The following is a 57,671-nucleotide window of genomic DNA, read 5'->3' on the forward strand; positions in this document are numbered from 1 at the left end:
TAGTATGTCTATCTATCTTTCTATTCTTGATTCAGTTTTCGAATCACTTTTACAGGATTGCCAACAGCCAATGAATTGTCTGGAATATCTTTAGTCACCACCGAACCTGCTCCAATCACACAACCTTTCCCGATTGTTACCCCCGGACAAATTACCGAATTACCACCAATCCAGCAATCATCGCCAATCACGATGGGCTTTGAGAGTTCTAAAACACGACGAGTTTCAATATCCAAAGGATGCGAAGCAGTATAAAGATGCACTCCGGGACCAAACATTACATTCGAACCAATCGTGATTTTCATTGTATCCAAAACCACGCAATTCACATTAAAATATACATTTTCGCCACATTCAATGTTGTAGCCATAATCACAATGAAAAGGCGGCTCGATATGCAAAACGCCTTTGGTGTTGGGAATCAATTCAGCAATCAGCTTTCGGGTGCTTTTGTTCATCCAATATTCCGTAACGTTGATTTTGTGGAGCAATTTCTTGGCTCGAATTCGCTCTGCAATTAGTTCTTTGTCATTGGCGAGATACAACTCTCCCGAGAGCATTTTTTCTTTTTCGGTTTTCATTAAAATTCTTTTTACGAATGTAATAAAATAAAAAATAAACGTTATTCATCATTATGCAAATCACTTATACTAATTGTAAGGATTAAATTTGTATTGTGAAGTCATAATTCGCATTGCACAATTTATGGAATAGAATTTGTAGTTTTGCCACCATAAACAAAAAAACTATGAACTTTTTAAGAACCCTAATCGTATTGTGTTTTCTGAGTTTTTCGATAACCGAAACATCTGCTCAAGTATATCGTTTTAAGGCCGACAGTTATAGTGTGGTTGAAAAAAAGGACAACGGAAATTGGGGCGAATGGAGCAAGTTTGAAAACTCGACCGTCATGATCACTTTGGATGGAAAAAACGACAAAGTAACTGTAAATTCGCAGGAAATCCAGTATTATAAGATTTTGGCCTATGGCGAAAAAATAGTTACCGAAGACGATGATACGATTCCACTAAAATGTGCCGATTTGAACGGAAATCTATGTACGATTTTGATCGTAACCCGAAAAAATCAGGACAATCGCAAGCAATTTTACATCAACTATGAAGATGTAAAAATCGTGTACAACGTTTATAATTCGAATTAATCTAAAGCGGAAACACCACTCCGGCTTCAATGTTATAGGTGTTAAAACCAGCATTGGAGTTTTGCAAACCCGCATTGGAAGTATGCCGAATATTCGGACGAAGGTCAAGCGTGAATTTATTTGTCTTATAAGAAAAACCCAACCCAAATACATCCGAAAAAGCAAAACCTTTCGACAATCGTTCGGTTTCTGTATCGGTAATCATGGGGCCAACACTAAGCAAGGCATAAAGGCTAAAACGGTCGGTTATGGGTTTTCTAACTACTAAACCTACATTCAAAACATATTCGCGAATGTCCTTTAATTTTGTAAACGCTTCTCGTTTTGCTTCATAATCAGGTTCATGCGGTGTCACAAAATAAAGATTTAACAGCTGATGGGTGGCAAAATTGATTTCCGGTTGAAGCAATACTTCAAATTGGAAAGTTGATGTAGTCTTGAAAGTATAATAAAATTGCCCTTTAAAATAGCGATTAGTATAGGTATAATCCGTGTTTTTAATTTCATTACCAATCCCGTAACTAAAGCCTAAAGCTAAATTTTGCTTTTTTTCTTGAGAAAAAAACAGGCTAGTGTTGAATAGAAAAAAAAACAAAAAAAGAGGTTTCCACATAAAGGCTTTCGGAATAAAAACGTTGCCATAAAAATAAGTATTTTTCAAGAAAAGTATTGTTATTTGCAAAATATTCTCTGCTACTTTTTAGTTTCAACCCTTAATAACGCCAAGCTTTTGTAACTTTGCCCAGAAGCGTCCACTATATACATGAATTTTTCCTATCCAAAATCCGAAAAGCTTAAAAGCAGAACTGCCATCAATTTACTTTTTTCCGAAGGGAAATCAGTGTCAAAATATCCGTTGCGATTGGTGTATCGAAAAGCCGATCCTGAATTTGATAAAAACAGCAAAATTGGAGTTTCGGTTTCTAAAAAATATTTTAAAAAAGCCGTCGATCGAAATTATTTCAAACGCGTTTTGCGAGAAACCTATCGCTTGAACAAGCATTTGTTGATGGATAATTTGCCGGAGCCTTATGTTTTTATGTTTTTCTATCAAACAAAAGACCGTTTGACCTATGAAGAAATCAATACCAAGACGGTTCAGTTATTCGAGAAATTTTTGATAGAAATAAAAAAACTAGACCAAGAAAGAGGACAATAAAAGAGTTTAACGACTCGTTTTGATTTAGATTGATTTATTATCGTTATTTTAGTCGGCTTTTATACAGACAATTAAAGAAAAGAATATACGAATATGCTTACTTACTTCAAAAAAAAATACATTCTTCCCGTTGCTGCAGCCGGATTTTTATTCGTTGGAGCTAGCTTTAAAGACGACTTTTTTGCAATAGCCAAACAGTTAGAAATTTTTACAGAATTGTTCAAAACGGTCAACATGAACTATGTCGATCAGACCAATCCTGGCGAAATGATGGACAAAGCCATCAAGAGCATGCTAGCTGATTTGGATCCATACACCATTTATTTCAACGAGCAAGATGTGGTGAAATTCAAGATCAATAGCACCGGAGAATATACCGGAATTGGTGCCATCATTACCCGAAAAGAAGGCACAGTTATCATCAAAGAACCCTATAAAGGTTATCCTGCAGACAAAGCGGGATTGAAAGCTGGAGACGAAATTATCCAGATTGGAGACGTGAATCTTGAGGATTTTAAAGAAGATGCATCCCAATTGTTGAAAGGTGCCAAAAACGCCAAGATCGAAATCAAATACAAACGTCAAGGAAAAGTAAACACGACACAACTTGTTTTGGAAGAAGTGGATGTAAAAGCGGTTCCGTTTTTTGGAAAAGTAGATGATAAAACGGGCTATATCGTGCTTTCGCAATTCAACCAGAAGGCTTCCGCCGAAACCAAGGATGCTTTAGAAAAACTAAAAAAAGATGGGGCCGAAAGAATTATCCTAGACTTGAGAGGAAATCCTGGCGGACTTTTGAACGAAGCTGTAAACATCTGTAATTTATTTGTACCAAAAAATGAAGTGATTGTTACTACAAAATCAAAAATTGAGAAACACAATAATACTTATAAAACTACGAGAGAACCGGTTGATTTAGAGATTCCGCTTGTTGTTTTGGTCGATGGTAAAAGTGCTTCGGCCTCGGAAATTGTGGCTGGAGCTTTGCAGGATTTAGACCGTGCCGTTATCGTAGGGAGTAGAAGTTTTGGTAAAGGACTGGTGCAGAGACCCATCGATTTGACCTATGGAACTCAAGTGAAAGTTACTATTTCTAGATATTACACGCCTTCCGGCAGATGTATTCAAGCTTTGGATTATTCTAAAAAAGATGCAAACGGAAAAGCAACTCGCACCGATGAAAAAAGTTATACGGCTTTCAAAACCAGAAAAGGAAGAACCGTTTATGATGGTGGCGGAATCTTGCCAGATGTGGAACTGGAAGAAACAAAACTCAGTGCCATCTCCGAATCTTTACAGAAAAATGATGGGATTTTCAATTATGTAACCAGCTATTATTATAAAAATCCAAATCTAGGCGATAAAATTCCAACGATAACGGATGCAGATTATACAGCATTCAAACAATTTTTGAAAGCTGAAAAGTTTACATTTGATACCGAAACTGAATTGGCTTTAAAAAAGACACTAGAAATTGCCAAAAAAGAAAAAATTGACGAATCTATAACGGCGGAATATGAGCAATTATTAACGGCTCTTCAAAAAAGTGAAACTTCACAATTGGATAAATTTCAAAGCGAAATCAAGAATTTAATCATCGACGAAATCATTTTGAGATACCAATACAAGGAAGGTTTATACCAATATTACCTCAAGAACAATTCTGAAATTAAAAAAGCAACTGCCATCTTAGGTAATCCAGCACAATACAACAAAATAGTAGCACAATAATGTTTAATTTTTTAAAAATACTCCCTCTTTTTCTTTTTGGATTAATGAATGCTCAAGAAGAAATCATCCATTCTGTTTATTTTGAATTCGACAAATACAACCTAAAACCCGAACAATTGGCTGATGTGGTTGCTTTTATCCAAAAAGCCGACTCTACCAGAATTGAAACCATAGAAATTTTTGGGTATTGTGATGATCGAGGAAAAGACGAATACAACTTCAAACTCTCACAAAACAGAGCCAATACAATCAAGGATGAGTTTCTAAAACAAGGCATCAAAAACAAAGTTATAGTAACAATTGAAGGCAAAGGCCGAATCATGATTGATGATGATGTTGTAGAAAACCTGCCAGAAGTTCGTTCTAAAAACCGTAGAGTCGATGTAGTTTTAAACCTGAAACCGCTCCCTAAAATTCAGCTTCCGGGATTTTATAATACCATCAGCAAGGACAACATTGTAGGCGATCATATCTATCTCGAAAACCTTCTTTTTGACCGAGGGAGTAGCGTTTTAACTTTTAAATCTAAGAAAGAATTGGATAAAATCGCGAAGCTTTTATTGAAACATAAAAATGTGGAATTCGAAATTCAAGGCCATGTTTGCTGTACACCAAATTTTCAAAAAGAAGCAATCGATCGTCATACAGGAAAAAGAAAGTTATCCCATAATCGTGCAGAAGCTGTTTTTAAATACTTGAAATTAAAGAAGGTGCCTGAAAAAAGAATGAAGTTTAAAGGTTATGGCAATACTGTTCCGCTAGGAAAAGGCCCTGAATATGATAGGAGAGTGGAGTTGTTGATTACTAAGGTTTAAGACCTAAACATCTCAACATGGGGAATCCCATCTTCCAAATACGTCTCGCCAACTACAACAAATTCATGGCTTTCATAGAATTTCTGCAAATACAATTGAGCGGAAATCGTAATCTGGCTTTCGCCAAAATACTCGCTGATTCCTGAAATAGAGGCTTTGATCAAATCATGCCCCCATTTCCTGTCGCGATAATTGGCATCGACTATAACCCTCCCGATGGAAGCATTATCAAAATAGGCTCCAGCTTTAAAAATTCTAGCATAAGCGACAATTTTTTCTTCAAATTCGCCAGTGACATGAAGAGCTTTCTGATCCTTGCCATCGATATCCTGATAAACACAGTTTTGCTCTACCACAAACACTTCACTTCGCAAGCGGAGTATTTGATATAGCTCTTCAGCAGAAAGTTCCTTAAAAGGCTTTATTTTGAATTTAACGGACATTTTTATTTTATAAATTTGACTGATTTGATAATAGCTTCGAGTTCGTGCATCAAATCACGCTTGTCAGTTGATGGGGCATAACAAAATCCCTCGATTACGATAAACTCTCTTTTTTCACGATCCATAATGGCATAATTGATAAATGACCCCGACATAAATTCACCCTTGAGTTCCCAAGTTCCCTTGGTTTCATAGGTTCTTTTATGGTCTAGAATCGTATTGAAAAAATAAGGAGAATAGGATTCTTCTGTCCTCATTTTAGTATTTCTTTTTTTTCCTTTGATATATTTTCCTCCAAAAGAATCACGCATCGAGATGATATTTGTCACAATGTCATCATTCCTGAGGATGGTTTTAAAAGGTACTTTATACATCACAATACTGGTGTTTCCGCTCAATATTTCTCGCTTCAACCATATAAAATTTTTTCGTTGCATGACATAATTATAGGTAGACGGAATCTTTAGCGAAACCTTAAACTTATCTCGTATTTTTTTATCGTCAAGCAAAGAAGCATTGATGATTTCTTGGTTTTTCAGGATCTCGGTTTCCTTGAATTTATCGGCAATCGAGTCGCCATTTTTTTCAATATGGGCAATAATTTCAGCCACATTATTTCCAGAAATATGCACTACGTTTTGGGGTGTTGCAAATTCATTCTTTTCAAACTTGAAATAGTTTTGTTCTTCTCTTTTGATGATAATTACGTTTCGGCTAATCGTTTTATAACCGTCTAGAATTTTTACTGGAAGTTGTGTAATCGTGAAAAGAGGTTCTTCTTGTGGAAGTCCGTCAACAGGTGCGGCAAACTTTTTTCTGAGGCTGTCGCCAACTTCTCCATTCCATAATTGATCGCTGATGACAATTGAAAGAGAGTTAATTTTCCCCGTAGATTCAGTGATTTTTCCTTTTTTATCTTCATCACACGAAAAAAGATTAATGCACACAAAAAAAAGCGTCAAAGCACCTAACTTTCTGAAATTGAAAAGTCTAAAAAAGGCTTTAATTTGGAGCATCATTTTGATAAAGTTGAATTTGAATTCAATCTAAAATTTAAATTCCTTATACGATTTAGAACCATATAAGGAATAAAAATTTTGTGTGATAAAAGTACTTATTTTAAAACAAGTGTGATCTAAATATTATCCGCTGATTTTTAATTTCATTCCTGGTTTCAATTCATTACCACTAATACCATTCCATTTTTTAATATCTGAAACTGATATACCAGGATACTTTTGAGCAATCTTAAACAATGAATCTCCTTTTTGAACCAAATAGTGAGAATTTCTCGTTGTTTTTTTGGCTACAGCCACTACTTCATTATTCGATTGTTTGTTACTTTCTTTTAGGATTAGAAGCTTACTTCCCAGTTGAACATTTGTGTCTTTCAAATCATTCCATTCTTGGATATCGGCAACAGTAACGCCTTGTTTTTTTGCAATAGCACCTAAATTGTCTCCTTTTTGAACCACATAAAAGTTAGATGTTTTTGCAGGTGTATTTTCTTTTAATTCCGCAACTTCAACATTTTCTCCTTTGATGATTTTTAGTTTTGTATCTAACATCACATTAGTGTCTTCCATGTTGTTGAGTTCTTTCAACTCAGCAACTGTCACTCCAAATTTCTTAGCGATAGTGTTTAGATTGTCACCTTTTTTAACGATATAAAACTCAGGAGCTTCAGTTGTTTCAGGTTTACTTTCGGTTGAAGCAACAGCTGTTTCTTCGTCTTTTTCTTCAATTGCTTTTTCTTCAACTGGAGCTTTTATTTTTTCCGAAGTAACAATTTTTAGTCTTTTTCCATAACCAATGGTGTTGCTTCTCAAGTTGTTCCATTTTTTCAATTCGGCAACCGAAACGCCATATTTGTTAGATATTAGGCCAAGACTTTCGCCTCTTCTAACAGTATGAAATTTTGCTTTAGTAGAATAGCTGTTTCGATCTGGAGTATCTTTTTTGGCGGAAGCCCAACTTGCATTTTCAAATGGCTTCTCTCTTTTTTCAGCTTCATACTTTACATAGGCATAGATTTTTTCCTCGTTTGAAGTAAAAATTCCCACTTTGTCTTTTGGCAATCTCAAGAAATGAGCCTTGTTTGAGTATACTGGAATCACATTCATTTTATAGGAAGGATTCAAGAGCTGCAATTGTGAAACAGGAATATCTACCAAGTCAGAGATTTGCTTGAAAGACATCTGCTTTTTGATCATGATAGTATCGGTTTCAAAATGCTTTACGATTGCTCGATTTGGAACAATTCCGTGTTCTTTATGATATTCATACACGTACATTGTTGCTAAAAAAGCAGGAACATACGCTTGGGTTTCTCTTGGAAGATAATTTTTAATGTTCCAAAAATTTTGTTTTCCGCCCGATCTTCTGATAGCTTTTGCTACGTTTCCAGCACCTGAATTATAAGACGCTAAAACCAATTCCCAGTCACCAAAAATTCGGTGCATATTTACCATATATTGAGCAGCAGCCTCACTTGATTTCAAGATATCGCTTCGTTCATCAACATAAGAATCAACATTCAAGTTGTATTCTTTTCCAGTTTGCAGCATAAATTGCCAAAGACCGGTTGCACCAACTCTGGAAACTGCTTTAGGATTCAAAGCCGATTCTACGATAGCAAGATATTTGATTTCCAAAGGCACGTTTTTTCTCGCCAAAGCTTCTTCGAAAACAGGAAAGTAATATTCTGACAAGGCCATTTGTCTGGCAAAAGCTTGTTTTCTGTTTTTAAGGAAGGATTTGATAAGGTTTTCTAATGCGGGATTGTATTCGATGTTGAAAGGCGATCGTGCATCCATTTCTTTCAATCGTTCTTTCAATAATTCGGTAGATAATTCAGGATAATCTACCTTCTCATCTAAGTCTATACTTTTAATAAAAGTCGATAAATCGGCATAAATGTCTTGATCAGTAAGCTCTTTCATCCATAAACTGTCAACACATGCAGCAATATCATCGTGCACAAAAGTTGATTTTATAGAGTCTAAATAGGACAGCTTAATTTCAGGAACAAGGCTCGCTTCTATCGTGGTGGTGTCCTGTGCGAAAGTTGCTCCAGAGAACAGCAATAGAAGGGGAAGGATACTTTTTCTTGTAATCATATTTACGTTTTTATGTTTTCAAATGGACGAATAACCGTGCCAAAAAATGAAAATTTATAATGCGTTATTTTAAGTTTTAGGGCTAAAGATGGATATGCTAAATATTCAATTGACTATATCTCAATTAATTGCATATTAATGCAAACATAACAATCTTATAACAAAAACACATAATGTTATAACTTAAAATTTTTTTAAATATTGTTAATTTTGATGGTTTAGTCTAAAATTGCGGCAATTCCAGGCAAAGTCCTTCCTTCTAACATTTCAAGCATTGCCCCACCACCAGTGGAAACGTAGCTCATTTTATCCTCCAAACCGAATTGTTTTACAGCAGAAACAGAATCTCCTCCACCAACGAGTGAAAAAGCACCTTTTTCTGTAGCTTCGGCAATAAAATTACCCAATTCAATGGTTCCGTTGGCAAAATTTTCCATTTCAAAAACGCCAAGAGGACCGTTCCAAAGGATTGTTTTTGATTCTAAAATCACTTTTTTGAAGTTTTCCAATGATTTAGGACCCGCATCAAGACCTTGCGATCCATCAGGAATTTTATCCACGTCAACAATTTGTGTTTCGGCATCATTTGAAAATGCATTTGCAGCGACAACATCAACAGGAATATGAATTTGAACATTTTTTTCCTTTGCCAATCTCAAGATTTCAAGGGCAAGGTCTTGTTTGTCATCCTCACAAATAGAATCTCCAATTTTACCACCTTGTGCCTTTACAAAAGTAAATGTCATTCCTCCACCAATGATCATGTGATCCACCTTATCCAAGATATTCTCAATAACGGTGATTTTAGAAGATACTTTAGAGCCTCCTAGAACTGCCGTAACTGGTTTTTCTGAGTCTTTCAAAACCTTATTCAGGCTCTCAATTTCTGTAGCCAATAAAGTTCCAAAGCATTTGTCATTTGGAAAAAACTGAGCAATTATGGTTGTAGAAGCATGAGCCCTATGAGCCGTCCCGAAGGCGTCGTTTACATAGATGTCTCCAAGTGAAGCTAATTCTTTTGCAAAATCTACATCTCCAGCTTCTTCTTCTTTATAGAAACGAAGGTTTTCAAGTAGCAAAACTTCTCCAGCTTTTAATGCAGCAGCAGCATTTTTAGCCACTTCACCTTTACAATCTTCGGCGAATTTCACTTCAACCCCTAGAATTTCTGAAGCTTTTTTTACAATATGTTTCAATGAATATTTGTCTTCTTTTCCTTTTGGTCTTCCAAGGTGTGACATTAGGATCACGCTTCCGCCAGCTGCCAAAATCTTGTCGATGGTTGGTTTTGCAGCTTCGATTCGGGTAGCATCTGTCACGTTGAAATTTTCGTCCAAAGGCACGTTGAAATCTACACGAATTAATGCTTTTTTATCCTTGAAATTAAAGTCTTGAAGTGTTTTCATTATATTGTCTTTTAAATATTTATAGTTTATGAAAAACAAATATAGCTTTTTTCAGGTATTGATAAATTATGGAAAGTGCAAAAAAGTGATTTTGTATTTACGAAAACGATATAATTTAGTAATGATTGTCGGTTTTGTTTGTTGAAAAGGAATTTTATCAGGATGTTTTTTGTTTTTAAGAATGCTTGATTAGTTTCTTGGCAATTTCGTTGAGTTCGGTTCTATGTTGATCTACATAGGCCAAACCGGCTTGGATTAATTCATAGATATTTTTGGATGAAACATCATCCATATCCGGGGAAGCATTTTTTAGCGAAGGCATCAAACGATGGTAATTCTTTGCATTTCTAGCACCTAGAGTTTCGTACATTTTCCTGATGTGATAATCCGTTGTTTCGACGTTTGCCGAAAGCAAAATGTCAATCAAGGGCTGAACCCACTTTACTTTTCCAGCATTTTCAAATTGCCGGAAAGTATAAGGTTTCAGTACTTCTCCTGTTCCTACGGATATAATTACCATATCAGAAATTTTTGGAAAATCTTTCTTTGAGGGATCATTGAGGACTTTTGAAAACTCAATCTTTCGGGCTTCTGCGTAAGCACATAAAGCCGGATTGTTTGCATAGACACCACCATCAATTAGTGTAAATTCCTGGCCATAGAGCGATTTTATTTTTGCAGGTTCAAAATAGGTTGGAGCTGCCGATGTAGCGCGACAAACATCTTTTACATAAAAATTCTCGAGGGTTGAATGTGCTTCGTGGCTCGTGAAAAATTTTGCCTTGCGATGAAAGATGTCATAGGAGGTGATGAGGCTCGGTTTTATGAAATCTTTCAGTTGCAAGTTGCTGAATACTTCGTTCAATTGTTTTTCTAGGCCATGTTGTGAAATCTTTTCGCTGAAAAGTCCAAACGGATTGATGATGTGTTGCCAGAAAGAAACATTAAAAATGGTCTCGCCGTGTTTTGCATAGAGGTCGAGGGCAGTTTCTACTGAGTATTTCGCTTTCTTCTCGTTATCGGGAAAGAGCAGGACGGACGTTAGAATTCCTCCGGTGCTGGTTCCGGCAACGAGATCAAAGTAATCGCCAATTTTTGCATTGGGATGGTCTAGTTTTTGAAGCTGCTCCTCGATGTATTTGAGTATGACACAGGTGATGATGCCTCGAATACCACCACCATCGAGGCTTAGGATTCTGATTTTTTTAGCCATGGCTTTTTTAGGTTTAGATTTGGGGAATGGAGTCATTGTTTATTATTATTCTTTATTTTTATTGCGTAACGGTAGGTTCGTTGTTGCAAATAATTCGAGTTAGTGTTTCTTGTTCTTTTTATTGATTAGGATAAAATTACGTATCCGTTTTTGTCTTTTTTTAGCTTTGATAATTTTCTCCAGCTGTTGAGGTTTCTTTTTTCGAAGTGGGGCATGTCCTTGAAGGTTTTCCAGTTGCCTCCCCATTCCCAACCGTGGAGTGCGAAAATTTTCACACATTCGTACCAATCGGCTATTTGGTCGTTGTCCCAATCTTTTGCTGTTTCCCAAGAGGCTTTTCCCTCGATGATAAGACAAATGTCTACGGCAAAGCCATAGTTGTGTATGGATTGTCCGCCTTTGGCATTTGTAATCTTTTTGCCAGGGGTTGTTCGTCCTTGGGCATACATACTATCTTGTTCGGCATTTGTTCGTAGGCCTTGCGTGATTCGGATTTTTGCTTTTCCGGTTAGGGCTTGATCGCATTGGGCAATTATTTGGGTTACTTCTTCTCGAACCGAGGGATGAAGTTTTGCTATTCGTTGTTTTGTTGGTGCATCCATGATTTGTTGGCTATTAAATGATTATACAAATATAAAAGAAAAAAATCTAATATTAAAATTAATTAGAAGAAAATATTATCACAAAGAAAATTGCGTTTTGAGATTGGAGTTTATAGTTGTTGGTTTGAAAGTTCAAGTTGAGAGTTTGAAGATTATAGTTACGATTTTGGATTTTCAATTTTGAAAGTTTAAGTTACGATTTTGAATTCTCAAGTTTAACTTTTGGTTTTTCGAGTTTGAATTTTGAAAGCTAAAGTTTTGATTTTGAAAAATATAGTTCAGCGTTTGGGATTTCAAGTTTGAGTTTTGAGATTTCAAGTTGCGAGTTTGAGGGTTCTTGTTGATGGATTGGTAAAAACCCGACAGTGTTTAGGCTGTCGGGTTTGTGGTTTTGTTTTATGGTTAGGGTATTATGGTTGCGAACTTGAGTTTTACGGCTGCCTTGTAGTAGTCTTTTGCTTCTTTGATGGATTTGAGATAATCCTTTACTGCATCTGCAACGTCTATGACGTTGATCGGATCGGTGTAGAGGAGTTTGTTTCTTTGGTGCCTGATAATAATGAGTTTGGCGGTCATTGTTGAGACTAGCTTGTTGGCCGCTTTTAACTCGTTGAGGTATTGTTTTAGCGAGACTAATGTGAGTTCGGTTTCGTTTGGGGTGTATAGTGGTTGTATTGCTAGAAATGCAATGATGTTTTCGAAATTTGAAACCTGGTTGTCGTAGCTGAGTTGGGACACTGAGATGTGATTGGTTTCTTCGGTTGCCATTTTATCTGCCTTGAGCGGTTTTATTCTTTCTCCCTTTAATTTTTTGGTAAGGTTGATGAGGTTTTGCTCGATGTTTTCGGGGAGTTGCAGTGCTTTGAAAGAGTTTAGGACTCTGGTGCTGAGCTTGAATAGTGGTTCGAATGTGTTTTTGCGTGTAGCTACAGCATCTTTATAAGGCTGGAATAATGAGGCAAATTGCTGGGTATTTTCTGTAACCTTCAGGGTGAAGGTGTTGAAAGCTGCGGGCTGAATTTTGGTGTTGGAGGGTTGGTAGAGTGGCCCCATCTCTACGGTTATTTGTTGCAGTTTTACAAGATTGGCCGCATTTTTGGCGTGCCCTACTTCGGAATTTGATTTCCCCATGATTGTTCTATTTTAGTTAATAATACTTATTATTTCTAATACAGAAGGGGGTATTCCAGAATAGGAACAACTGTTTGATAAATGTAGGTAAAATATTTTTTGGTTGGTTGGGGTTTTGAAATTTTTTTAATAACAAAAGCCATGGATGTTCATGGCTTTTGGTTTTTGTTTGTGTGCACGGATTGCAAATCCGCGCTAACTGTTGTGAATATCCGTGCGGTCTGGGTCGGGAATTACTCATCTAAAGCATCATATGGGTCTTTTCCGTATTCTAAATATTTTTCGAAAAATTCCAGTAATGTATCTGTAAGCTTAGGGAAATTGTCCTTTTCTTGTCCTTCATGATAACCATAAACAGGGGGATTATCTCCTTCATCCAATTTAAAAAACGCATAAATATATCCTTGATGGCTAGAAAAAACAAACACATTATCATTTTTAATTTGTAGTAATAAATCATCTTTTCCATCCTCTTCTAATTGTTCTATTAAGCCATCTTTATTGGTATAATCGCCGTAAACATTGTCGTAAAAAATAGATTCTCCCTCGAAACCTGTATAATCATACAAGCCAGATTTTACATTTGTGGCATCCGTATCTTTCCCCATAGATTCTAAGAATTCCTTATAACAAATTGGCAAGCCTTTGTTAATTTTAGCTTCCAATGATTTTATTTCATTTAAATTACAATTCTCTAGCGTAACTTTATTAGAATTGAGTCTATTGACTATTTTGTTTAAATATTTCATTATTAATATATTAAAATTTACAACTTACTTTTTACCCACACTTTTGTCACTTCGATATTTGGAAAATCATTTTGAAATCTAGTTATTATATCATCACAATTTCTGCATATTTTCAAATCTGAAACAATTTCAATTTTACCTGTTATTGTTTTATCATGTTTAAACATTTGATAAAGATATTCTATTTGTTTTTGCTCAGAATCGTATTGCCTATTTAAAGGTCCCTTATATTCTAATTTTTATAGCCTCTAATTTACCGCCTTTTTCAAATATAAACAAAAACCCATTTCTTATGGAAACGGGTTTGATAAGTTAGTTGTTGACACGAGCAAGATGCTCGCCTAGAGGGATATTAGAGGTTAAACATTTTTATACACTTTCATAAAGTTATCATAATCAAAAATTTCTTCAATATCTTTCTTTTTTAAAGTTTTTAAATGGTCTTTCATAATTTTAATAAACTCTCTTTTCTTTAAAGTTTGAATCTCTTCGCCCGAATCCATCGATAGCAAAGAAACTATACTGCCTAGAGAATGGACATGAAACTTCTTATAATTCTGTTTTGCATAATCTAATGCTGCGTCTTCGTCATAAAAATATAAAGTGCTTAATGCTGATGAAACAAAATACTCATCAAATCCTAAATCTCTATTCAAAGCTTCCAAACAAAGCTCTTTTGTTTTTGGATGATTTCTTTTCCCTATTTCTAATAGTACAAAAAACATTTCTTCATCCAAATCCAAACCTTCATTCATAATTTTGATTAAATTCTCATCTGTATAATTACTATAATCTTCTTTCATTTTTTAAAATATTTTAATTGTTTTTAGGTATAATTTTCCATTATCTAACTTCTGCCATTGGGTCATTATTGTTGCTTTTCCTTTTGGACCTTTGATTGTTGTAACAAACCATTCTCCTTGTTTAATTTTCGAAACATTTTTATTGGCTACAGCTAAAACATAATCGAAAACATTTTTATTTCCATGAATGTCGTCAATAAAACCTGCTTTCTCGAGACCTTTTTTATTATTTAATGATTTTAAGATATTTTCAATTCTTTTATCTAACAACTTTATTTTGTCAGCATTTAGAGGGGTTTTTTCAAAGACTTTTCTGGCTGTTTGACGAAGGTTTTTTAAGTCTGCTAATTCTTTCTGTAGAGTTACTAAATTGTCGGCATCAATTACTTTTCCTCTTGCATACATCAATATTTTATCGACGGGGACTAAGGCCTTATTAAAGCTAAAACAGAGGATTTCTGTACCATTGGTAGCTTTAATTATTTTTTCTGTTTTGAAAAATTTTGCTAAAGACTTCCAGCCTTCTAATACAGCTCTGTTGTAAACTGATATTAATAATTCTTTATTCTTCTTAAACCACTCCACAATAGCTTTCTTTATTCTTTGAAAAAAAGCCATTATTTCATCTGTTCCTTTAGAAAGAACCTCGCTCATTTCTCTAGCTAAAGCGAGTAAAGGCTTGGTTCCGTTGATGGCTTTTCCTTTTATTTGGGAAAGGCTTGTTAGGAATTCTTCGGGAATGAGTTTGCTGACATTGGTGATGCCTGAAACTTTAGTAATATCAGCAATTGGAATGAAAAGTGTTGCAATAAAGGCAAGTCCAAAACCAGCAAAGTAGGCAATCCTGTCGAAATTGTATTGTTCACTTGGGTTTTTTGAAGTGAAAAACTTGTTGATTTCGGCCAGTATTTGAAAATAGGTAGTAACAGCAGCGATAAGAACGTCAGTAAATTTAATTTTTTTTATGTTATCCCACAAGTCATCAATAGTTTCCAGGATGTCGTTGAGGTTTGTAGCAATATCGTATTGAGCAGAAAGCAACATTCCTAAGAACTTGAAAATTCCTGCAATAAAATCGACTAGACCGTTCCAAATTCCACACAGGAAAGCTATTTGTTCGCTTAATGCGAGTGTATCGATTTGAGTGTCTTTGCTGTTGTTATCGTAAAACGAGTTAATGATTGTTTGTATTTCATTATTGTAGGCAATGGTAAACTCTTGCAAAGCATTTATTGGCCTAGCAATTAACTGGGCTGTTTTTTCTTGCGATTGAAAACTATTAAACCAACTTAATTGGTCTTGGCTTTTTAGGGAGTTCGATAATGTGTTAATAAAGGATGTGTTGATTTGTAGTTCTTTCAATACATTTTCTTTATTCAAAAAATAGTCTTCTCCTTTCGAATCCCAAACGGTTTCGGGCACACTCAGGTATTTGCTTATTGCTTCGCCTACTTCATTGCACAGCCAGCCAATAGCCTTTGCAGGAAGCCCTATAAGGGAAATAAGATACAGCAATCCTTTTGCTACAGAGACTGTAATGGTGTTTTTAGATTTTACTTGCCCAGTTCTAATAAGCTCTTTTAGCATATCCAAGCTAAAATCGGGAACTAAACTGGTTAATCCTGCAAGTCCTTCGGCAGTTAATAAATCGTCTTTTTTTATCGATTTTCCAAACCTTGCAAAGAGGTATTGCTCACTGAAATCATTGGTGTTGTCTTCTAAAAATAAAAGAATTTCGTTGTCATTGACTCTACCTTCTGATTTGAGGTATAAATCTTCTAACTTGTCCTTACTTGTTGAAATGTAAACTAAGATCTTATATAGCAGCTTATCTGCATTTTCCTGAAATCCTTTGATGCCATTATTTTCCCTGTAGACAGGGATTATTTCAACCTTTGTTTCAGGTTCTTGGATAATGGTCGTATTATTATTGGTAATAGGTCTAATTCCGTTAAAATAATTTTCGGTTATTTCTTTAGAAGTGAGACTTTTAAAAGCATATTGCTTAGCAAACACGCTTAAATAATCAGAACTTAAAACACTATCGTTTGTTCTAAATTTATTTTGCTGTTTATTACCTATAATCTCCTCAAAACTCAACGGTTTTATCCCCTGAAGCAATGCCTGGGTTTCCTGATCGTATTGGTCATAATTATTCATATTTTTTTGTTTAAAGGGAATAGCAACCTAGGCCAGGGTTTTTTAGGCTCTGGCTAGGGTTGATTGGGGGTTTGTAAAATGGTTAACTGAGGCTTTTAATAGTTTTTATTGATTCTGTAGCCTCCGAAAGGATAGGTTTCTGCCAAAATTCTTTGGTTTGCAAGTTCCTCAATAAAAGGGTTAAACTTAAAACTCTTTACTCTCATTTCGACGGTATCAAAATCAGCTATCATGCTATCGGTTTGAGTATCAACTATGCCACCCGCCCAAGCTTTGGTTTTGTTTACAAGCCAAGGTTCTTCTGGTTTGGGTGCTGAGGGAAACCACATTCCGAAAGTAAATGCACCTGGTATATCTGGAATGGTTTTCCCGGCTTGTGTGTTGGTGTTTGTTTGTACTAAAACATCATCTACATAAAATTCAACCTTATCGGGATACCAATCAAACCGAAGTTTATGATAGGCACCATCTCCAAAATTCACCCCAGCTGGAGTTAGGTTGTCGCGATATTCTTCCCAATACTTGCCGTCTCCGATATTGACATCCCAGTTTTGGGTTTCGCCTCGCCAAGTATTGCATTTTATATTTTCGAGACTTGGCTGTGCTAAAACTCCTCCATCGAGATGGCTCGGGATTTCAATGTCGATTTCATGGTTCCTTGTTGTGTAAAAACCATCCTCAAGTGTTCCTTGCTGGTGCATTCCTTCGCCATTGTCGTTAAATGTAACAAAAGTGCCAGGCTCACTTATTAGCGAATTGATTTGGCCGGCTGTAAATTGCGTGTCACTAATAATTAGTTCGTCAATAGACATTGTCCTGTTAGTTACATTGGCTGTACCTGTGATTGTGTTTCTGTTGAATATTTGCCAAGTGTTTTGTGGAGTAAAGACTCCTGTTGGTTTACTCAGGGTTTGTTTCAAAACCCCATTTAAATAGCATTTAATGTCATTGACACCATCATAAGTCATGGTAACGTATTCCCAATTGCCTAGATTTAATCCAAAATTTGCGTCTGTAGTCAACATAGTGTTGGTTGAGGTTCTCCATGCAAACCTTAATGATGGGGTTGCATTTGAGCCTACATATACTAGATCCACCCCTACAGAGTTTACTCCCGATCCTAATCTAACAAGTCCATTTACTCTTCCAGGAGTGTAGGCCTCTGATTCTACTTTTAGCCAAAATCCTATCGTGAAAGGGCTATCACTTGAAATCTGATAGGCTAGATTGTTTAGAGTAAAAGGATTTAAACTAGAGCCGCTGTATCTCATGGCTCCATCGTTAACGGAGTTGATATTTAAATCTCCAACGCCATTAACCCTGGAGGTAGAACTTGGCTCGTTGATAGAGATAGAGGCATTTCCATTGGAACTATTGTATTGTAGGGGTAAGGTTTGGTTGTTAAAGCTAAACCTTGCAACATTATGATAGATTTCAGAATAGTCTGAATTCAGAAAATGGTTGTATCTAGGATCTGTTGGATATATTTCATTGTAGAAAAAGGTCCACATAGCTGAGCAAACACCCAGCACATTTGGAATTTTCACATCAAGTTCATAGGATCCAAAACCTGTTTTTTTATTGAATACTAAACAACCACCCACCCGATTTTTCCAAGGCAGCCCAAGTTTTGGATCATTAGCATGAGTATGGAATTTTTTGTTTCCATCTTTGTCAACGCCTACGATATTACCTGTATAATTGTCTCCATTTGCTTTAATGATGAGTTCGCCATTTGCAACAGAAATGTTTTCTGGTACAACACCACCATTTGCACCTCCCCATGCTCTGTTGAGTAAATAATAATTTTTGGATAATGTCATAGGGTCTGAAAAATCATCAAAAAAAGGTTCTTCTTTTAGCTCTATAGCTTTAATCAAGACCGGAAATTTGAAAGATTCCTTACCCTCACTGTTTCTGATAAAGAGGTCATATTGACCATACTGAAAATCAGGAGGTATGGTAATGCTAATTTTTTTATCAGTGAAAAGTGAAATCCATTCTTGCGGTACAATGCTTTCTGTTGCTGTTGTTTTTTCTTTAAGGACAACAACAGGTTGCTCTCTGTATAAAAGCCTGTTGATATTAGTGTTACTGATGGAAGCATTTCCTAATCCATATACATTTCTGTAAGCGAAAAGATTATTGGATACTAAATCTATATCGGCTCCAATCCTTATTGGCAAAGGAGCTGCGACAGATGGTGTTGTAATGGTTATTGATGCTCCATTTAGCAACGGCGTTGAGTTGCTGTCTGTGCTTAGGTATATTTTATTTAAATTACCTAGCGTTCTTACGATCACAAGTTTATGCCATTTTCCAATCGTTAAATTAGGAATGGTAAGCGTTTGCATATTTGCTACATTGTTATTGAAAGTTGTATAATGGAGGGTCGTTCCTTCTATATAAATTTCTAATCCAGTATTTGTGTTTCCATAGGAGAATAGGGGTAATTTTTGATTTGTATACCCAACATTTGGAAAAAACCATGTTGACAGTACAAAGTTATTTGTTCCGCTCGCTCCAATTAAGCCTAAAGCATTTAAGCCTGAATTTATATTTTCTGGTAATTGGAAATAATCTCCAGAATTGGTCGGTCTGAAGCCTACAAGATTGTCGAAAGCCCCTCCTATCAGCCCTCCAACACCACTTCCGTTTATAAAGTTCTCGAAAATATCAGAAAAGTTTCTTGATAATTCCCAATACCCCCCAACTCTTGGGAAGGGGTATAGGGATTGGGTGAGTTTATCACCATATATATCTAGTTGGTTTTCTCTTTCAAGTGTGTAGCCTTGTAAATGAGAGATATAGAATTCTTCGTCATAGTATATAGGATCTTCAGTATAAATCATCCTCCAATAGCCGTTTTTACCTACAAATTTAAATTGTTGCTCTTTCCATTCACCACTAACAGCAATATGTCTGTTTAAAATAGGTTTATATTCGTTATCTACCCCTATAAAGCCATTATCATTTCTCATGTTCTTAAATATTATCATTATAAATTACCCACTCTTGACCTTCTGCTGGAATACCACTTGGTGGTAATGTTGAAATTATGGCAGAAGTACTATTTTCAGCATCGCCTCGGAGTAGTAGAAAATCTGTTTCTTGAGCTATTATCATATTTGCACCATAAGAACCACCTTGACCTGTAAAGAGATAAGTTTTTGGTGTTTCATTATCCGTCACTTTGACAATGACATAGCCGTCTTCTTGTTTTTGAAGTTCAAAAGGCTCTTCAAGGGAGTTAATGAAATCAGAAATTGTAGTTCCTGTAATATCCCAACCCAAGTCCACAAGTTGTGTATGAGGAGCATTCAGATAATCGTTTACTGCCGCTTCGTTAGAATAGATTAATTCCAGATTTTCAGCAGTTAACGGAATTCCTTCAAAGCCATAATGTTCGCCTGTTTTGTTCTTGCCAAGATTGACTACCTTGTACTTAAAGACAGGAGTTACATAGCCTACTACAGATGGAGAAAATTGTGGTGATGCTGTAATAATATAATCTTCGTCTTCTAGAATGGTAAATCTTACAGGGTAAGGAAGGCCAGTGTTAATGGCGTTCAATACTTGAGTTTGAACATTTGTTCCTTCGCTATTGTAGGCCACTCTAACTACTCTGGTAATGTTGTTTTGTGCTTTTCCAGAAGATGATCCAGCCAACGTTTGACCCACGTCTTGCGTAATTTCACTTGAACACAAAGCTTCTTCCGGGTTTTCATAGGTTTCATCATTGATTTCATCATCACAATTGCAAGGAAGTGCTTTCACTACAGTTAGACCAATACTGTCTGCTTGCAAAATTGTAAGCGAAGTTGGTAGTCGTGTGATCCAAGCTTTCCCTTCTTGTTTTCCTTCTTGCTCATCTAGTTCTTCAACAATTGAAAGGAACAATTCGTCGTGGATCAATGGTACTTCGCCACCATTCCAGATTTTTCCTGTTTGCAAAAAGTAGCGAACGGCTTCTTCAAAACCTGGACGAACCGTAGCAACTACTCTGGCCATACCACTTTGCATAAAGTTGCGGAATAAAGGGTCGTTTGATTCATCATATTGATACAACGACGCCCAGTCGGTCTTGCTTCCCCAATAAAAAGGATATAAATTATAGGACATCAAATCCCATTCGAAAGCCTGCTCCATGAATTTTACAAAAGCAGCATAATTATCAAGGTTTTGATTCAGATTTACTTCATAATTTGTAAAACTATTACCGCTAGCCATGTTCAAACCATATGTTTTTTTGGCACCAGGTCTTCTGTCAATCATATACGAAATACAGTTTTTACGTAAGATCGTGTTTTCAATTTGACGGTAAAAACCTGGATTCGTACCTTTGATTGTAATTGCTTTTTGCTTTTCGGCTTCTAGCTTTTCTTTGTAAGCTGCCAAAGCATCTTCGTAGGCATCAATTATGGCTTTGAATGTTTCTTGTTGCCATTTTTGGATAGCTTCGGGTGTTAATTCACAAGCTATTTCAACATTGACGTTCCCAGAATGATATCCTAGTGCAGAATAGGAAACCGGAATTTTACCAATATATCCTTTTGCAAGGTTTTTACCTGGAGACGGAAGAGAAATATTTTTTGCACTGTTCTGCGAATATTTATTTCTCCCAACAATAACACACGAACCCACACCAGTTTCATCACTATTGTACCATTCAGCTGAAGCACTTGTTGTTATATACCCTTCTGGGATTTCTACATCTTCACTTCCTGCTGCAGTTTCATCCCATTCGTTTCCATTTGTTTCTGTAGTTACATAGGAAAATGCTTTTCCAATGGTAATTTCTTTTTTTGGACATGGAGAAATTTCAACATTATATTTTGAAGCCCAATATTTCGCTGTATCAGCATTAACTTTGGAGTAGTCTTTTAAATTCAGACTGTTTACAAAGAGGTTTGATTTCTTTATCAGACTAGCTGTAAATGAGGTCAAATCTTTTTGATAGGTCCTAGGATCTTGTGGCATTTCCAGTTCGGTAGATTCACTGTCGAGTCCTTCCTTCATCCCTAAAGTGTGCAATTTTCCTGGTTGAGGAATCATAAACTCAAACATTAATCGTTTTCCGTAGTTCACGACTTTGTTTTTATACAATTTATCTACCCATCTGTAAACGCCAACAACATGCTTGTCGCCTTGGGTATTGTCAAAACCATGCTTGTTGTTTTCTTCGTATTCTTCAACAATTTTTTCGATACGTTCTTCCTTTACTTTGTTAACAATTCTGTCTAAAGCTTTTTCGGTAATTTCCCTAGCCTGAGTAACAGATTGGCGTGTACTGTCCTCTTTGGAATTGTGGGTGGCAAAATTAGCGCCTCCGCTCAATTGAAGTTTCCCCATGTCGGCTGAAAACTGTGTTCCTGCAGAAAAATCATTACTTTGTTGGATAACTCTTGCTACTTCGCTTTGCATATCATAGCGTTCTGTAGAAGTTGTATCTGTCAATTTTTCTCTTTCAGATTCAGAAGATGAGGTTGTAGTATTCTCGCTTTTGCGTAATCTCCGAGTGGATTTCTCTTTGTATTCACGCGCCATGATGTTCTCGATATGGGCCACTTCTCCTTCAACATAGCAATGAACAGATTGTTCGACTCTTTTATAGTCGGCAATTCCTAATTGTTTCATTCCGAATCCTGCAGGAACAAATCCGTCATTTCCATCTTCTACGCCAACTTCTACATCATTTGTAAGTTGACCAATTAGAACATTACCCAAGTTTAAGTTTCCAATGACAATGTCTTTTTTTCTTCCGTTTAAAAATCTAATTTCTCCATTGAATGCTCCGGTGATTTCTTCGTTTGCTTTTACATTTCCAAGCGGAAGTGAGCTCAAGACGATATGGTTTCCAATCTTGTTCGACTGTGAAATCACGTTTGTAAATGTTTCGGGTCCTTTATCGAACGTATAAGAAAAACTTTCCATTTCCCATGAACTATCAGGCACTTCAAACGAAAGCATTGCTTTTTGTTCGCCATCTATAAGTGTATTCGCAGAAAGTTCATATTCAAAAGGATTGACAATGACATTGTGGTTAGATAATGGTATTAAAACCCCTCCCAGACTCAGCTTTTTATTTGCTGTAATCTCGGTGTTTTCGACAATAAGATTCCTGTTGTTGGTCATAAGGGAATCGATACTGGCAAAAGTTTTGTCAAAACTATCGGTATCTTCCAGAAAGCTTCTTTTCTCAAAATTTAATCCAGCAACAATAGGACCTCTAGCTTGAAGGTTACTCCGATCCGTTAAGGTTTCCAATAATTGAAGGCTTTCTTCTGATATTTTTCCACTATTGGCAAGATATGTTATATCCATTTCATTAGTGAAAGAAAAATTAAAAGGTGCTAAATCAGGTTCTGGAATAACAGGAGGAACATTGCAAGGATCTTTAGGGTTATATTCCAATGGGGAATTCCTGATAGAGCACCAGTTTTGTAAAGATTCTTTTACGGCTAATTTATGTACATCCAGATCAGGTTTAATGTCCTCTTGATATTGCTCTTGTGCGGCTTTTAGGGCCTCTGCATAATCGAGCAGATATTGATTATGAACTTTTTTTAATTCACCTTTTAGTTTTTCCAGTTTCTCGTTTTCATCCTCTGTATAAGTAATCACATGCTGTTTCTGCATGATACGGTTGGGTAGCAAGGCAATTCTTGGCTCAGTAGAAAGGGTGGAGAAGGTAGTATTCGTTTCTTCGTCAACTTCATCAACAAAAAACTCCTTTGGTAAAACCACACGGGCCTTCATTAACAAAGCATTTTTGGCATGGTTGCCTTCCTCGTAGTTTTCAATTACGTGAAGGGCATGTAATAATTGCATTGCAAGTTCTTTTGCGTAGAAATCCTTATGAGTGACAACTTGGTAAAAAATGTTATCCCATAAGATTGTTTTTTTATCATTTAAAAGGTTTTCAATTGGGAGTGGCGTTGCTTTTGCAATAGCAATTTTTGTAGCGAGTTCTGTTTTTGTATATCCAATTTTGTTTTTAGCCAGCCAAATGGAGAAAAGATAAATGTCATTATGAAGTAGCATTTTTAAGTTTTCCTTTGTTTGAGGTTCAAAACCGAATTCGATGTCGCTTATTAATTCCTTAAAAGCTTCTTGTTTATTGGTTTTTCCTGTCACGCTTGAAAACTCACTTGAGATTGAAGGCCTAAGAATAAACCGGATGTTTTGTTCAATATCGTTTGACAATTCAGGAGCCCTCATGGAAACAAATCGAAAGAGCGTGTTTTTAATTTCTGTACTCATTTTTTAAATTTTATTTATTAGATTAATTTCTTTGTAATTAGAAAATAAAACACCTTTTCAAATTCACTTTCCGGATTAGCTATCAGAAATTTGACCTTATCAATTAATTACAATGCAAATATATTGGAAATAAATCTAACAATAAAATAAAATATATTATTTTTTTCTAATGTTTTTTATTTTGTTTTAACTATTTGATTAATAGAGTATAATATAAAAGTATCACAGATATTCTCTCTGAAAATAAAATAATAATTAGAAAAAAAACTAATACTCAGCACGCTTAATTGAAATAAATGGTATTTTTATAATATAAAGAGATTCTAATTTTTGTAGTATAAGAAAATATTTTTCGTGTTGTTATTATTATAAAGCGGGAATTCATTGTAACGTTGAAAAAACGGGCATAAAAAAACCACCTTTTTCAGGTGGTTTTTTAATAAATCAAAATCTATATGATTGTAAATAATGGTTTGATAACTAGCCAGCATGTAGTCTCATCTGCATTTTCGGAAGATTCTTTAAGAACTTTTTCTTTGGCAATAATTTTCCTTGCACTAAGCTGTCCTTTTTCATACAAAGCTAGAGAAAGCTCTCCAGATAATGCAATCATCTCAAAATAAAAGAAATATTTTGATATTTCTCTGCCTAATTCTATATCATTTGCATTTGTTAGTGTAAGCAGGATATTAACAGACCCTGAAGATATTTCGGCTACACCGGCTACTCCTTTTACACCTGTTACAATTTTAGTGAAAATTTGTGTCTTTCCAGCAATTGTTTTTCCAGCTTCCAATATTTTATACAGCCTTCCTACTTTTATAATATTTCCAAAACCCGAAAGCGTGGTCAGAATATCAACCGTATATTCTGCAACCGTTAACCAGTTTTGCCAGAACGCACTTTCTTCTCTTGCATACAAAACAAAGGCTGGTAAAAGTGTATAGGGTTTATTTTGTTGTTCAGGGTCTTTAAATATAAAAGTAGGATTGTCGGCATTCATAATCGCTATTGGCGAAAAGTGATGGTAACCAACTGTAATAACATAAAAAAAGCTACTTGTTAAAGTAGCTTTTTATTGAAATTAATATCGAATGGCTTTCTTGATATCTAAATTAATTGCTAATTCTTTTGTCGAAAACTCTATGCTTTCTATTGGACTGTTATTTACAATATATTTATTTCCCTGCTTGTAGAATGAATTCTTGGCTAAAACTTCTTCTACGGTAGCCGTTAATAATGACATATCCTGGGGTTCTTTGAAGGTGAACAAAACTTTGTCATAATCTTTTGTTTCCTTATCGATTACCCATTCTATTTTTGTATCAGTTCTTAAAGGGCATAAAGGGTCTCTGTGTCCATTTTCATATACTTCGGCAAAATAACTGGTTGGGTATTTGTCTTTGTAAGCTTTTATAACTAGAAAAATAGCATCCTCTAACTTGCAGGTGTTTATGTATTTTGACAGGACGACTTGATCGTCATAAAATTTATTTTGAAGTTCGATGCCTTCAAAAACATCTTCATACATCTGTCCTACTCCAAATCGTGCAGGATTGTATAAGTGGTCTATGTTTACTGTATTCTTATCCATAATTATTGGATTTTATATATTCTACTTGTTTTAAATTAATTAACTCTTCAACCAATTCATCGGTTAGCGTTTGAGCCAATTTTTTGCTACTGGCCTTATGTAGCGGTCTTCCGAGTGTGTCTTTTCTACTTCCTTTTCTACTTCCTTTTTTAGCGAGTTTAGGATATTTTTGCCTTACTCTTTCTGCTATTTTTGAGGTCAGTTTTGTGAAATCGTCTCTTGTCATTTTTCCAATATTTTTTAACATATAATTGGACCCGTCTTTGGCTACAGCCCTAATTCCGCCTAATTTATTATTTATCACTATTTTTATATCATCAGCACTAATTCCGGTAGAAGTAGGATGATTATGCGAAAGAATTATGCTTCTAGAATCTTTACCTGATGTTTTTACTATATCATCTATTTCTCCTAATTTAAATCCAACAGAGTTCCTGCTTTTTTGGGTAATAGACTTTGAGATAGCTCTTCCGGCCTCATCAAAAAATCTAGCCACCTCATAACTTAATTCCCTTACTTCTTCTTCAAATTTAGAAACTTGTTTTAAACTTCCAAAATTGTCTAAATGTTTTGCCTGTAGCAAATATTTTATAGAGCCTGCTGCTTCAGAAATTTCAGCTATCTCATCCAAATGAACTAGAAGATCATCCGCTTCGTTTCTGGCAACTTTTCCCTCCCCTACTAAATCATCAAGTTGTTTTTCCAGGTTGGCAAGATCTTCGGGTTTTTCTACAAGTTTCTTGGCGCTATTCTTTAAACCTGTATGAATTGCAAGTGTAAGCTCGCCTGATAACGAGAGTAATTCTTCTTATCCAAATGAAAAAACCACCCGAAGGTGGTTAATATGCATTAAAAATACTTCTTAAATCTTTCTTCTTTAGAAATATAATGTGCAAAATCATTATAATCATCTTTGTCCCAATGATTTTTTATATGTTGTATCATTTCACTTATTATTTTTTCATCCTCACAATAATCTAATATAGAAATTGCAATATACCATGATGGTTTAAATGTTCTAAATTCAATTTTTACATTTCTTTCAGATATTAACTCTTCAAACAAAAGCTTCTTATATTTCTTTATTCTTTTTGCAAAAACAGGATAATAATTAAATTCTCCTTCATTTACGGGCTTTTGATTAAACCTTTTTATTAATGAATCATCGGATAATTCATCAATCTCTTTTTTCAAATCAAGTATATGTTCCATATTTTATTATTTTAAAAAATTTTCTATTTCTCTGACTAGATCAGAATCTGTTATTTTACCTCTACCTGTTAAATATTCTAATTCATTTTTGAAATTTAATTTTAATTGTCTAATTACCTCAATTTCATCCTTGTGTTTTAATTTCTTCACAAAATCAATTTCAGTTTTATAAGCATTAAATTCACTTCTGACTCTGAAATTGGTATCTCCTAACGCTCTCATTCCCATAAAGCCGGCTACTTCATCATCTAAAAAATGCTTGAGCTCATGTTCCCATGCTGATATAGAGGCTTCTTTATGGATATGTATCTGGCCAGGTTGTCCTTTTGACAATCCTGGAGAATAACCCAAAGCTTCTTCTAATTTGTAAATGACTTCTCCTCCTTTCGATTCTACATAAGCTAAAATTTTTCTTAATCTTTCCGGATGTGACTTATATGCCGCGCCTAAAATATCAGCTACAGGATCGGCTATCGAATTCAATTGTTTAAATCTATTATCTGCCATTTTTCTCAACTCCTCAACAAGCTCGTCTAGCTGCTTGGCTTCATCAGTATTTTTAGCACTTTCTTTTAGCACTTCTTTCTTTGCTAAAATTTTGCTGGCACTCTTCTGCATCTTCTCATACAAAGCTAGAGAAAGCTCTCCAGATAAAGCAATCATCTCAAAATAAAACAGATATTTTGATATTTCTCTACCTAATTCTGTATCATTTGCATTTGTTAGTTTAAGCAGGATATTAACAGACCCTGAAGATATTTCGGCTACACCAGCTACACCTTTTACACCCGTTACAATTTTAGTGAAAATTTGTGTCTTTCCGGCAATTGTTTTTCCAGCTTCCAATATTTTATACAGCCTTCCTACTTTTATAATATTTCCAAAACCCGAAAGCGTGGTTAGGATATCAACAGTATATTCTGCAACCGTTAACCAGTTTTGCCAAAAAGCACTTTTTTCTCTTGCATACAAAACAAACGCGGGTAAAAGCATATAGGGCTGGCCTTCCTGTTCAGGGTCTTTAAATATAAAAGTAGGATTGTCGGCATTTATGATGGCTATTGGCGAAAAGGGATGATAGCTGTATTGGAAAGTCTCCATCACTTCTTCGGTTTTGGTTTCTGTACCTCCTTGGCCATCCTTGGTTTGTGAGGTTTGATAAACGCCTGTCCCAACAGTTAAAGCTACATTTATGTTAGTGGTTTTCCAATCTATAGTTGCATTGTCGGTATGAAAACCTAATGTTTTATCCGAGCGATAATCAAGAATCACAGGGCTGTCATTTGTAATTATTTTACTCTTCTCCGGATCAATTTCCCTAAAGCTAGACAGCATCCATGTTTTGTGGATGATCTTGACAAAGTTTGTACTATTGTCTCCATCTATTCGATCGTATAAAAAGTGGAGATAACTCATCTGGTCGTGGCTTGTTTTTTCTAATAGTTTTATTAGAAAATTGTCCTTGTTACGTTCCCTTTCGGCTATAAACTTTATCAGTTTGAGTACAATGTTTTCTTCGGCTGCTCTACTGTGGTTTACAAGGGTATCGTTTTTTATGGCCTCATCCACAACTTTCCAAAGCGTATCCTGGCTTAATGAAAATAAAATATCGTCGCCCAAGTAATACAACACGGTTATGGCATCTTTATAATTTCCGCTGGAGTTGCTTATAATATTTCGTTCCAAGGGCAAGACAATCAGCTTTTCGAATTCATCTACAAAATCTAGTCTCCTGTCGCTTGCTTCATCGTCCAGATAATTAAAGTTAGGTTCTAATAGTATGGTTTCATTTAAAAAAGAAATAAAGGCACCTACAAAATTAAATTCTAAATGGAGTGCGATATCCTCTTGTGCAATGCTTCGAGAAAAGTTTTTTTTGCTTTTGGTATATAAATAAGTGATAGTGTATTTTCCTTTGCTGTATCCAATCCTAGGAATAAGATACATAGAGCCCGTTGTGTCTGATTTATACAAATCTACTTCTCGATCACTTAGCTGTATGAGGCTTAAAAGTGGATTTAAAATAGCACTTGATATAGTTCCAAATAGTGTTTTATGGTCGTCAAAAGTATAAATGTAAGTTCCCGTGGAGACATCCAAATTTTCAGGTTTAAAAACGATAGCATCACTAAAAACGTTTACCGTCTCCAATTCTTGAGCAATAAGAAGCACTTTTTTTCTTGTTCTGTCAAAGACATATTGATTAAAAGCATATTCAATATCAATAAAGGACAGGATATCTTCACTGATTTGTTCGGCAAGGCCAGTATCAACATTTACAAAGTTGTAACCATTGTTTTGGTAAATGGGCTGCTTTACATAATATTTTCGATCAAAATCGCTTTGAGTATAGTAAATTTTTGTTGCATTAAAATTTTCGAAAATATTGGTAAGGCGTTTGTAGGTGTCCAAATTCTCAAAACTAATCTTGTCTATGTCTATTTCTTGGCCAGTATCCAAAACAGTTGCCATAACTACATTTGTTTCGTCGCCTTCTAAGTTCTCTTCTCGTCGCCTATTGAGCCTTAAAAATTGTATTAATTCATCTAAATCATTCATAATTATTTTTTAAAAGTTAATTAAAAGGTTGTAATATTTTCTTCTAAAAAAGTATTATTCTTTCTAAATTATCCGGATGATTAGTAAGTTTAATAGACTTTTCTTTTAATTACAGTGCAAATATAAAAGAAAAAAAGCTTATATAAAACATAAAATAAGAAAAAAAGCTTATAAAATATTTAAAACACAGACTAAAATAAGCTAATGTCTTGGTTTTTCAGATTTTATTCCTATTTTTGCAATAATAAAATACGTTAGTTATGGTTTCTGAAAGAGTAGGACAATACATTGAGCGAAAAAGCATAAGCTATTATGCTTTTGAAAATAGCTTAGGAGCGAGTAGAGGAAGTATTTCCAAAGCGGTAAAGGAAGGAAAGAGCATAGGCTCGAATGTTTTGGAGAACATCATGAACGTTTATACTGATATCAATCCGAATTGGTTGCTAACAGGGCAAGGAGAAATGCTTGTTAATAACGAAGATCTTTTGAAGAATAGAAGTATTGAAACTTTTCGCTTGAAGAGTGATAATGCTATAGAAAGTCAGCATATTCCTTTGTATGATATTGAAGCAGTGGCTGGGTTGGTTCCGCTGTTTCAGGATTCGAAAGCACAGCAGCCAATTGATCACATTTCTATTCCACATTTGCCTAAGTGTGATGGAGCCGTTTATGTAACAGGTGATAGTATGTATCCACTTCTAAAAAGCGGGGATATTGTTTTATACAAGGAAATCCATGACATCAAGAACGAGATCTTTTGGGGCGAAATGTATCTTTTGAGTATTGATATGAGCGGTGAAGAATATATTACGGTAAAATATATTCAAAAAGCTGAAAAGGAAGGTTTTGTAAGGCTTGTAAGCCAAAACAAGCACCATCAGGACAAAGACGTAGAGCTCTCTAAAATTAAAGCCTTAGCGTTGATAAAAGCGAGTATTCGTATTAATGCAATGCACTAAAATTTACAAAAAAAAACCCGAAACTTTCGTTCCGGGATAATAACGCAATTGGTTTGATTAACAATAAACTATCTTTATGAAATTTATAAGTTCCGAATTTTGTTATTTGTTTTTTTTCTAAAGTTAATTGACTATTTAAACTATTACTATGATTGGTTTAAAACCTTTCAACCGCCATAAACCCTACTTTTATTTTATAGCACGAAGGTGAAAAAAGATACCATAACTACAATTTTTTGAAAAGGAAATTGCGTGACATCCGAGTGGAAAATTTGTGATGGTAGTTTAAATAATTGTTTTTTAGAAAGATATAAGGTTCTAAAAAAATAAAAAAGACTGCTTCTTCAAGTGAAAAAGCAGTCTTCTGGAACTTAAAAAAGTTTAAATTTATTTCGTAGAATAAACATTATTTTCCTGTTTTACATCAGCCATCATCTGGCTTGGGTCAATCAGGATGGTTTTAATATCGCTTTTATTCTTATTAATCGTCAATTCATAGGTAGGGAAGGCCCAAGCCCAATCAGCAAGAACGGTTCTCTTGATTTGAGGATATGGGTTTTCTTTTTGGGCAAACATCATTCTTAATGGAATATAGAAAGTTTCAACCGTGCCATCATTATATTCAACCAAAATATCGATAGGCATTGGCATTCTTCCAATTCGTTCCAAAGTTACAGTGGTGTTAGCTCCGCTTTCTTTCACTTCCTTTATGCTGTAGTCGATAGTGTTGGTGGTTTGTGTCCAATCGGTCAAATACCAGTCCAATTCGGCACCCGAAACTTTTTCCGCCACGCGAATAAAATCATTTGGAGTTGGATGTTTAAACATGAATTCTGCATAATATCTTCTCAAGGTTTTCATCAGATTTTCATTTCCAATTACATAACCTAATTGGCTCAAAAACACACTTCCTTTGCTATAAGCCGAGATACTATATACTTGGTTCACATCATGACGATCTGCATGTGTAGTTTGTGGCAACTCTTTTCCGGAGTTTACCATAAAATAATAGCCATTATAGGATCCTTGAAGCGGATTTTCGCTTGGCTTTTCGGCAAGAGCATTTTCGGCAAGATCGGAGATGAAAGAGGTAAAACCTTCGTCCATCCAGTAATGTTTGCTTTCGTTTGTTGCCAAAAGAAATTGGAACCATGAGTGAGCCATTTCATGAGCTGTAACGCCAAAGAGTCCTGCAAAACTACCGTTTCCGCTGATCAAAGTACACATTGCATATTCCATTCCGCCATCGCCACCTTGAATGATGGAGTATTGTTCATAAGGATATTTTCCAACATTTTGATTGAAAAATTCCATTAGCTGAACGGCTTTTGGTTGCAAATTTTTCCAATTCTGAAGTATATCAGGATTGTTTTTGTAAAAGAAATGCAACTTTGCACCACCAGGAACTTGAGCCGTGTCATGAATATATTCTTTATCTGCAGCCCAAGTGAAATCATGCACATTTGGAGCTAGAAAATGCCACGTTAGGTTTTTGGTTTTTTTGTCATGTTTAACGGTAACTCCTTTATCTTCATAACCATGACCAATTTCGTTTGGGTTTTGCAAATAGCCAGAACCTCCAATAGTGTAGTCTTTATCAATCGTAATTTTCACGTCAAAATTTCCCCAAACGCCATAAAATTCACGACCAATGTAAGGATCAGCATGCCAACCTTCGAAATCATATTCGGCTAGCTTTGGATACCATTGCGTCATAGAAAGTTCAACACCTTCGGAATTATTCCTACCAGAACGACGAATTTGAACAGGAACTTGTCCGTCAAAATCTAAAGTGAATGTCGTTTTTTGCTTTGGTAAAATCGGCTTGGCCAACTTCACTTCGAGAATAGTTCCGATCGTCTTTGTATTTGCCGAAATCCCATCTTGCTTGAAATTCAAGATTTTTAAATAGCCAATTTCATTAGGTTTTAAAGTACTGATGCGACTTTCTTTAGTTTCTTTATCGGCAACTTTAAAGGATTTGATCATTCGTTTATCTGGATCAGCAATCGATTTGATTCGGGCATCCATTTCGCTTCCCGGTTGGAATGCATTGTTATACAAATGAAAAAATACTCTCGTTAAAGTATCCGGCGAATTATTGGTGTAAACCAGTTCTTGTTTTCCTTTATATTGATAGGTTTTCACGTCCATCGACAGTTCCATTTTATAATCGGCTTGTTGTTGCCAATAGGAAGTGTTTTGGGCTGATAAATTTCCAAAACCAATAGAAAAAATTGAAAGTAAAAGGATTTTTTTCATACAGCTATAAATAAAAACGGAAGGCGTGAACCTTCCGTTAGTGAATATTGGATAAAATTTATTTTTTTGACATTTTTTCAGCCATTTGCAAAGCGGTGTAAGCATTTACAATTCGTCCTGATTTTGATAAAGAAGCAAAAGGTTTTTTGTCACCTTTTGGTCCACCAACTTGAACATCAGTATTGATTTTTGTTCCTGATTCCATCAAGATTTTTTTCACTTGGCTTGCTGTTAAATCTGGATAGTAAGAACGAATTAAAGCAGCAACTCCAGCAGCATTTGGAGCAGCCATAGACGTTCCAGCTAGATATTTGTATTCATTTTTTGGAGTTGTAGCATAGATTTGAACTCCAGGTGCAAAAACGTCAACATTTATAGCTCCATAGTTAGAGAAATTAGCCACAACATTAGTTCCATATTGGAAATTTAAAGCTCCAATTGTGATTAGATTATCAGCAATTTCAGTTACTTTATCTTCAGAATCATTTGGATAATTGTCTTCTACATCAATATCTTTTGCATCATTTCCTGCAGCATGAACGATTAAAACGTCTTTGCTTTCGGCATATTTTATAGCTTCAAAAACCCATTGTTTTTGTGGAGAAAATGATTTTCCGAAACTTCCATTGATCACTTTTGCACCATTATCAACAGCATAACGAATTCCTAATGCGATGTCTTTGTCATATTCATCTCCGTCTGGAACGGCACGAACAGTAAGGATTTCTACATTATTTGAAGCTACACCGTCGCCCCCAAGATTGTTGTTTCTACCTTGAGCTACGATTCCAGCAACGTGAGTTCCGTGAAGCGCTTCGTCTTTATCTGGACCAATCACGTTATTATTTCCGTATTTTTTGTCGTTGATATCTCTTGGATTATCGCCTAAAACGGTTCTGTAATTTTTATTGATGTGTGTCTCATAAGAGGTTACATCATCAAGTTCTTTTTGAATTTCTTTTTTCAAATCTTCCACTGGCAAGCCATAAGAAAGCATTTGTTTCATCACTTTTTGAGCTTGAACGATTGATGCATCTGTAGAAGAAATGGCATTTACCTCTTCAACAGTATAAACATTCTTGTTTAGGTGTTTTTTCAATACATCATCTGATGCATTCACAACCGTCAAAGTTTGCTCGATTTGAGTTTTTGCCTCAGAAGATTCTGCTAATTTTTTATCCACCATCCCTTTGGCTTTCAAATAAGTAGCTTCATCGGTCAAGGTTTTATCCATTGCGATTCTTTCATATTCCAAACGTTCTTTGGTGATGTCCCCGAGGAAATTCCATCCGTGAATATCATCAATGTAACCGTTTTTGTCATCATCAATTCCGTTTCCAGGAATTTCTTTTGCATTGGTCCAAATTACAGTATTTAAATCTTCGTGCTCAATATCAACACCAGAATCTACGATACCAACAATTACTTTCACGCCTTTTTTGCCTTTCAACAATTCTGCATAAGCTCTATCAACACTCATTCCTGGAACCGTGTCCAAAAGAATATCAGCATGACTCCATCTTTTTAATTGGTCATCTGTTAATTTAGCATTCTTTAGCGGAAGCTTGTCAACATTATAGGTAACCACTTTCGAGGTACCACAACCCGTTAATGCTAAAGCAACTACGAGAGATAAATAGGATAATTTTACTATTTTCATTTTTAAATATTTGAAATTTAATTGATTTGTCAAAAATACTTTTAGTTTGTTACAATTATGGATGCAATTAACAATAATTTACGATTCTTTCAAAATTAAAGAATGAATTATCCGTTTGCCGAACCAGCCCTTTGTTTGATGTCATCAGCTCCGCCTGCTCTTCTTCGTTGCATATTTTGTCCGCTTCCAAAGTTATAAGTGTAAGATAATGTAGCCACACGAACATCTCTTCGAACCTTGAAGCTTTCTCTATAATCTTTAAACTCGGTATCGGCTGTTGTTTTGTTAGTATAAAAAATATCGTTTACCGCCAATTTCAAAGTGCTGTTCTTGAACTTCTTCTGAAAACCGATGTTCACAAACCAAATCGGATCTACATCCATAAAAGCATATACTTCTCGAGCTCGATAATTTCCGGTCAATTCAGCAGAATAGCCTTTTCCAAGTTTAAAGCTGTTGACCGAATTACAATTGAAGGTAAAATTTCCTTGGTTTTCCAAAGTCGTGTTGGCAACCGTTCCAGAATACGAACCATAATAAAAATTCAAGCTATTGTTGTTCGACCACCATTTTGTAATTTCCAAAGGCATCATCACAAACAAACCATAAATATCGGCAGTATTCAGATTTTTATTGGTTTGAACCGTCAATTGCTGGTCGTTTTCTGATGGAGCAATTACTTCGGTAATATTATCGGTTGTTCTCGAAAAGTTCAAGGTAGAATATATTTTCTGATTGAAAACATGCGTGATTTCAAAAGAATGGGTCGTTTGGGGTTTCAAATATGGATTTCCTTCCTTGTAAGTCGTCGGATCCAAAAAGAATTTAAAAGGATTCAACTGATCATAACTCGGACGTGAAATTCTTCGGCTGTAATTGAATTCCAAGCTGTTCTTCTCGTTAAAAGTATAACTCACAAAAGCACTCGGAAAAAGTTGGGTATAATTGTTCTTGAAAGAAGTATTATCAACTAACTGTTCTCCCGTAATATTTGTGTTTTCAATTCTGAAACCCAAATAAGTATTCCATTTCCCGAAGGTTTTTGAACCATTCAAATAAACCGCATTGATGTTTTCGGTATAAATAAAATGATTGCTTTTAGTTGCGTCAAAAACCGGAATTCCTGTACTAATGTCAAAGAATTTCAGGTTATTATCGGCTTTAACATAACTCGATTTTAGTCCGGTTTCCAGTTTGATTTTATTTTTCAGAGTCATCACAAAATCCGATTTCAAGGCATATATATTCAAATCTCCTGCAATATCGCCATACAACAAATAGGGATTTTGAAATTCCGAATTGTTCAAATCAAAATAGCGGGTGGTGAAATTCTGTTCGGTTTTATTACCATAATTCGCATAATCAAAATCTGTCGTTAGTTCCGTTCCCAAAGTGTCAATCACAAATTTATGGTTGAGGTTTAGCGAATGATTGTGCCAGTTATCCTTTGAATTGTTATTGGTTTCAAAGCGTGAAACTTTCGAATTCGAGGCATCATAAACATCCGAAATATTTTTTCCTGTCGGATCAAATTTATTACTGACTGCATTTGCCACAATTCCAAAAGTATGTTTTTCGCTGGCATAAAAATCGGCACCAACTCGCCCGATATGATTTCTGAAATTCATCTTCAAGTAATTATCTTGGTCATAAGCTCCTGTAAAAACGCCTTCGTCATAAAACTTTCGGTCCAGAAGCAATTCGTTAAAACCTTCGCGATAGGCAAAACTATAATTCCCAAAAATATTCACGTCTTTATTTCGATGGTTCAAGCTGAAATTGCTATTGCTTTTCGGATATTTCCCTTGTCCATAAGCGGTGGAAATACTTCCGTTTGTGCCTTTACGCTTGTCTTTTTTCATTTTTATATTGATGATGGCCGAACCTGAAGCGTCATATTTTGAACCTGGATTGGTAATAAATTCAATTTTCTCCACATTTCCCGACGGAATTCCACGAAGATAATTCGCCAAATTTGTGCCTGACATTTGTACCGCCTTTCCATCAATCTGAACCAAGATACCACCTTTTCCCCGAAGGCTGATGTTGTCGTTATTGTCAACATTCACGCCAGGAGCTTTTTCCAAAACCTCAAATGCCGAAGAACCTGTGGCACCAATCGAACTTTCCACATTCAGAATCATCACGCCATCTTTCCGCTCGATATAGGGTTTCACTTTTGTAATGACCACTTCGTCAAGTTGCTGTATTTCAGAAGTTAAAATTATTCCGTTCAAGTTCAAATTTCCATTCACTTCAAAAGGTTTTCCAACATATTTTGTAGTGCCGTTTTCCGAAATCTTAATGAAATAAGTTCCGTTCAAAACATTTTCAAAAACAAATTTTCCTTCCAAGTCAGCTGTTTCGGTTTTAACCAAACTGTTGTCCATTGGGTTTATCAGTGAAAGTAAAGCATCCGCGACAGCGGTATTATTTTCCGACAGAACTGTTCCCGAAATCGTGTTTTTCTCAACTTCCAAGGTTTGTCCAAACACAATGGAAGTCATCGCCGAAAGGCAAAACAGCATAAAAATTAAAATAATTCGTATCATGATTGTTCGTTTTTGATTGATGATTGCTTCGCCATTTCGCTGACGCTCGTGTGATGATTGATTTTGTTTTTAATGACAATTTTCTATAATTGTTTTCAATGTCCGATTCATAATTTCCAAATCCTCAAAAGAAATTCCCGTCAAGGCCGTTTTCCTGTTTTCCAAAACCAACGTTTGCACTTTGTCGATAATTGATTTTCCCTCAGTGGTCACTTTCAAATTCGATTTTCGCCTGTCGTTTTGGTTCACTTCGCGTTCCAGATAATCCGATTTTACCAAAAGTTCAATGATTCGCGTCACCGAAGCATTGTCCTTAAAAACTTTCTCACCCAATTCCTGTTGCGAAATTCCCGGATTTTCCAAGATAGCCTTGATGATGAGCCATTGGTCAATCGTGATTTTATAGCCGTTTTCCTTGAGTTTCTTCTGAGCAAAATTCCTATACGTTCTAATCGCCTTGTCCATCGTATAAAAAGTAATGTCTTTGAGTTTTTCCATTTCGTGAATTAATTTAAACCAAAAGTATAAATGATTTATCAATATTTGATATATCAAATAAATATTTAACACAAATTTTAATTTTTTATAAGAAGCTATTCCGGCTATCCGTTTCAAGCTCTCGTTACAAAAGCAATTTTTCCAATACCACAAAAGGAGCTTCCGTTGGTCGCTCTTTTGCGTCAGGAAAAATAAGCTTTTGTAATCTCGAGGCTTTCCACTTCTATCCGGGCTATGGCTATAGTGAATTCAATATACTTTAGTGGAATTACAAAATCTCTTCACAAGAAAAAACTTCTTTCAAGCGAACACCTTTCTCCGTATTTTCAACCGTGATGATTTGATTATGAGCGTCGTGTTCCAACCATAAATAGTAATTGTTATCTGCAGCTTCCGTCAAGAATTTCGCTTTTTCAGGCATTGTCAAAAGCGGACGAGTATCATATCCCATCACGTATGGCAAAGGCAAATGTCCCGCAGTTGGTAACAAATCGGCCATAAAACAAATAGTTTTGTCGTGATATTGAATCTTCGGAATCATCATTTTTTCGGTGTGACCGTCAACATAAAAAATTCCAAATCCCAATTCTTCCGACACACCAAAATCACCTTCAGGTCTTCTGATAAAATTAAGCTGACCGCTTTCTTGCATCGGAATTATATTTTCAGTCAAAAATGACGCTTTCTCTCTCGGATTTGGTTTCGTTGCCCAATCCCAATGATTGTCGTTGGTCCAGAATTTAGCATTTTTAAAAGCAACTTCATATCCAGTCCTGTCTTTGTTCCACTGAACACTTCCTCCACAATGATCGAAGTGCAAATGTGTCATAAAAACATCGGTAATATCATCTCTATTGAAACCATATTTTGCCAAAGAAGCATCAATCGAATGGTTTCCCCAAAGCGAATAATAACCAAAAAATTTCTCCGATTGTTTGTCGCCCATTCCGGTATCAATCAAAATCAGGCGATTTCCATCTTCAATCAAAAGGCATCTTGCAGCAATATCGATAAGGTTGTTTTCATCAGCCGGATTGGTTTTGTGCCAAATCGTCTTTGGAACCACGCCAAACATAGCACCTCCGTCGAGTTTAAAATTGCCAGCTTCAATGGGATATAGTTTCATTTTTTATTATTTAATAAGTTTCCAGTAAAAGTAAGATTTTTAGAATTTACAGATTAAAAGAAATAAATCAACTAAATTTAAATAAATTAGTAGAAATAAATCTAACAATTAAATATTTTAATCTTATATTTGTGCACTAATTAGAAATTCTTTTCGCGTAAGAAATAAATGTAAATGTTTAAAAAGACATAAATGAATTATGACAACAAATTTTTTAGAAGAGTTTGACCAAGAAAGTCAAGAGCTTCTCAAAGAAATACAATTTTTAGATTTTGATAAAGTATTTCAGAAGCAACAATTAAAAGAAAATTTATTTGAAAATGCTATAGGAAATAAATCTTTTGAAGAAAGATCAAACGAAAGGGCCTTAAAAAGTCGTTTTGGCGAGAATAGCTTGTTTTATAGAGACCAAGGAGTGCAATCAACTTTTCATACAATGGATAAACCGAATAACTCTGGATTGTGGAGGTATAAAGTAGAAAGCTCGTCAAATGCATCGACGCTCATAGATGAGTATAAAAGGTATGATGCCATTTTAGAGCAATCTGAAGGCAAGTTTGATGAAAAAGTAGATTTTATTATTTTCATTGAAAAAGACTATAATGTGAGTTTCGGCAATGTATTGCTCATAAAAATGAGCAATAAAATGATCAACGAAACTTTTTTAAATAAAGATTTTATTATTGCTTGTAGCAAACAATTGTATGAGCAAAATATTGAAGCTTTTGCTAAAGCCATTGACTTTGAAAATGCGTTTAAGCTTGAAGTTGAATATCGATTAAGTAAAAATAGCGGTATAATTAAGTCTACACCTTCAGAGATAATTTCAAGTATTTCGGATCAATTATCGCAAAAAATTAGGGGACTGAAAATTGACAGAGAAAATTGGGATCCAACATTGAGATCTGACCGATATAAAGGTGAAAGTTTTGAGAACGGTATAAACGATGCAATAAACAATCTACATCTTGTAAAATATGAAATTACAGATTATAGGAAAAAATTACAGGTTATTAATACAGTAAGCTATTCGATATTAGAAAAACCAATTTTCGCAAATACTTCAATAGTGTTCTTGCAAGCATTAGAGAGAGGCATTGAGAAAACAATTGAATTGTTAAGCAAAGCGAGGGAAAAAGGAAAGGCCAGTTTTGCTTTTTTGTGTGGAATTGTTGACGGATTGATAGAATTTATATGCGGATTGCTTGATATTGTTTTCTTGATTCTGGAACTTATTTTTAGTAATGCTTCCAAAACTGATGCAGAATTAGAACTTGATTACTTGCAACTTAGAGAAGGTCTTGAAGAATTTATAGAGGCTTATCTAAAATATCCCGATATAATTTCTAAGGAAATTGAAAAAATGATCAATGCGTATGAACAGGCAAGATTTAAGGATCCAAATTTAACGATATATGAAGTGGCGCATAACTCTGGAGAAGATTTAGTGTTTGCGATTGATGTTGTCATAAGTCTTATTGTTATTGTGAAAAGTATTGCTAAATCAGGACAATATTTGCCTAAATTTACGGAATGGATTGATGATGTAGCAAAGAGAGGAGGTAAGGGAAGAGAAAAATACAATGTATTAGTAAAATCAGGAAGGTTTGCACGAGTTACTCAAGAAGTAATGAAAGAAGAACTGGGTAAAGATTTTATCAATGCTTTGAAAAAAATGGGTAATAAGGAAGATGATATTTTAGAGTATTTCGTTAAGTATCATAATGAAAATGATTTTAGATTTCTTAACGAAATTGATCAATTGTTGGTAAAGTATTCATCTTTGAGTAAGACTGAAGCAGTAACTTTATGGGGCTATACAACAAATTATTTTTATTGGGACTTAAATAGTTGGTTAAGACAAGGAATAAATGCTCATAAGACAAAAGAAATAGCTGAAATTCTAACTCAAGCATTAGCAAAAATGCCTAAATATAATGGGATAGCTTTTAGGGCACTAGAAATCAGACCAGATGTCTTGGGGAATTTTTTAAAGTTGCATGAGTTGGGGAAAGTGGTTAAGTACGAAGATTTTGTCTCATGTGGCAGTAATACTAAAGCAGCATTTTTTAACAAACCTGATAAGAATGTTTTTTTAAGAATAGAAGTAAAAAATGCTCCAATAATCTCAGACTTTGCAGATGGAATCAAAATTAGAGGATATGATAAAGAAGAATTATTACTTTTCAGAGGTAATAATTTTGAAATTAGAAGTGTAGAAAAAATAGAGGATAATTATTTAATAACAATAATTCAAAAATAGATATGGACAATAAAGAATTTTTACAAAAGATATTAGATGACAGAAAAAAATTCTGGTCAGAGGAATATCCAAAACTAAGTCTAGAAGAAAAGAAAAGATATTGGCTAGCTAGTACCCATAAGGGAATGCGTACGCAAGGTGAAGCTTTAGCTGATGAATATTCAGAATTTTCAAAAAAATGGTTGGATTTTGCAAAAGCGAATGAGCCTAAATTTGATGAAATATTCGAGTATGTAACTCAAAACCTAGGATTTGAATTTGATTGGAAAGAGTATAACAAAAGAATTAAGAAATAATAAATTAGTTTTAAAGGCTTGGCAAAAATGCTGAGCCTTTTTTATGCGTAAATAAACTTTTTCTATCCAAACATAGTTAGAAAAATGTTAGCGATTATGTAAAAAACTAATTATGACGTATCTTTGCAAATTAATTAGACTAAATACAAATCACTATGATAAAAGTATCTGATTCTGCAAGCAAGAAAATCGTCAATATGATGGAAGAAGACGGCTTTGATGCTACCAAAGATTACGTTCGTGTTGGCGTAAAAAGCGGTGGATGTTCAGGCTTGTCTTATGAATTGAAATTTGATAAAGAACTAGGAGAAAACGATAAGGTTTTTGAAGATAATAATGTAAAGATTGCCGTTGAAAAGAAATCATTCTTGTATCTAGCAGGAACAATTCTTGAATTTTCAGGAGGATTAAACGGAAAAGGATTTGTTTTCAATAATCCAAACGCAAGTAGAACTTGTGGATGTGGGGAATCATTCTCGCTTTAAATTATTTAAAGATTTAAGAATTTAAAGATTTAAAAATTCTAAACCAACAAATATCTAATCGCCATATCAAATCTTTAAATCATTCAATTTTTAAATAAAAAAATATGACTAAATCTTTCGAAGAGTTTGAAGTTCATAAAAAAGGTGTTTTATTGACTAAACAAGTTTATCAATTATTAAAAAATCCAACTTTTGAGAAAGAGTACGATTTTAAAAGTCAGATAAAGCGAGCCGTTTTTTCGATTACAAACAATATCGCAGAAGGTTCAGAATATAATAGCAACAGGCAATTCGTAAAGTTTTTAAAAATTTCAAAAGGCAGTTGTGGAGAAGTAAGAAATATGTTGGTTTTGTCTAAAGAATTAGGTTTTAGCAATAATCAGGAAATTAATCGAGTTATGATTTGAGCATTGAGATTTCGCAGAATCTTTCAAATTTCATTAATTACTTGAAAAAAAATATTGATAATAATAAAGGATAACGATTTGAAGGAATCTTTAAATTTTTAAATCTTTTAATCTTTAAATTAGAATGTCAAAATACACAGAAGACGATTTAAAAATCGAGCTCGAAAATAAAGAATACGAATACGGATTTTATACTAATATAGAATCGGAAACGTTTCCTATTGGTTTAAATGAAGACATCGTTCGTGCGATTTCTTTGAAAAAAGAAGAACCACAATGGATGACCGACTGGAGAATCGAAGCTTTCCGTGCTTGGGAACAAATGATTGAGCCAGAATGGGCGAATGTTCATTATAAAAAACCTGATTTTCAAGCTATTGCTTACTATTCGGCACCAAAATCAGTAGATCCAAATAAAACCTTGGATGATGTTGATCCGGAACTTTTGGCGATGTACAAAAAACTAGGAATCTCTGTCGATGAACAGAAAATGATGAACAATGTCGCAATGGATATTGTGGTCGATTCAGTTTCTGTAGCCACAACTTTCAAAAAGACGTTGGCCGAAAAAGGAATTATTTTCTGTCCGATTTCCGAAGCGATAAAAGAACATCCAGAATTAGTCAAAAAATATTTAGGAACAGTAGTACCACAGAAAGATAATTTCTATGCAGCACTGAATTCAGCTGTTTTCTCTGACGGGAGTTTCTGTTATATTCCAAAAGGCGTTCGTTGTCCGATGGAACTTTCAACCTACTTCCGAATCAATCAGGCAGGAACAGGGCAATTCGAAAGAACGCTTGTGATTGCTGATGAAGGAAGTTATGTTTCGTATCTAGAAGGATGTACGGCTCCATCTCGTGATGAAAACCAATTGCATGCCGCAGTTGTAGAATTAATCGCTTTGGATGATGCCGAAATTAAATATTCAACGGTTCAAAACTGGTTTCCAGGAAATAAAGAAGGAAAAGGCGGAGTGTATAACTTTGTGACAAAGAGAGGTTTATGTGAGAAAAACGCAAAAATTTCTTGGACACAGGTAGAAACTGGTTCAGCCGTAACGTGGAAATATCCTTCTTGCGTTTTGAAAGGAGATAATTCGGTTGGCGAATTTTATTCGATTGCCGTAACCAATAATTTCCAGCAAGCGGATACGGGAACTAAGATGATTCATCTTGGAAAAAACACCAAATCAACGATTATTTCAAAAGGTATTTCTGCCGGAAAATCGCAAAACAGCTACCGTGGATTGGTGCAAATCAGTTCAAGAGCCGATAATGCGAGAAACTTTTCACAGTGTGATTCGCTTTTGATGGGAAATAATTGTGGAGCACACACTTTTCCTTACATCGAATCAAAAAATCCTTCTGCAAAAATAGAACACGAAGCTACGACAAGTAAAATTGGCGAAGACCAAGTTTTCTATTGCAACCAAAGGGGAATTCCAACTGAAAAAGCGATTGCATTAATTGTAAACGGTTTCAGTAAAGAAGTTTTGAATAAGCTTCCAATGGAATTTGCAGTTGAAGCACAAAAATTATTAGAAATTTCTCTTGAAGGTTCCGTAGGTTAATCTTTAAAGACTTTATAAAACACAAAAAGCAACAATGTTAAGTATAAAAAATTTACACGCTGGAATTGAAGATAAGGATATCTTAAAAGGAATCAATCTTGAAGTGAAAGCGGGCGAAGTTCACGCCATTATGGGACCAAACGGTTCTGGAAAAAGTACACTTTCTGCCGTAATTGCAGGAAACGAACATTATGAAGTGACAGATGGTTCTGTAGAATTGGATGGCGAAGATCTAGCCGATTTGGCTCCGGAAGAGAGAGCACACAAAGGCGTTTTCCTTTCATTCCAATATCCAGTAGAAATTCCTGGAGTTTCGGTAACGAACTTTATGAAAACAGCGATTAACGAATCTAGAAAAGCAAAAGGTCAGGAAGAAATGCCAGCCAACGAAATGCTGAAATTGATTCGTGAGAAATCTGAATTGTTGGAAATCGACCGTAAATTCTTGTCTCGTTCCTTAAACGAAGGTTTTTCGGGTGGAGAGAAAAAGAGAAACGAAATCTTCCAAATGGCGATGCTGGAACCGAAATTGGCTATCCTTGACGAAACCGATTCAGGTCTTGATATCGACGCGTTGAGAATCGTGGCAAATGGTGTGAATAAACTGAAAAGCGAAAACAACGCCATCATCGTAATCACGCATTACCAAAGACTTTTGGATTATATCGTTCCAGATTTCGTTCACGTTTTATACAACGGGAAAATCGTAAAATCAGGCGGAAAAGAATTGGCTTACGAACTGGAAGAAAAAGGTTACGACTGGATTAAAGCGGAGAATTAAAATTTGTTTAAGGTTTAAGGTTTAAGGTTGCTCTCGAGAACTTTAAACTTTTGAAACTTTAAACTTTAAACAAAAAGAAATGGAATTAAAAGAAAAACTTATATCGTCTTTTATGGCTTTTGAAGAACGTGTGGATGTCGATGCCGACTTGCACGATGTTCGTACAGAAGCATTTAAGAATTTTGAAGAAAAAGGCTTCCCGACAAAAAAAGACGAAGCTTGGAAATATACTTCGTTGAATGCCATCTTAAAAAATGATTTTAGCGTATTCCCAAAAAATGAAAATACGGTTCAATATTCGGATGTAAAAAAATATTATTTGCACGAAGTTGACACCTATAAAGTAGTTTTTGTGGATGGAGTATTCAGTTCATTCTTGTCGTCAACCACACACGATGGTTTGGATGTTTGCTTGATGTCATCGGCATTGACAAAACCTAAATACAAAATGGTAATTGATGAATATTTCAATAAAATTGCCAATAAAGACGAAAGCTTGACTTCCTTAAATACCGCTTTCGCGTATGAAGGAGCTTACATCAACATTCCGAGAAGCAAAGTGGTGGACAAGCCAATTGAGATCATCAATTTTTCTACCGGAACAGAATCGGCACTTTTGGTTCAACCTCGTAATTTGATTATCGTTGGAGAAAATGCTCACGTTCAAATCATCGAAAGGCATCAATCGTTGAACGAAAATCCAGTTTTGACGAATTCTGTTACCGAAATTTTTGCACAAAAAAGAGCGATTGTCGATTATTATAAAATCCAAAATGACAATCTCGAAGCATCGTTGATTGATAATACTTATATTGCCCAAAAAGAGCAAAGCCACGCTTCGGTACATACTTTTTCTTTCGGAGGAAACTTGACAAGAAACAACCTGAATTTTTACCACCAAGGTGAATATATCGATTCTACGTTAAAAGGAATCACGATAATTGAAGGAAAACAACACGTGGATCATTATACTTTGGTGCAACACGCCACGCCAAACTGCGAGAGCCACCAGAATTATAAAACAATTCTAGACGACAAGTCAACAGGTGTTTTCAACGGTAAGATTTACGTAGAAAAAGAAGCTCAAAAAACCAACGCTTTCCAGCAAAACAACAACATTTTGTTGAGCGACAAAGCTTCGGTAAATGCAAAACCACAATTGGAAATCTTTGCCGATGACGTAAAATGTTCCCACGGTTGCACCATCGGACAATTGGACGAACGCGCCATGTTCTACATGCAATCCCGCGGAATTCCAGCAAAAGAAGCCAAAGCATTATTGATGTATGCCTTTACAAATGAAGTCATCGAAAGCGTCAAAATTCCAGCCCTGAAAGCGAGAATCACCAAAATTATCGCCATGAAATTAGGCGTGAATATTGGATTTGATTTATAAAAATTAAAAGTTGTCGAAAGGCAACTTTTTTTATTTAAAGCCTTTTCGCATACTAAAATTCATATATTTGATAGTAGCATTATAATCAAATTAATATGGATACAACCAATAGAAACGTTCAAAAGCTTTTGGATAAGGAACTGTTGACCAAAGAACAAGAAGTGGGAATTCGGAATTACTTTTCACAAGGTATTTTTTCGCTTCGCAATGAGTTGCTTTTTCTCATGTATTTATCGGTTTTGCTCTTTACTTCCGGTGTTGGAATATTGATTTATAAAAATATTGATACCATCGGGCATTCAATTATTTTATTATTAATGCTGGTTTTAACGGCGGTTTGTTTCTTTTTTAGTTTCAAAGAATCAAAAGGATTTTCTAAAACCGATATCGATTTTGAAAATCCAGTTTACAATTACTTAGTGCTTTTGGCGGTTATTTTGAGTTGCAGTTTCATGGGCTACATTCAATTTCAATATGCCGTTTTTGGGAATTACTTCGAAATTTCAATCTATATTTCAGCTTTTATAGCATTGGCTTCGGCCTATTATTTCAATAACAAAAGTGCATTATCCATCGGGATTACAGCTTTGGTCACTTCTCTCGGAATTTCCTTAACTCCAAGAACACTCATCAATAACGATATTTATTGGAACGAAACCTTATCCTATTACGGTTTGATTTTGGGTTTACTCATCGTGCTTTGGTCGATTTATTCTAAAAATATCGGACTAAAAAAACACTTCGATTTAGTGCTGTTGACTTTCGCTTTGCATCTCATAAGCATCTGTTGTATTGCAGGTTTGATAAACGATATTTGGGTTCTTTTTCTATTCCTAATGGCTGGTTCAAGCTATTTTTTCTACCAAAAAAGCTTCGAAATTCAGGCCATTTCTATTTATATTTTCACGCTTTTATATGGCTTTATCGGCTTTAATATCTTTATAGTTAGGCTTCTTGAACATACAGATTTTGAAGATTTTTGGGAATTATTTATCATCATTCTTCCGGTATATTTCATCACATCGATAGTCTTGTTTGTAAAAGCGATTAAAAACTTCAATAAAAAAACCAATGATAGCCTACAATAAAACCCTTTTAGAAAATACTTTCTTAGTCGAAGAAGCTATCGATTTAAGGAAATCTGGCTTCATCCAAAACGAAAATCTAAATTCGATAAAACAACAATTAACCACTTTAAAAACAAGCCGAAATATATTTGTAAGAGCTGGTTTCTTCCTTTTAGGAGTCTTGCTGTATCTTTCAATAATTGGATTGCTTTTTTTAATTATTATGAATTCAAGTTCTGATTTTGAAACGATCGGATTCGTAGTTTCAATTATCGGAGTAGCAATTTTAGAACTGCTTTGCAACCAAAATTTCTTCCGACACGGATTGGATGATGCCTTTATTATTGGTGCACAATTGAGCTTTTATTCGACAATTGTTGCTGATTCCGATTCTCCAATGGGTGCTTTTATTTCAATGATTATAATCGGTTTGGCGTTTGCTATTCGATACGTAAACACCCTGTCGTTCCTGATTTTCCTATCTGGAATTGTTTTCCTAGTAAGTTTTCTTTTGATAGAAAACACAGAAATTTCGGCGATTCTGCCTTTTGTTTTAGTAACAATAGCCATCGGATTTTATTATATCCATCAAAAATTCAAAGACCATCAAAAGCTTTATTTGTATGAAGATCTCTCAGAGTGGTTTTTCATCTACACGCTTTTTCTTGGATACGTTTCAGTGAATTATTTCGTAGTCAGAACACTTTCAGAAGAATTATTATCAGCCGATTATTCCAAAACAGACATGCCTTTTGGTTGGATGTTTTATATCTTGATGTTTGTGGTTCCGCTGGCTTACATTCTTTATTCCCTAAAAACAAAAAACCGAACAATGCTCTACATCGGCGGACTCACATTCGCACTTTCCATTGCCACTTTCCGATATTATCATAGCGTTTTGCCTGCAGAATGGGCTTTGATCCTTTCCGGATTAGGAATTTTTGCCTTCGTTTATTTCGTCATCCAAAAAATAAAAACAAACGAAACCGGTATCACATTTCAACACGATCGCACCAACGATACGGCAATGCTCAACAACATCGAGGCCATAATTGTAAACTCACAAGATATAAAACACGCCGAGGAAACACAGCAATCCACAATGCCTTTTGGTGGCGGAGGATTTAGTGGTGGTGGAGCAGGAGGAAGTTTTTAAAATTTAGGAGCGAATGGCTCGGGCATTTTAGGAATCCATGTTCCCGCTTTTTTTCCAAATCTTTTTATTTTTAAAGAAAAAACAAAAAGGATTTTCCCTTAAATCGGGGCTATTTGATAGACTTTTTGGTTTCTTGGAAACTTAAATTTATTACATTTGAACAAAGGAAACATCCATGAAAAAAATATTTTATATACTATTTTTAAACATTTGTTTTAGTTATGGGCAAAGTTTTGAAAGGGACAGTATTCCAGCCATTGAAATAAAGTCTTTCAGTTCAAATTATAAAGATTTTGTAGTTGTTGACCGAATAGTTTATGCAATAACAAAAGGAGATAGTTTGGTTTCGTTCAATTTAAAAAACGATAAGATAATATATATTGAAAATAATGTTGTAGCTCTTACTGAAACTTCAAAGGACAATCTAATCCTAGCTAAAACAGATGGTTCAATTTTTAAAGATATTGGCAAAAATCAGCATAAAATTGATTTCATAGAAGGTAAAATTTTTAAAATTTTAGTAGATAAAAACGATAATCCAATTGTAATTTCAAACAAGTCAATTTACTATAGAAAACAACATTATTTGCCTCAAAAGAAATCTTCGATGTATGGAATGTTTGGAGGTCATCAAAAAGGTAAAAAGGAATTAGTTCCAGTGGATGTGTTTTTTTTAGATTCTAACGAAAGAATTTGGTTTGGTTATGATGTAGGAGAATGGGGAGGCAATATTTGTTTTTTTGATATAAAAAATAATTTTTTTTCAGAAGCTAAAAGTCTTTCCTCACACTACAATGATAAGTATGATGTTTGGCCTAAAAACAAGGCTTATCTGTTAAAAGAGTTTCCTAATAAAATCAAAATTGTTGGTAATGATACGATAGTTGCTTTTCCACATGAATTTGATTTGTCAAACATAAAAGGAATCACTGAAGACAAAAATGGAAATATCTATACCACTACAAGTTTGATGCACATGATGCTTGATGGAAATATTATTAAGTTTATAAAAGTTGAGAAAGATTACTATAAAGCATTTGAATTGCAAAAGATACTCGAACATAAAATTTTTAACGAAACTACAAACGTTGAAAACAGTTTTATAGATATAGAAGAATATTTAGGATTAATCCAATACAACCCGTTTGACGAATTTGTTTACTATTACACCAATAATGGATTTTTTAAAATTATTGAAAAAGACAATGCCGTTTCTAAAGAATTTATTTTCAGACCTTGGATTACATGGACATATGGAATGTCTCATTCTGTAGGATATCAAATGAATGTTATCAAAATGGAATTTATAAGCAAGAATGAACTAGTCTTTTTGACATCAAACAACGGCATCGGATATTTTGATGGAGAAAAAGTAAAATATTTCAAATAGTTTATTTAAAACTCCCCAAAACCCCTTTCAAAAAGCCATTAAAATCAAACTTTTCATCATCGGTCAAGCCAAAACGAACAATCACCAAATCCATTGAGGGAATGATGAATATTTTCTGACCTTGAAAACCGCTTGCATAGTAAAGATCTTTTGTGGCATCAGGATATTTTCCGCCAACATTGAGCCAAAAATGACCTCCATATCTTCCTTCAGAAGTGTTGGTTGGCGTTGCCACATATTTCGACCAACTTTCATCAAAAAGCTGTTCGCCGTTCCAGTTTCCATTTCTTAAATATAACAATCCAAATTTTGCCCAATCCCTTGTGGTTGCCCAAGCATAGGACGAACCTACATAATTTCCAGCCATATCGGTTTCGACCAACATTGAGTGCATCCCAATTTTATCAATCAACGACGAATACCAGAAATCCAGATATTCTTGATGGGTTTTAAACTGATTTCTCAAAACAGCAGACAACAAATTAGAGGTTCCAGATGAATAATTCCAGCTTTCATTTGGTGTTCCAGCCAATGGTTTTCCCAATTGCACTTTTGCCATATCTTCGGCTTCAAATAGCATTTTGGTGGCATCACAAATCTTGTCGTATTTTTCTTCCCACTCTAAACCTGAATTCATGTGAAGCAAATCATTTAAAGTGATTTTTGCACGCTCGTCGTTTTTCCATTCGGCAATTGGAGCAGGATTGTTGATGTTGATTTTGCCTTGTTTTTGAAGGATTCCAAAATAGGTTGCCGTCAGACTTTTCGTCATCGACCAGCCTAAAATTTTAGAATTTTTATCAAAACCAGTGTCGTATTTTTCGGCAACGATTTGGTCTTTATATAAAACCAAAACCGAACGGCTTCGCTTGCTTTTTTCTCCTTTTTTATCAAAAGCATCTGTCAAAGCTTTTTCTAATTTTACATAATCAATGTTTGTGAAAATTGTGTCTTTGGGTTCTAAATTTCCGTAAGGATAAGGCAAATTATTTTCAATTTTAGTTCTTTTTGGTACCAGATATGGTTTAGAAACATCAAAATCATCATTGATTAAAGTCACACCCAATCCTTCACGGTAAATGGCTTTTCGTTCCTTCAAACCATAAACGGATGAGGTGGCATATTTGTCTTCTTCGTTAATTTTGTTTTTGGCCAAATCAATCAAGTCAATGTCATTGTCGCCCAATTCTATCATTTCTTGGGAACGATTATCGATAAAATGTCCCGAAGCGATACTTTTTGCAGAGAAACCAGAAATCAAATCGAGTTTTGGATAAGTAGTAAATCCGAAGAAAATAAAGAGTAACACTAGTGCAATGCCTAAAAACTTGAAGAATTTTTTCATTTGAAGAATATATGTTGTGTTTCCGTAAATATAAAACAAACACTGATTTATACAAAGTAAAAAAACGGAAGTAATAAAGACACTAATTTTACTAATTCAAAACAATTATTTAAAAATTATTCAATCAAAAATTAGTGAAAATTTGTGCAATTCGTGTCAAAAACAAAGAAGTTCTTTCGTTGTGTTTATTAACAAGTGATTAGTAAAAAACCGCTCGGTTTTTACTACTTTTGTATTTAGATTTTTTCTAAATAAATTATGTTAGATATTCAAAAAATTCGTTCCGATTTCCCGATACTTTCCCAAAAGGTAAACGGCAAACCGTTGGTGTATTTCGATAACGGGGCGACTTCTCAAAAACCGCAAGTGGTAATTGATGCCATCACAAAATATTACAGTGAAATCAATGCCAACATCCATCGTGGCGTTCACACGTTGAGTCAATTGGCTACTGATGCTTATGAAGCTTCAAGAAAAAAAATCCAGACACATATCAATGCAAAATTCGCCCACGAAGTTTTGTTTACTTCTGGAACAACCCACGGAATCAATTTGGTTACAAACGGTTTTGCTTCGATTTTAAAACCAGGCGATGAGGTTTTGGTTTCGGCTTTGGAACACCATAGCAATATCGTGCCGTGGCAGATGCTTTGCGAAAAAACAGGTGCGACTTTGAAAGTAGTTCCGATGGACGAAAACGGAGAATTAATTATGTCCAAATACGACAAATTGCTTTCTGAAAAAACAAAAGTAGTTACAGTAAATCATATTTCGAATGCTTTGGGAACTATCAATCCCATTAAGTATATGATTGAAAAAGCTCATGAAGTTGGCGCGGCAATCTTGATAGATGGAGCTCAAGCTGCACCACATTTGAAACCTGATGTTCAGGAATTGGATTGTGATTTTTATACTTTTTCAGGGCATAAAATTTGTGGACCAACAGGAACGGGAATTTTATACGGAAAAGAAGAGTGGCTCAACAAATTACCGCCTTACCAAGGTGGTGGTGAAATGATCAAGGAAGTGACTTTCGAAAAAACGACCTATGCTGATTTGCCTCATAAGTTTGAAGCAGGAACGCCAAATATCGCTGGAGGAATCGTACTTGGAACCGCAATTGATTATCTGAATGAAATTGGTTTCGAAAACATTCAAAAGCAAGAAAAAGAACTTTTGGAATATGGGACAAAACGATTGCTAGAAATCGAAGGTTTGAAAATTTATGGCACATCAAAAGAAAAAACTTCCGTAATTTCGTTTAATATCGATGGGATTCATCCGTATGACATTGGAACCATCATCGACAAACAAGGAATAGCCGTTAGAACCGGACATCATTGTGCTCAACCTATTATGAATTTCTTTTGTATTCCAGGAACTATTCGAGCATCGTTTTCGTTTTACAATACAAAGGAAGAAATTGATTTAATGGTGGAAGCCGTGAAAAAAGCACAAAGGATGTTATCTTAAAAAAAATAAAACATGAAGATTTTTACAATGATTGTTCTAACGCTTTTCCTAGCCAAAGGCTGTGACCCAGAATTGAGCAAGGAAATGAAGAGTTCAACAATCGAATACCAAGCAGTTTCGAGGGGATTTTATTTGAACATCAACATTCAGGATGAAAAACTTACCATGATACGGGAACGTGATGGAGAAACAAAGGAGTATAAACTTACAAGTAATGACTGGAAAGAATTGGCCAATCTTTACAAAAAAGTAGATATAGAGAAAATTGCTACTTATAAAGATCCAACTCAAAAAAGATTTTATGATGGTGCTGCAATTGCAAATCTAAGGATTGTTTATGAAGGAAAAGCATATGAGACCGTAGGTTTTGATCATGGAAATCCACCAGTGGAAATTGAAGAATTTGTAAATAAAATAGTTTCATTTTCAGATAATTAAAAATGACAATAAAAGAAATACAAGACGAAATTGTAGACGAATTCTCAATGTTTGATGATTGGGATGAGCGTTTTCAATATGTAATCGATTTAGGGAAAGGACTTCCCTTGATTGAAGAAAAATATAAGGTGGATGAAAACACCATCAAAGGTTGTCAATCTAAAGTATGGCTTCATGGAGAAATAATCGAGGACAAGATTGTTTTCACGGCAGATAGCGATGCGATTATTACAAAAGGTATAATTGCGGTTTTGATTAGGGCATTTTCGAACCAAAAGCCTTTGGATATTTTAGAAGCCGATACTAAATTTATTGACGAAATTGGTTTAAAAGATCAATTGTCACCAACACGGGCCAATGGTTTGGTTTCGATGATAAAACAAATTAAGATGTATGCTTTGGCATTCAATTCACAAAACAAATAATTATGGAACAAGAAATAGACACCAATTTACTAGGAGAACAAATCGTAAAGAAATTAAAAACCATTTATGATCCAGAAATTCCAGTAGATATATATGAATTAGGATTGATTTATGACGTAATGGTCAATACTGATTTCGAAGTAAAAATACTGATGACTTTAACTTCTCCAAATTGTCCAGTGGCGGAAAGTTTGCCCAGGGAAGTTGAAGAAAAAGTAAAATCAATCGAAAATGTAAAAGCTGCCGAAGTAGAGATTACTTTCGATCCGCCTTGGAGCAAGGATTTGATGAGTGAAGAGGCTAAGCTTGAATTGGGAATGCTATAAATTTAGTATTCAGTGATCAGTAGCAGTTGGCAGTTTTTGCCACTGAACACTAATCACTGAACACTGAACACTAATAAGATGGAAGAAATTATAAACAGAGTCGCCAATTCAGCACTAGAAGTTTTTGATTTAGAAGATTATTATCCCGCTGTAAGCCGTGCACAAATTGATATTTCGCAATGGCTTTTGGAAGGATTTCTTTTGAAGGAAAAAGACTTTCGTCAATATTTGAAGAACCACGATTGGCAACAATATCAAGACCAATATGTAGCGGTTTTTTGCAGCACGGATGCCATAGTTCCAGCTTGGGCTTCGATTTTGGTTACACTACATTTGGCTCCATTTGCAAGAAAGGTAATAGATGGGACAGTTGAAGATTTAGATGCTGTGTTGTATGAAGAATTATTGCCACACATAGATTATTCAGTTTACGAAAATAAACCTGTAATTATCAAAGGCTGTTCGAAGAAACCGGTTCCAATGAGAGCTTATATTTTAGCTGCTCAAAAATTACAACCTTTTGCAAAAAGCATTATGTATGGTGAAGCTTGTTCGGCGGTACCACTCTATAAATCGTCAAAAAAGTAAACAGTTGGTATAATCTTTGCCGTTTTATGAATCAAATTAATTACTATCTTTAATTTGCCAACTAAAACAAAAACTATGAAAAGAATCGTACTATTATTAGTAATGCTTGGATTTACGACTGTAAATGCTCAAGAAACTCAAAACGATACCATAAAACACTGGAAATCAAAGGGAAATGCTTCGTTGCTGTTTAACCAATCTAATTTTAGCAATTGGGCTGCAGGAGGGGAGAACAACCTTTCGGGAAATGTTGGGATCAATTATGATCTGAATTATAAAAAAGACGATTGGACTTGGGATAACAAATTGATGGCTTCGTATGGTTTGGTAAAAACCAATAATTCACCTTTTGAGAAAAAAACAGACGACCGATTGGAATTCAACTCGATTTTGGGTAAAAAAGCAACAGGACAATGGTCATATTCTGCTTTTTTGAATTTTAGAACACAATTCACCAAAGGATATATTTATGGTACTGATGAAAATGGACAAGAAATCCGCACAGAAAACACTGATTTTATGTCGCCAGGATATCTCACTTTTGGACCTGGTATGCTATGGACTAAAGATCAAAATTTAAAAATAAATCTCGCTCCAGCAACTTCAAAACTCACATTTGTTAATAAAGATTACACTTCAGCTCCAGATTATGTTAATGGATCTTATTTTGGTGTAGATGCTAATAAAAGTATGCGATATGAACTTGGTTTTTATAGTTCAGTTTATTACAAACTCAACATTATGGCTAATGTTTCTGCCGAAAATATCTTGAATTTATATTCTAATTATTTGGAAGATCCACAAAATGTGGATGTAGATTATACTTTGAATATCGTAATGAAAATCAATAAATATCTTTCGACCAACTTTGCTTTTCAAGCGATTTATGACGATAACGCTTTTAGAGGTTTGCAAACACGACAAGTTTTTGGTTTAGGAGTAAATTATGGATTCTAAAAAAAATCTGTTAAAAAAAAGACCTTTAAGATTCACATCCTAAAGGTCTTTTTTTATGTAAAAACAGTTACGTATTTATTACTTTTCTTCTTTCTCAACCGCATCTTTATAATCCGGATACAAAAATTTATTGTAAGGAAATCGAGTGATATGAATTTCTCTCACGGCTTCATAAACCCGTTCTCTAAATTCTTCGAAATTCTCTTTATTTGTGGCCGAAATAAACAAGGCATTTTCCTGACCAACATTGTTCATCCAAGTATCTTTCCATTCTTCAAGCGTATAATGCTTGGTTGTTTTTTCAGTAATCAAATCGTCTTCATCAATAGTTAGATGTTTGAAAGCATCGATCTTATTGAAAACCATGATGATAGGTTTGTCGTCACTTTTTATATCCTTCAAAGTCTGGTTTACAGATTCGATATGATCTTCAAAATCAGGATGAGAAATATCTACCACGTGAAGCAATAAATCGGCTTCGCGAACTTCATCCAAAGTGCTTTTGAAGGAATCTACCAATTGAGTAGGTAGTTTTCTGATAAATCCAACAGTGTCCGACAATAAAAAAGGTAGGTTTTTGATGACTACTTTCCGAACTGTTGTATCTAATGTTGCAAATAATTTATTTTCTACAAAAACCTCACTTTTACTGATGACATTCATTAAGGTTGATTTTCCAACATTGGTATAACCCACTAAGGCCACACGAACCATTGCACCACGATTGCTTCGCTGAACAGACATTTGCTTGTCGATAACCTTGATTTTATCTTTCAAAAGAGCAATCCGATCACGAACAATACGTCTGTCAGTTTCAATTTCAGTTTCCCCTGGACCCCTCATCCCGATTCCTCCTTTTTGTCGCTCAAGGTGAGTCCACATTCCAGAAAGTCGAGGTAAAAGATATTGGCATTGAGCTAATTCTACTTGGGTTCTTGCATAAGAAGTTTCGGCTCTTTGAGCAAAAATGTCTAAAATTAGATTGGTTCGGTCTAAAACTTTGCAATTTAAAATTTTGGTGATATTTTTTTGTTGAGACGGCGATAATTCATCGTCAAAAATCACGGTAGAAACTTCATTTTCTTTGATATAAAGATGAATTTCTTCCATTTTTCCTGTTCCAACAAATGTTTTTGGATTGGGGCGTTCCATTTTTTGCGAAAAGCGTTTAATAACTTCCCCTCCTGCGGTAAAAGTTAGAAATTCGAGTTCGTCAAGATACTCATTTAACTTTTCTTCATCCTGTTTTTGAGTTATGATACCAACAATTATGGTCTTCTCAAAATTTATATTTTCTTTTTCTAGCATAGTTATAAATGTACTGCAAAATTAATGATTTAGAGTGGATTGTACAGTTGTTTTTAACTAAAATCTAACGGAGAAAATAAACATAATTTAGTTAAAAATTAATTTTTCGTTAGACTATTCTTAAATTTTGTTAAATTTGGGTTCGGAAAATTTTTTCGGAGCCTATATAAACAACCTAAAATTTTCATTTCATGAAAAAAATTACATTTTTATTATTAGCTGTCTTTTATTCGCTCGTCGGGTATAGTCAGTATTATGACTTTGAGAACGTTGAAGTTCCCGGTGTACCCTCAGGATGGTTGGTGACGGATAACGGAGTCGGACTCATAAGAAGTTGGCGATCGCTTAATACCGTTCAAGACCCTCCTCTTGTACTTGAGGAAAAGGCAGTGTTCATTCAGAATGAGGAAATTGGTATGGGAAATACTTCCCTCGATTTTCTAATCACCGAAGCGATAACAGTCCCAGTAAGTGGTCAATTGCGTTTCTTTGCTCGTCAAGGGATTACCGGAAATCAAGGAACAATCTACGAAGTTCGATATTCCACAAATATGGCAGCTCAGGGAGATATTTCACAATATCAGCTTTTGCAATCTTGGACTGAGCCAGAAATGAACTCAGTATTTAGTACCTACGAAGAGCATGTTGTGGATCTTGTCCCTACTTTAGCTGCAAATCAACAAGTTTATATTGCTTTTGTTAGGGTTTTTACTCAACCCGGAATTGCTTTGGGTGGAGATCGATGGTATTTAGACAATATTAATATTGTGCCTGAATGTATCAATCCTGCAAATCTAGAAGTTGAAGATGTTGCTTCAACATTTGCAACTCTTGTTTGGGAACATGAAGACGGTGTAGCAATCAATTATGAATATGAATTAATTCCTGCTACCGCTTCTCAGTCAGGTATGCCTAATGGAGAAACAGGAAATGCAGATCTTTTTGCGAATATAACCACAGCCTCTAATTTACTTCAACCGGATTCTGGTTATAAATATTTCTTAAGAGCTGAATGCTCTGAAAATGTATTCGGTGACTGGGTAGGGCCATTCTTTTTTAATACACTTCCTTTAGGAACTGTATGTGCAGAACCGATAGATATCACCTCTTTGCCATATGAAACAGATGGGAATACAGGTGATTATGGAAATACTATAACGGCTACTCAAGGTAATTTTCCACTTTGTGGTGCCACACCAGCAGGAACCAATTTTTATGGAGGAAATGATGTAATTTATAGAGTTGTTATTCCTGCAGATGCTCCTGTAGGTTCAATTATTAGTATCACTTTAACTCCTGGAGCAGCAAGATCATCAGTATTCGTATATGATGAGTGTGCTGATATCGGATCTGCTTGTTTGGCGGGTTTAGCAAATACCAATTCTACTACTCGAGTAATTGATAATTTTGAGGTTACTCCTGGTGAAGATTACTATGTTGTGATTTCTTCTAGTTTACCTACGCAAACACTTCCTTACAATCTTATTATTCAATATGAAACTTGTGATAAGCCAACAGATTTGGCTGCTGCTAATCCAACTACTACTGGAGCAGATTTAAGCTGGACTGATGTGGATATACAGCCAACAACTTCATGGAATATTGCAGTTCAACCAGCAGGTTCATCCATCCCAACAGGACCAGGTCAATATACAACGCCTGCAAATGGGGTTCCTTCTTTTCAAGTAACGGATTTAAATAATCCAAATCAATCACAATATCAATATTGGGTGAGAAGATTATGTCCGGATGGGCAATTCAGTTCTTGGGCAGGACCTTTCTTGTTCAATACTTTGTTGTGTAATCCAGCAGACCAATG

At 35.0% G+C, this 57,671-nt stretch carries 48 protein-coding genes and 1 pseudogene (1 of these 49 running past the window's edge); 22 read left to right on the top strand and 27 right to left on the bottom strand.

The annotated features are described in order from the left end of the window. Positions 1–20: 20 nt before the first annotated feature. Positions 21–581 carry a sugar O-acetyltransferase gene (locus G508_RS0102390; RefSeq protein ID WP_026703823.1) on the bottom strand — a complete coding sequence of 187 codons (561 nt, stop codon included), beginning with the start codon at positions 579–581 and terminating at the stop codon, positions 21–23. Positions 582–748: 167 nt separating this feature from the next. Here G508_RS0102390 and G508_RS0102395 point away from each other — a divergent pair, with 167 nt between their 5' ends. After that, positions 749–1,162 carry a hypothetical protein gene (locus G508_RS0102395; protein ID WP_026703824.1) on the top strand — a complete coding sequence of 138 codons (414 nt, stop codon included), beginning with the start codon at positions 749–751 and terminating at the stop codon, positions 1,160–1,162. Between the two features lies 1 nt (position 1,163). Here the strand turns inward: G508_RS0102395 and G508_RS0102400 are convergent, their stop codons facing one another. Beyond that, positions 1,164–1,823, bottom strand: a complete 660-nt coding sequence (locus tag G508_RS0102400) for an acyloxyacyl hydrolase (RefSeq protein ID WP_245569832.1) — start codon at positions 1,821–1,823, stop codon at positions 1,164–1,166. Between the two features lie 102 nt (positions 1,824–1,925). On the opposite strand from G508_RS0102400, the gene rnpA reads away from it, so the two are divergent. The 3 genes from rnpA (at position 1,926) to G508_RS0102415 (ending at position 4,867) form a co-directional block, all read left to right on the top strand. Further along, positions 1,926–2,321 (top strand): ribonuclease P protein component, encoded by a 396-nt coding sequence (rnpA, locus tag G508_RS0102405; RefSeq protein ID WP_026703826.1) that lies wholly within the window; start codon positions 1,926–1,928, stop codon positions 2,319–2,321. Between the two features lie 93 nt (positions 2,322–2,414). Then, the gene (locus tag G508_RS0102410) at positions 2,415–4,052 is read left to right on the top strand and encodes a S41 family peptidase (RefSeq protein WP_026703827.1); all 1,638 of its coding nucleotides are present in this window, start codon (positions 2,415–2,417) and stop codon (positions 4,050–4,052) included. Then, entirely contained in the window at positions 4,052–4,867 is an 816-nt protein-coding gene (locus tag G508_RS0102415) for an OmpA family protein (protein ID WP_026703828.1), read from the top strand. Before G508_RS0102410 ends, G508_RS0102415 begins: the two co-directional genes overlap by 1 nt. On the opposite strand, the gene G508_RS0102420 is transcribed toward G508_RS0102415, so the two are convergent. From G508_RS0102420 to G508_RS0102510, 18 genes and pseudogenes are all read right to left on the bottom strand, one after another. After that, positions 4,864–5,310, bottom strand: coding sequence for a GNAT family N-acetyltransferase (locus G508_RS0102420; RefSeq protein ID WP_026703829.1), 447 nt, complete (start codon positions 5,308–5,310; stop codon positions 4,864–4,866). The genes G508_RS0102415 and G508_RS0102420 overlap by 4 nt on opposite strands. A 2-nt stretch (positions 5,311–5,312) precedes the next feature. Continuing rightward, positions 5,313–6,329 carry a DUF4837 family protein gene (locus G508_RS0102425; RefSeq protein ID WP_245569833.1) on the bottom strand — a complete coding sequence of 339 codons (1,017 nt, stop codon included), beginning with the start codon at positions 6,327–6,329 and terminating at the stop codon, positions 5,313–5,315. Positions 6,330–6,452: 123 nt separating this feature from the next. Then, positions 6,453–8,429, bottom strand: coding sequence for a LysM peptidoglycan-binding domain-containing protein (locus tag G508_RS0102430; protein WP_026703831.1), 1,977 nt, complete (start codon positions 8,427–8,429; stop codon positions 6,453–6,455). Positions 8,430–8,647: 218 nt separating this feature from the next. Further along, the gene (locus G508_RS0102435; protein WP_026703832.1) at positions 8,648–9,835 is read right to left on the bottom strand and encodes a phosphoglycerate kinase; all 1,188 of its coding nucleotides are present in this window, start codon (positions 9,833–9,835) and stop codon (positions 8,648–8,650) included. 175 nt (positions 9,836–10,010) lie between these two features. Continuing rightward, the gene (locus G508_RS0102440) at positions 10,011–11,048 is read right to left on the bottom strand and encodes a patatin-like phospholipase family protein (protein WP_026703833.1); all 1,038 of its coding nucleotides are present in this window, start codon (positions 11,046–11,048) and stop codon (positions 10,011–10,013) included. Between the two features lie 125 nt (positions 11,049–11,173). After that, on the bottom strand, positions 11,174–11,650 hold the full coding sequence (locus G508_RS0102445) for a M15 family metallopeptidase (protein ID WP_026703834.1): 477 nt from the start codon (positions 11,648–11,650) through the stop codon (positions 11,174–11,176). A gap of 402 nt (positions 11,651–12,052) precedes the next feature. Further along, the gene (locus G508_RS0102455) at positions 12,053–12,781 is read right to left on the bottom strand and encodes a hypothetical protein (RefSeq protein WP_035693836.1); all 729 of its coding nucleotides are present in this window, start codon (positions 12,779–12,781) and stop codon (positions 12,053–12,055) included. Positions 12,782–13,014: 233 nt separating this feature from the next. Further along, positions 13,015–13,530, bottom strand: a complete 516-nt coding sequence (locus G508_RS0102460) for an SMI1/KNR4 family protein (RefSeq protein WP_026703837.1) — start codon at positions 13,528–13,530, stop codon at positions 13,015–13,017. Positions 13,531–13,547: 17 nt separating this feature from the next. Next, positions 13,548–13,739, bottom strand: a pseudogene (locus G508_RS20570) (deaminase domain-containing protein); the annotation flags it as partial. Between the two features lie 150 nt (positions 13,740–13,889). After that, positions 13,890–14,333, bottom strand: a complete 444-nt coding sequence (locus G508_RS0102470; RefSeq protein ID WP_026703838.1) for a hypothetical protein — start codon at positions 14,331–14,333, stop codon at positions 13,890–13,892. A gap of 3 nt (positions 14,334–14,336) precedes the next feature. After that, the gene (locus tag G508_RS0102475) at positions 14,337–16,493 is read right to left on the bottom strand and encodes a hypothetical protein (RefSeq protein WP_026703839.1); all 2,157 of its coding nucleotides are present in this window, start codon (positions 16,491–16,493) and stop codon (positions 14,337–14,339) included. Positions 16,494–16,588: 95 nt separating this feature from the next. Continuing rightward, the gene (locus G508_RS0102480) at positions 16,589–19,474 is read right to left on the bottom strand and encodes a LamG-like jellyroll fold domain-containing protein (protein WP_169628009.1); all 2,886 of its coding nucleotides are present in this window, start codon (positions 19,472–19,474) and stop codon (positions 16,589–16,591) included. Between the two features lie 4 nt (positions 19,475–19,478). Continuing rightward, positions 19,479–23,756 carry a hypothetical protein gene (locus G508_RS19390; RefSeq protein ID WP_157485860.1) on the bottom strand — a complete coding sequence of 1,426 codons (4,278 nt, stop codon included), beginning with the start codon at positions 23,754–23,756 and terminating at the stop codon, positions 19,479–19,481. A gap of 451 nt (positions 23,757–24,207) precedes the next feature. Further along, positions 24,208–24,759, bottom strand: a complete 552-nt coding sequence (locus tag G508_RS0102490) for a hypothetical protein (protein ID WP_026703841.1) — start codon at positions 24,757–24,759, stop codon at positions 24,208–24,210. Positions 24,760–24,840: 81 nt separating this feature from the next. After that, positions 24,841–25,350, bottom strand: a complete 510-nt coding sequence (locus tag G508_RS0102495) for a hypothetical protein (RefSeq protein ID WP_026703842.1) — start codon at positions 25,348–25,350, stop codon at positions 24,841–24,843. Next, the gene (locus tag G508_RS0102500) at positions 25,343–25,981 is read right to left on the bottom strand and encodes a hypothetical protein (RefSeq protein ID WP_026703843.1); all 639 of its coding nucleotides are present in this window, start codon (positions 25,979–25,981) and stop codon (positions 25,343–25,345) included. The genes G508_RS0102495 and G508_RS0102500 overlap by 8 nt, the downstream gene beginning before the upstream one ends. Positions 25,982–26,199: 218 nt before the next feature. Next, positions 26,200–26,562 carry a hypothetical protein gene (locus G508_RS0102505; RefSeq protein ID WP_026703844.1) on the bottom strand — a complete coding sequence of 121 codons (363 nt, stop codon included), beginning with the start codon at positions 26,560–26,562 and terminating at the stop codon, positions 26,200–26,202. A gap of 6 nt (positions 26,563–26,568) precedes the next feature. Further along, a complete protein-coding gene (locus G508_RS0102510; RefSeq protein WP_026703845.1) occupies positions 26,569–29,121 on the bottom strand; it encodes a hypothetical protein in 2,553 nt (850 codons plus the stop codon). Between the two features lie 260 nt (positions 29,122–29,381). Here G508_RS0102510 and G508_RS0102515 point away from each other — a divergent pair, with 260 nt between their 5' ends. Continuing rightward, the gene (locus tag G508_RS0102515; protein ID WP_026703846.1) at positions 29,382–30,080 is read left to right on the top strand and encodes a S24 family peptidase; all 699 of its coding nucleotides are present in this window, start codon (positions 29,382–29,384) and stop codon (positions 30,078–30,080) included. Between the two features lie 387 nt (positions 30,081–30,467). On the opposite strand, the gene G508_RS0102520 is transcribed toward G508_RS0102515, so the two are convergent. The 5 genes from G508_RS0102520 to G508_RS0102540 form a co-directional block, all read right to left on the bottom strand. Continuing rightward, the gene (locus tag G508_RS0102520) at positions 30,468–32,342 is read right to left on the bottom strand and encodes a M1 family metallopeptidase (protein WP_026703847.1); all 1,875 of its coding nucleotides are present in this window, start codon (positions 32,340–32,342) and stop codon (positions 30,468–30,470) included. 58 nt (positions 32,343–32,400) lie between these two features. Continuing rightward, a complete protein-coding gene (locus G508_RS0102525) occupies positions 32,401–34,002 on the bottom strand; it encodes a S8 family peptidase (RefSeq protein WP_026703848.1) in 1,602 nt (533 codons plus the stop codon). Positions 34,003–34,109: 107 nt separating this feature from the next. Beyond that, entirely contained in the window at positions 34,110–36,554 is a 2,445-nt protein-coding gene (locus G508_RS18460; protein WP_084625903.1) for a TonB-dependent receptor, read from the bottom strand. A gap of 69 nt (positions 36,555–36,623) precedes the next feature. Beyond that, entirely contained in the window at positions 36,624–37,052 is a 429-nt protein-coding gene (locus tag G508_RS0102535; RefSeq protein WP_026703849.1) for a MarR family winged helix-turn-helix transcriptional regulator, read from the bottom strand. Positions 37,053–37,320: 268 nt separating this feature from the next. Next, entirely contained in the window at positions 37,321–38,178 is an 858-nt protein-coding gene (locus tag G508_RS0102540; RefSeq protein ID WP_026703850.1) for an MBL fold metallo-hydrolase, read from the bottom strand. A 199-nt stretch (positions 38,179–38,377) separates the two neighbouring features. On the opposite strand from G508_RS0102540, the gene G508_RS0102545 reads away from it, so the two are divergent. From G508_RS0102545 to G508_RS0102590, 10 genes are all read left to right on the top strand, one after another. After that, the gene (locus G508_RS0102545) at positions 38,378–40,441 is read left to right on the top strand and encodes a hypothetical protein (RefSeq protein WP_026703851.1); all 2,064 of its coding nucleotides are present in this window, start codon (positions 38,378–38,380) and stop codon (positions 40,439–40,441) included. 2 nt (positions 40,442–40,443) lie between these two features. Beyond that, positions 40,444–40,737, top strand: a complete 294-nt coding sequence (locus tag G508_RS0102550) for a hypothetical protein (protein WP_026703852.1) — start codon at positions 40,444–40,446, stop codon at positions 40,735–40,737. 155 nt (positions 40,738–40,892) lie between these two features. Continuing rightward, the gene (locus G508_RS0102555; protein WP_026703853.1) at positions 40,893–41,222 is read left to right on the top strand and encodes a HesB/IscA family protein; all 330 of its coding nucleotides are present in this window, start codon (positions 40,893–40,895) and stop codon (positions 41,220–41,222) included. Positions 41,223–41,326: 104 nt separating this feature from the next. Next, complete coding sequence (locus G508_RS18465) at positions 41,327–41,629, top strand: four helix bundle protein (protein WP_051197405.1); 303 nt, start codon at positions 41,327–41,329, stop codon at positions 41,627–41,629. A 124-nt stretch (positions 41,630–41,753) separates the two neighbouring features. Then, on the top strand, positions 41,754–43,202 hold the full coding sequence (gene sufB, locus G508_RS0102565) for a Fe-S cluster assembly protein SufB (RefSeq protein ID WP_026703854.1): 1,449 nt from the start codon (positions 41,754–41,756) through the stop codon (positions 43,200–43,202). A gap of 34 nt (positions 43,203–43,236) precedes the next feature. Beyond that, positions 43,237–43,983, top strand: a complete 747-nt coding sequence (gene sufC, locus G508_RS0102570; protein ID WP_026703855.1) for a Fe-S cluster assembly ATPase SufC — start codon at positions 43,237–43,239, stop codon at positions 43,981–43,983. 79 nt (positions 43,984–44,062) lie between these two features. Next, complete coding sequence (gene sufD / locus G508_RS0102575) at positions 44,063–45,379, top strand: Fe-S cluster assembly protein SufD (RefSeq protein ID WP_026703856.1); 1,317 nt, start codon at positions 44,063–44,065, stop codon at positions 45,377–45,379. 95 nt (positions 45,380–45,474) lie between these two features. Then, positions 45,475–46,467 (top strand): DUF2157 domain-containing protein, encoded by a 993-nt coding sequence (locus G508_RS0102580; RefSeq protein ID WP_026703857.1) that lies wholly within the window; start codon positions 45,475–45,477, stop codon positions 46,465–46,467. Next, complete coding sequence (locus G508_RS0102585; protein WP_026703858.1) at positions 46,451–47,602, top strand: hypothetical protein; 1,152 nt, start codon at positions 46,451–46,453, stop codon at positions 47,600–47,602. The genes G508_RS0102580 and G508_RS0102585 overlap by 17 nt, the downstream gene beginning before the upstream one ends. Positions 47,603–47,777: 175 nt before the next feature. Further along, a complete protein-coding gene (locus G508_RS0102590) occupies positions 47,778–48,992 on the top strand; it encodes a hypothetical protein (RefSeq protein WP_026703859.1) in 1,215 nt (404 codons plus the stop codon). Position 48,993: 1 nt separating this feature from the next. Here the strand turns inward: G508_RS0102590 and G508_RS0102595 are convergent, their stop codons facing one another. Continuing rightward, on the bottom strand, positions 48,994–50,337 hold the full coding sequence (locus G508_RS0102595) for a serine hydrolase domain-containing protein (protein ID WP_026703860.1): 1,344 nt from the start codon (positions 50,335–50,337) through the stop codon (positions 48,994–48,996). Between the two features lie 258 nt (positions 50,338–50,595). Here G508_RS0102595 and G508_RS0102600 point away from each other — a divergent pair, with 258 nt between their 5' ends. The 6 genes from G508_RS0102600 to G508_RS0102625 all read left to right on the top strand — a co-directional run bounded on the left by G508_RS0102600 (position 50,596) and on the right by G508_RS0102625 (position 54,544). Further along, positions 50,596–51,810, top strand: coding sequence for an aminotransferase class V-fold PLP-dependent enzyme (locus G508_RS0102600; protein WP_026703861.1), 1,215 nt, complete (start codon positions 50,596–50,598; stop codon positions 51,808–51,810). Positions 51,811–51,822: 12 nt separating this feature from the next. Beyond that, complete coding sequence (locus G508_RS0102605; RefSeq protein WP_026703862.1) at positions 51,823–52,248, top strand: hypothetical protein; 426 nt, start codon at positions 51,823–51,825, stop codon at positions 52,246–52,248. A 2-nt stretch (positions 52,249–52,250) separates the two neighbouring features. After that, complete coding sequence (locus tag G508_RS0102610) at positions 52,251–52,673, top strand: SufE family protein (protein ID WP_026703863.1); 423 nt, start codon at positions 52,251–52,253, stop codon at positions 52,671–52,673. Positions 52,674–52,675: 2 nt separating this feature from the next. Next, positions 52,676–52,999, top strand: coding sequence for an SUF system Fe-S cluster assembly protein (locus tag G508_RS0102615; RefSeq protein ID WP_026703864.1), 324 nt, complete (start codon positions 52,676–52,678; stop codon positions 52,997–52,999). Positions 53,000–53,077: 78 nt separating this feature from the next. Then, positions 53,078–53,587, top strand: a complete 510-nt coding sequence (locus G508_RS0102620; protein ID WP_026703865.1) for a DUF2480 family protein — start codon at positions 53,078–53,080, stop codon at positions 53,585–53,587. 75 nt (positions 53,588–53,662) lie between these two features. Beyond that, complete coding sequence (locus tag G508_RS0102625; RefSeq protein WP_026703866.1) at positions 53,663–54,544, top strand: DUF3078 domain-containing protein; 882 nt, start codon at positions 53,663–53,665, stop codon at positions 54,542–54,544. Positions 54,545–54,622: 78 nt separating this feature from the next. Here G508_RS0102625 and hflX read toward each other — a convergent pair whose 3' ends face one another. Further along, positions 54,623–55,852, bottom strand: a complete 1,230-nt coding sequence (gene hflX / locus G508_RS0102630) for a GTPase HflX (RefSeq protein ID WP_026703867.1) — start codon at positions 55,850–55,852, stop codon at positions 54,623–54,625. 191 nt (positions 55,853–56,043) lie between these two features. Between hflX and G508_RS0102635 the strand changes: the two genes are divergently transcribed. After that, positions 56,044–57,671: the 5' portion of a T9SS type B sorting domain-containing protein gene (locus G508_RS0102635; protein ID WP_026703868.1), read on the top strand. 6,538 nt of this gene lie beyond the right edge of the window; only the first 1,628 of its 8,166 coding nucleotides appear in the window; its start codon is at positions 56,044–56,046; its stop codon lies off the right edge, out of view.

The organism is Flavobacterium soli DSM 19725 (genome assembly GCF_000422705.1).
Taxonomy (GTDB): domain Bacteria; phylum Bacteroidota; class Bacteroidia; order Flavobacteriales; family Flavobacteriaceae; genus Flavobacterium; species Flavobacterium soli.

Coding starts and splice junctions, on each gene's coding strand:
- G508_RS0102540 (WP_026703850.1), bottom strand. CDS start 38,178: ATGAAACTATATCCCATTGAAGCTGGCAATTTTAAACTCGACGGAGGT.
- sufB (WP_026703854.1), top strand. CDS start 41,754: ATGTCAAAATACACAGAAGACGATTTAAAAATCGAGCTCGAAAATAAA.
- G508_RS0102600 (WP_026703861.1), top strand. CDS start 50,596: ATGTTAGATATTCAAAAAATTCGTTCCGATTTCCCGATACTTTCCCAA.
- G508_RS18460 (WP_084625903.1), bottom strand. CDS start 36,554: ATGATACGAATTATTTTAATTTTTATGCTGTTTTGCCTTTCGGCGATG.
- G508_RS0102415 (WP_026703828.1), top strand. CDS start 4,052: ATGTTTAATTTTTTAAAAATACTCCCTCTTTTTCTTTTTGGATTAATG.
- G508_RS0102605 (WP_026703862.1), top strand. CDS start 51,823: ATGAAGATTTTTACAATGATTGTTCTAACGCTTTTCCTAGCCAAAGGC.
- G508_RS0102430 (WP_026703831.1), bottom strand. CDS start 8,429: ATGATTACAAGAAAAAGTATCCTTCCCCTTCTATTGCTGTTCTCTGGA.
- G508_RS0102595 (WP_026703860.1), bottom strand. CDS start 50,337: ATGAAAAAATTCTTCAAGTTTTTAGGCATTGCACTAGTGTTACTCTTT.
- sufD (WP_026703856.1), top strand. CDS start 44,063: ATGGAATTAAAAGAAAAACTTATATCGTCTTTTATGGCTTTTGAAGAA.
- G508_RS0102525 (WP_026703848.1), bottom strand. CDS start 34,002: ATGAAAATAGTAAAATTATCCTATTTATCTCTCGTAGTTGCTTTAGCA.
- G508_RS0102495 (WP_026703842.1), bottom strand. CDS start 25,350: ATGGATAAGAATACAGTAAACATAGACCACTTATACAATCCTGCACGA.
- G508_RS0102610 (WP_026703863.1), top strand. CDS start 52,251: ATGACAATAAAAGAAATACAAGACGAAATTGTAGACGAATTCTCAATG.
- G508_RS0102555 (WP_026703853.1), top strand. CDS start 40,893: ATGATAAAAGTATCTGATTCTGCAAGCAAGAAAATCGTCAATATGATG.
- G508_RS18465 (WP_051197405.1), top strand. CDS start 41,327: ATGACTAAATCTTTCGAAGAGTTTGAAGTTCATAAAAAAGGTGTTTTA.
- G508_RS0102515 (WP_026703846.1), top strand. CDS start 29,382: ATGGTTTCTGAAAGAGTAGGACAATACATTGAGCGAAAAAGCATAAGC.
- G508_RS0102625 (WP_026703866.1), top strand. CDS start 53,663: ATGAAAAGAATCGTACTATTATTAGTAATGCTTGGATTTACGACTGTA.
- G508_RS0102545 (WP_026703851.1), top strand. CDS start 38,378: ATGACAACAAATTTTTTAGAAGAGTTTGACCAAGAAAGTCAAGAGCTT.
- G508_RS0102590 (WP_026703859.1), top strand. CDS start 47,778: ATGAAAAAAATATTTTATATACTATTTTTAAACATTTGTTTTAGTTAT.
- G508_RS0102490 (WP_026703841.1), bottom strand. CDS start 24,759: ATGAATGCCGACAATCCTACTTTTATATTTAAAGACCCTGAACAACAA.
- G508_RS0102410 (WP_026703827.1), top strand. CDS start 2,415: ATGCTTACTTACTTCAAAAAAAAATACATTCTTCCCGTTGCTGCAGCC.
- G508_RS0102535 (WP_026703849.1), bottom strand. CDS start 37,052: ATGGAAAAACTCAAAGACATTACTTTTTATACGATGGACAAGGCGATT.
- G508_RS0102505 (WP_026703844.1), bottom strand. CDS start 26,562: ATGGAACATATACTTGATTTGAAAAAAGAGATTGATGAATTATCCGAT.
- G508_RS0102470 (WP_026703838.1), bottom strand. CDS start 14,333: ATGAAAGAAGATTATAGTAATTATACAGATGAGAATTTAATCAAAATT.
- G508_RS0102420 (WP_026703829.1), bottom strand. CDS start 5,310: ATGTCCGTTAAATTCAAAATAAAGCCTTTTAAGGAACTTTCTGCTGAA.
- G508_RS0102455 (WP_035693836.1), bottom strand. CDS start 12,781: ATGGGGAAATCAAATTCCGAAGTAGGGCACGCCAAAAATGCGGCCAAT.
- G508_RS0102520 (WP_026703847.1), bottom strand. CDS start 32,342: ATGAAAAAAATCCTTTTACTTTCAATTTTTTCTATTGGTTTTGGAAAT.
- G508_RS0102460 (WP_026703837.1), bottom strand. CDS start 13,530: ATGAAATATTTAAACAAAATAGTCAATAGACTCAATTCTAATAAAGTT.
- G508_RS0102475 (WP_026703839.1), bottom strand. CDS start 16,493: ATGAATAATTATGACCAATACGATCAGGAAACCCAGGCATTGCTTCAG.
- G508_RS0102480 (WP_169628009.1), bottom strand. CDS start 19,474: ATGAGAAATGATAATGGCTTTATAGGGGTAGATAACGAATATAAACCT.
- G508_RS0102580 (WP_026703857.1), top strand. CDS start 45,475: ATGGATACAACCAATAGAAACGTTCAAAAGCTTTTGGATAAGGAACTG.
- G508_RS0102445 (WP_026703834.1), bottom strand. CDS start 11,650: ATGGATGCACCAACAAAACAACGAATAGCAAAACTTCATCCCTCGGTT.
- G508_RS0102615 (WP_026703864.1), top strand. CDS start 52,676: ATGGAACAAGAAATAGACACCAATTTACTAGGAGAACAAATCGTAAAG.
- G508_RS0102550 (WP_026703852.1), top strand. CDS start 40,444: ATGGACAATAAAGAATTTTTACAAAAGATATTAGATGACAGAAAAAAA.
- rnpA (WP_026703826.1), top strand. CDS start 1,926: ATGAATTTTTCCTATCCAAAATCCGAAAAGCTTAAAAGCAGAACTGCC.
- G508_RS0102425 (WP_245569833.1), bottom strand. CDS start 6,329: ATGATGCTCCAAATTAAAGCCTTTTTTAGACTTTTCAATTTCAGAAAG.
- G508_RS0102620 (WP_026703865.1), top strand. CDS start 53,078: ATGGAAGAAATTATAAACAGAGTCGCCAATTCAGCACTAGAAGTTTTT.
- G508_RS0102510 (WP_026703845.1), bottom strand. CDS start 29,121: ATGAATGATTTAGATGAATTAATACAATTTTTAAGGCTCAATAGGCGA.
- sufC (WP_026703855.1), top strand. CDS start 43,237: ATGTTAAGTATAAAAAATTTACACGCTGGAATTGAAGATAAGGATATC.
- G508_RS0102395 (WP_026703824.1), top strand. CDS start 749: ATGAACTTTTTAAGAACCCTAATCGTATTGTGTTTTCTGAGTTTTTCG.
- G508_RS0102585 (WP_026703858.1), top strand. CDS start 46,451: ATGATAGCCTACAATAAAACCCTTTTAGAAAATACTTTCTTAGTCGAA.
- G508_RS19390 (WP_157485860.1), bottom strand. CDS start 23,756: ATGAGTACAGAAATTAAAAACACGCTCTTTCGATTTGTTTCCATGAGG.
- G508_RS0102435 (WP_026703832.1), bottom strand. CDS start 9,835: ATGAAAACACTTCAAGACTTTAATTTCAAGGATAAAAAAGCATTAATT.
- hflX (WP_026703867.1), bottom strand. CDS start 55,852: ATGCTAGAAAAAGAAAATATAAATTTTGAGAAGACCATAATTGTTGGT.
- G508_RS0102390 (WP_026703823.1), bottom strand. CDS start 581: ATGAAAACCGAAAAAGAAAAAATGCTCTCGGGAGAGTTGTATCTCGCC.
- G508_RS0102440 (WP_026703833.1), bottom strand. CDS start 11,048: ATGGCTAAAAAAATCAGAATCCTAAGCCTCGATGGTGGTGGTATTCGA.